Source organism: Nitrososphaera sp. (assembly GCA_039938515.1).
Taxonomy (GTDB): domain Archaea; phylum Thermoproteota; class Nitrososphaeria; order Nitrososphaerales; family Nitrososphaeraceae; genus Nitrososphaera.
In genome coordinates, this window is sequence record JBDUUL010000001.1 from 1 (window position 1) to 55,631 (window position 55,631).

Annotated in this window: 65 protein-coding genes; 23 read left to right on the forward strand and 42 right to left on the reverse strand. The window is 51.7% G+C overall.

Annotated elements, in window-relative coordinates; genetic code table 11:
- Together ABI361_00005 and ABI361_00010 are read right to left on the reverse strand one after the other, a co-directional pair.
- Window positions 1–623: hypothetical protein (locus tag ABI361_00005; protein ID MEO9319033.1), on the reverse strand; the 623-nt coding region annotated here is incomplete at its 3' end.
- Between the two features lie 134 nt (window positions 624–757).
- A complete protein-coding gene (locus ABI361_00010; protein ID MEO9319034.1) occupies window positions 758–1,156 on the reverse strand; it encodes a hypothetical protein in 399 nt (132 codons plus the stop codon).
- A gap of 527 nt (window positions 1,157–1,683) precedes the next feature.
- Here ABI361_00010 and ABI361_00015 point away from each other — a divergent pair.
- From ABI361_00015 to ABI361_00040, 6 genes are all read left to right on the forward strand, one after another.
- A complete protein-coding gene (locus ABI361_00015; protein ID MEO9319035.1) occupies window positions 1,684–1,890 on the forward strand; it encodes a DUF5661 family protein in 207 nt (68 codons plus the stop codon).
- 379 nt (window positions 1,891–2,269) lie between these two features.
- The gene (locus tag ABI361_00020; GenBank protein ID MEO9319036.1) at window positions 2,270–2,812 is read left to right on the forward strand and encodes a poly(R)-hydroxyalkanoic acid synthase subunit PhaE; all 543 of its coding nucleotides are present in this window, start codon (window positions 2,270–2,272) and stop codon (window positions 2,810–2,812) included.
- Entirely contained in the window at window positions 2,784–3,926 is a 1,143-nt protein-coding gene (phaC, locus tag ABI361_00025; GenBank protein MEO9319037.1) for a class III poly(R)-hydroxyalkanoic acid synthase subunit PhaC, read from the forward strand. Before ABI361_00020 ends, phaC begins: the two co-directional genes overlap by 29 nt.
- A gap of 82 nt (window positions 3,927–4,008) precedes the next feature.
- Window positions 4,009–6,141, forward strand: a complete 2,133-nt coding sequence (locus tag ABI361_00030; GenBank protein ID MEO9319038.1) for a hydantoinase/oxoprolinase family protein — start codon at window positions 4,009–4,011, stop codon at window positions 6,139–6,141.
- 16 nt (window positions 6,142–6,157) lie between these two features.
- On the forward strand, window positions 6,158–6,859 hold the full coding sequence (locus ABI361_00035; protein MEO9319039.1) for an L-threonylcarbamoyladenylate synthase: 702 nt from the start codon (window positions 6,158–6,160) through the stop codon (window positions 6,857–6,859).
- A complete protein-coding gene (locus tag ABI361_00040) occupies window positions 6,856–7,386 on the forward strand; it encodes a THUMP domain-containing protein (protein MEO9319040.1) in 531 nt (176 codons plus the stop codon). The genes ABI361_00035 and ABI361_00040 overlap by 4 nt, the downstream gene beginning before the upstream one ends.
- A gap of 2 nt (window positions 7,387–7,388) precedes the next feature.
- On the opposite strand, the gene cgi121 is transcribed toward ABI361_00040, so the two are convergent.
- From cgi121 to ABI361_00060, 4 genes are read right to left on the reverse strand one after another with little or no spacing between them, the layout of a single operon-like run.
- Entirely contained in the window at window positions 7,389–7,982 is a 594-nt protein-coding gene (gene cgi121, locus ABI361_00045; protein MEO9319041.1) for a KEOPS complex subunit Cgi121, read from the reverse strand.
- Window positions 7,983–7,990: 8 nt separating this feature from the next.
- Window positions 7,991–8,242 carry a MoaD/ThiS family protein gene (locus ABI361_00050; GenBank protein ID MEO9319042.1) on the reverse strand — a complete coding sequence of 84 codons (252 nt, stop codon included), beginning with the start codon at window positions 8,240–8,242 and terminating at the stop codon, window positions 7,991–7,993.
- 7 nt (window positions 8,243–8,249) lie between these two features.
- Complete coding sequence (locus ABI361_00055; protein MEO9319043.1) at window positions 8,250–8,510, reverse strand: 30S ribosomal protein S17e; 261 nt, start codon at window positions 8,508–8,510, stop codon at window positions 8,250–8,252.
- A gap of 36 nt (window positions 8,511–8,546) precedes the next feature.
- Window positions 8,547–9,326, reverse strand: a complete 780-nt coding sequence (locus ABI361_00060) for a TatD family hydrolase (protein ID MEO9319044.1) — start codon at window positions 9,324–9,326, stop codon at window positions 8,547–8,549.
- A gap of 73 nt (window positions 9,327–9,399) precedes the next feature.
- Here ABI361_00060 and ABI361_00065 point away from each other — a divergent pair, with 73 nt between their 5' ends.
- Window positions 9,400–9,630, forward strand: coding sequence for a histone family protein (locus ABI361_00065; GenBank protein ID MEO9319045.1), 231 nt, complete (start codon window positions 9,400–9,402; stop codon window positions 9,628–9,630).
- Here the strand turns inward: ABI361_00065 and ABI361_00070 are convergent.
- The 5 genes from ABI361_00070 to ABI361_00090 form a co-directional block, all read right to left on the reverse strand.
- Window positions 9,627–10,631 carry a cysteine synthase family protein gene (locus ABI361_00070; GenBank protein ID MEO9319046.1) on the reverse strand — a complete coding sequence of 335 codons (1,005 nt, stop codon included), beginning with the start codon at window positions 10,629–10,631 and terminating at the stop codon, window positions 9,627–9,629. The genes ABI361_00065 and ABI361_00070 overlap by 4 nt on opposite strands.
- A complete protein-coding gene (locus ABI361_00075) occupies window positions 10,632–10,871 on the reverse strand; it encodes a sulfurtransferase TusA family protein (GenBank protein MEO9319047.1) in 240 nt (79 codons plus the stop codon).
- 68 nt (window positions 10,872–10,939) lie between these two features.
- Window positions 10,940–11,692 carry a hypothetical protein gene (locus tag ABI361_00080; protein MEO9319048.1) on the reverse strand — a complete coding sequence of 251 codons (753 nt, stop codon included), beginning with the start codon at window positions 11,690–11,692 and terminating at the stop codon, window positions 10,940–10,942.
- Window positions 11,693–12,009: 317 nt separating this feature from the next.
- Complete coding sequence (locus ABI361_00085; GenBank protein ID MEO9319049.1) at window positions 12,010–12,267, reverse strand: hypothetical protein; 258 nt, start codon at window positions 12,265–12,267, stop codon at window positions 12,010–12,012.
- A gap of 629 nt (window positions 12,268–12,896) precedes the next feature.
- Window positions 12,897–13,934, reverse strand: a complete 1,038-nt coding sequence (locus ABI361_00090; protein MEO9319050.1) for a hypothetical protein — start codon at window positions 13,932–13,934, stop codon at window positions 12,897–12,899.
- Window positions 13,935–14,119: 185 nt separating this feature from the next.
- Here ABI361_00090 and ABI361_00095 point away from each other — a divergent pair, with 185 nt between their 5' ends.
- Window positions 14,120–14,254 (forward strand): hypothetical protein, encoded by a 135-nt coding sequence (locus ABI361_00095; protein ID MEO9319051.1) that lies wholly within the window; start codon window positions 14,120–14,122, stop codon window positions 14,252–14,254.
- Between the two features lie 48 nt (window positions 14,255–14,302).
- Here ABI361_00095 and ABI361_00100 read toward each other — a convergent pair whose 3' ends face one another.
- The 8 genes from ABI361_00100 to ABI361_00135 all read right to left on the reverse strand — a co-directional run bounded on the left by ABI361_00100 (window position 14,303) and on the right by ABI361_00135 (window position 21,201).
- Complete coding sequence (locus tag ABI361_00100) at window positions 14,303–14,512, reverse strand: hypothetical protein (GenBank protein ID MEO9319052.1); 210 nt, start codon at window positions 14,510–14,512, stop codon at window positions 14,303–14,305.
- A 312-nt stretch (window positions 14,513–14,824) separates the two neighbouring features.
- Window positions 14,825–15,268 (reverse strand): hypothetical protein, encoded by a 444-nt coding sequence (locus ABI361_00105; protein MEO9319053.1) that lies wholly within the window; start codon window positions 15,266–15,268, stop codon window positions 14,825–14,827.
- 20 nt (window positions 15,269–15,288) lie between these two features.
- Entirely contained in the window at window positions 15,289–15,738 is a 450-nt protein-coding gene (locus ABI361_00110) for a hypothetical protein (protein ID MEO9319054.1), read from the reverse strand.
- Between the two features lie 129 nt (window positions 15,739–15,867).
- Complete coding sequence (locus ABI361_00115) at window positions 15,868–16,443, reverse strand: PepSY domain-containing protein (protein ID MEO9319055.1); 576 nt, start codon at window positions 16,441–16,443, stop codon at window positions 15,868–15,870.
- Window positions 16,444–16,580: 137 nt separating this feature from the next.
- Window positions 16,581–17,333 carry a coenzyme F420-0:L-glutamate ligase gene (gene cofE, locus ABI361_00120; protein MEO9319056.1) on the reverse strand — a complete coding sequence of 251 codons (753 nt, stop codon included), beginning with the start codon at window positions 17,331–17,333 and terminating at the stop codon, window positions 16,581–16,583.
- Window positions 17,334–17,391: 58 nt separating this feature from the next.
- Window positions 17,392–18,069: a phosphoserine phosphatase SerB gene (serB, locus tag ABI361_00125; protein MEO9319057.1), complete on the reverse strand. Its 678-nt coding sequence runs from the start codon at window positions 18,067–18,069 to the stop codon at window positions 17,392–17,394.
- Window positions 18,070–18,110: 41 nt separating this feature from the next.
- Entirely contained in the window at window positions 18,111–19,565 is a 1,455-nt protein-coding gene (locus ABI361_00130; GenBank protein ID MEO9319058.1) for a VWA domain-containing protein, read from the reverse strand.
- On the reverse strand, window positions 19,549–21,201 hold the full coding sequence (locus ABI361_00135; protein ID MEO9319059.1) for an AAA family ATPase: 1,653 nt from the start codon (window positions 21,199–21,201) through the stop codon (window positions 19,549–19,551). The genes ABI361_00130 and ABI361_00135 overlap by 17 nt, the downstream gene beginning before the upstream one ends.
- A gap of 336 nt (window positions 21,202–21,537) precedes the next feature.
- On the opposite strand from ABI361_00135, the gene ABI361_00140 reads away from it, so the two are divergent.
- Together ABI361_00140 and ABI361_00145 are read left to right on the forward strand one after the other, a co-directional pair.
- Window positions 21,538–22,149, forward strand: coding sequence for a 30S ribosomal protein S13 (locus tag ABI361_00140; GenBank protein ID MEO9319060.1), 612 nt, complete (start codon window positions 21,538–21,540; stop codon window positions 22,147–22,149).
- A gap of 14 nt (window positions 22,150–22,163) precedes the next feature.
- Window positions 22,164–22,676 (forward strand): 30S ribosomal protein S4, encoded by a 513-nt coding sequence (locus ABI361_00145; protein ID MEO9319061.1) that lies wholly within the window; start codon window positions 22,164–22,166, stop codon window positions 22,674–22,676.
- Here ABI361_00145 and ABI361_00150 read toward each other — a convergent pair.
- A complete protein-coding gene (locus ABI361_00150; protein ID MEO9319062.1) occupies window positions 22,673–23,638 on the reverse strand; it encodes a hypothetical protein in 966 nt (321 codons plus the stop codon). The two genes, ABI361_00145 and ABI361_00150, sit on opposite strands and share 4 nt — an antisense overlap.
- A 161-nt stretch (window positions 23,639–23,799) precedes the next feature.
- On the opposite strand from ABI361_00150, the gene glmS reads away from it, so the two are divergent.
- Window positions 23,800–25,566, forward strand: a complete 1,767-nt coding sequence (gene glmS / locus ABI361_00155; GenBank protein MEO9319063.1) for a glutamine--fructose-6-phosphate transaminase (isomerizing) — start codon at window positions 23,800–23,802, stop codon at window positions 25,564–25,566.
- A 103-nt stretch (window positions 25,567–25,669) separates the two neighbouring features.
- Window positions 25,670–26,743, forward strand: coding sequence for a lysylphosphatidylglycerol synthase transmembrane domain-containing protein (locus ABI361_00160; GenBank protein ID MEO9319064.1), 1,074 nt, complete (start codon window positions 25,670–25,672; stop codon window positions 26,741–26,743).
- 16 nt (window positions 26,744–26,759) lie between these two features.
- On the opposite strand, the gene ABI361_00165 is transcribed toward ABI361_00160, so the two are convergent.
- Window positions 26,760–27,212, reverse strand: coding sequence for a hypothetical protein (locus tag ABI361_00165; GenBank protein MEO9319065.1), 453 nt, complete (start codon window positions 27,210–27,212; stop codon window positions 26,760–26,762).
- Window positions 27,213–27,354: 142 nt separating this feature from the next.
- Between ABI361_00165 and ABI361_00170 the strand changes: the two genes are divergently transcribed.
- The 3 genes from ABI361_00170 (at window position 27,355) to ABI361_00180 (ending at window position 29,843) form a co-directional block, all read left to right on the forward strand.
- Window positions 27,355–28,008, forward strand: coding sequence for a Snf7 family protein (locus ABI361_00170; GenBank protein MEO9319066.1), 654 nt, complete (start codon window positions 27,355–27,357; stop codon window positions 28,006–28,008).
- Window positions 28,009–28,104: 96 nt separating this feature from the next.
- A complete protein-coding gene (locus ABI361_00175) occupies window positions 28,105–28,857 on the forward strand; it encodes an ATP/GTP-binding protein (GenBank protein ID MEO9319067.1) in 753 nt (250 codons plus the stop codon).
- Window positions 28,858–28,886: 29 nt separating this feature from the next.
- Window positions 28,887–29,843 carry a homoserine kinase gene (locus tag ABI361_00180; protein MEO9319068.1) on the forward strand — a complete coding sequence of 319 codons (957 nt, stop codon included), beginning with the start codon at window positions 28,887–28,889 and terminating at the stop codon, window positions 29,841–29,843.
- A 44-nt stretch (window positions 29,844–29,887) separates the two neighbouring features.
- Here the strand turns inward: ABI361_00180 and ABI361_00185 are convergent, their stop codons facing one another.
- On the reverse strand, window positions 29,888–30,751 hold the full coding sequence (locus ABI361_00185) for an enoyl-CoA hydratase-related protein (protein MEO9319069.1): 864 nt from the start codon (window positions 30,749–30,751) through the stop codon (window positions 29,888–29,890).
- Between the two features lie 125 nt (window positions 30,752–30,876).
- On the opposite strand from ABI361_00185, the gene ABI361_00190 reads away from it, so the two are divergent.
- Window positions 30,877–31,734, forward strand: a complete 858-nt coding sequence (locus ABI361_00190; GenBank protein ID MEO9319070.1) for an arginase family protein — start codon at window positions 30,877–30,879, stop codon at window positions 31,732–31,734.
- Here ABI361_00190 and ABI361_00195 read toward each other — a convergent pair.
- Together ABI361_00195 and ABI361_00200 are read right to left on the reverse strand one after the other, a co-directional pair.
- Window positions 31,731–32,417: a DNA-3-methyladenine glycosylase gene (locus ABI361_00195; protein ID MEO9319071.1), complete on the reverse strand. Its 687-nt coding sequence runs from the start codon at window positions 32,415–32,417 to the stop codon at window positions 31,731–31,733. The two genes, ABI361_00190 and ABI361_00195, sit on opposite strands and share 4 nt — an antisense overlap.
- Window positions 32,362–32,964 (reverse strand): uracil-DNA glycosylase, encoded by a 603-nt coding sequence (locus tag ABI361_00200; protein MEO9319072.1) that lies wholly within the window; start codon window positions 32,962–32,964, stop codon window positions 32,362–32,364. The genes ABI361_00195 and ABI361_00200 overlap by 56 nt, the downstream gene beginning before the upstream one ends.
- 177 nt (window positions 32,965–33,141) lie before the next feature.
- Here ABI361_00200 and ABI361_00205 point away from each other — a divergent pair, with 177 nt between their 5' ends.
- Complete coding sequence (locus tag ABI361_00205; protein ID MEO9319073.1) at window positions 33,142–33,333, forward strand: hypothetical protein; 192 nt, start codon at window positions 33,142–33,144, stop codon at window positions 33,331–33,333.
- 163 nt (window positions 33,334–33,496) lie between these two features.
- Here the strand turns inward: ABI361_00205 and ABI361_00210 are convergent, their stop codons facing one another.
- Entirely contained in the window at window positions 33,497–34,165 is a 669-nt protein-coding gene (locus ABI361_00210) for a hypothetical protein (GenBank protein ID MEO9319074.1), read from the reverse strand.
- A gap of 103 nt (window positions 34,166–34,268) precedes the next feature.
- Window positions 34,269–35,144, reverse strand: coding sequence for a transglutaminase-like domain-containing protein (locus ABI361_00215; protein MEO9319075.1), 876 nt, complete (start codon window positions 35,142–35,144; stop codon window positions 34,269–34,271).
- Window positions 35,145–35,379: 235 nt separating this feature from the next.
- Here ABI361_00215 and ABI361_00220 point away from each other — a divergent pair, with 235 nt between their 5' ends.
- Entirely contained in the window at window positions 35,380–36,903 is a 1,524-nt protein-coding gene (locus tag ABI361_00220; GenBank protein MEO9319076.1) for an ammonium transporter, read from the forward strand.
- An 87-nt stretch (window positions 36,904–36,990) separates the two neighbouring features.
- Here ABI361_00220 and ABI361_00225 read toward each other — a convergent pair whose 3' ends face one another.
- The gene (locus ABI361_00225; protein ID MEO9319077.1) at window positions 36,991–38,157 is read right to left on the reverse strand and encodes a cation:proton antiporter; all 1,167 of its coding nucleotides are present in this window, start codon (window positions 38,155–38,157) and stop codon (window positions 36,991–36,993) included.
- A 228-nt stretch (window positions 38,158–38,385) separates the two neighbouring features.
- Window positions 38,386–38,559, reverse strand: coding sequence for a hypothetical protein (locus ABI361_00230; GenBank protein ID MEO9319078.1), 174 nt, complete (start codon window positions 38,557–38,559; stop codon window positions 38,386–38,388).
- Window positions 38,560–38,833: 274 nt separating this feature from the next.
- Between ABI361_00230 and ABI361_00235 the strand changes: the two genes are divergently transcribed.
- Window positions 38,834–39,010: a hypothetical protein gene (locus ABI361_00235; protein ID MEO9319079.1), complete on the forward strand. Its 177-nt coding sequence runs from the start codon at window positions 38,834–38,836 to the stop codon at window positions 39,008–39,010.
- A 208-nt stretch (window positions 39,011–39,218) separates the two neighbouring features.
- Here ABI361_00235 and ABI361_00240 read toward each other — a convergent pair whose 3' ends face one another.
- Window positions 39,219–39,776 carry a hypothetical protein gene (locus ABI361_00240; GenBank protein MEO9319080.1) on the reverse strand — a complete coding sequence of 186 codons (558 nt, stop codon included), beginning with the start codon at window positions 39,774–39,776 and terminating at the stop codon, window positions 39,219–39,221.
- Between ABI361_00240 and ABI361_00245 the strand changes: the two genes are divergently transcribed.
- Window positions 39,775–40,197, forward strand: a complete 423-nt coding sequence (locus ABI361_00245; GenBank protein ID MEO9319081.1) for a hypothetical protein — start codon at window positions 39,775–39,777, stop codon at window positions 40,195–40,197. The genes ABI361_00240 and ABI361_00245 overlap by 2 nt on opposite strands.
- A 51-nt stretch (window positions 40,198–40,248) precedes the next feature.
- On the opposite strand, the gene ABI361_00250 is transcribed toward ABI361_00245, so the two are convergent.
- Window positions 40,249–41,142 carry a DNA glycosylase gene (locus ABI361_00250; protein ID MEO9319082.1) on the reverse strand — a complete coding sequence of 298 codons (894 nt, stop codon included), beginning with the start codon at window positions 41,140–41,142 and terminating at the stop codon, window positions 40,249–40,251.
- 92 nt (window positions 41,143–41,234) lie between these two features.
- Here ABI361_00250 and ABI361_00255 point away from each other — a divergent pair, with 92 nt between their 5' ends.
- Entirely contained in the window at window positions 41,235–41,552 is a 318-nt protein-coding gene (locus tag ABI361_00255; protein ID MEO9319083.1) for an AbrB/MazE/SpoVT family DNA-binding domain-containing protein, read from the forward strand.
- 18 nt (window positions 41,553–41,570) lie between these two features.
- On the opposite strand, the gene ABI361_00260 is transcribed toward ABI361_00255, so the two are convergent.
- Window positions 41,571–42,401, reverse strand: a complete 831-nt coding sequence (locus ABI361_00260) for an alpha/beta hydrolase (GenBank protein MEO9319084.1) — start codon at window positions 42,399–42,401, stop codon at window positions 41,571–41,573.
- 77 nt (window positions 42,402–42,478) lie between these two features.
- A complete protein-coding gene (locus ABI361_00265; protein ID MEO9319085.1) occupies window positions 42,479–44,269 on the reverse strand; it encodes a glycoside hydrolase family 1 protein in 1,791 nt (596 codons plus the stop codon).
- 245 nt (window positions 44,270–44,514) lie between these two features.
- On the opposite strand from ABI361_00265, the gene ABI361_00270 reads away from it, so the two are divergent.
- Window positions 44,515–44,928 carry a hypothetical protein gene (locus ABI361_00270; protein ID MEO9319086.1) on the forward strand — a complete coding sequence of 138 codons (414 nt, stop codon included), beginning with the start codon at window positions 44,515–44,517 and terminating at the stop codon, window positions 44,926–44,928.
- Between the two features lie 12 nt (window positions 44,929–44,940).
- Here the strand turns inward: ABI361_00270 and ABI361_00275 are convergent, their stop codons facing one another.
- The 9 genes from ABI361_00275 to argH all read right to left on the reverse strand — a co-directional run bounded on the left by ABI361_00275 (window position 44,941) and on the right by argH (window position 54,190).
- Window positions 44,941–46,584 carry a cytochrome b N-terminal domain-containing protein gene (locus ABI361_00275; protein MEO9319087.1) on the reverse strand — a complete coding sequence of 548 codons (1,644 nt, stop codon included), beginning with the start codon at window positions 46,582–46,584 and terminating at the stop codon, window positions 44,941–44,943.
- Window positions 46,562–47,173 carry a twin-arginine translocation signal domain-containing protein gene (locus tag ABI361_00280; GenBank protein ID MEO9319088.1) on the reverse strand — a complete coding sequence of 204 codons (612 nt, stop codon included), beginning with the start codon at window positions 47,171–47,173 and terminating at the stop codon, window positions 46,562–46,564. Before ABI361_00280 ends, ABI361_00275 begins: the two co-directional genes overlap by 23 nt.
- 71 nt (window positions 47,174–47,244) lie before the next feature.
- On the reverse strand, window positions 47,245–47,751 hold the full coding sequence (locus ABI361_00285; GenBank protein ID MEO9319089.1) for a pentapeptide repeat-containing protein: 507 nt from the start codon (window positions 47,749–47,751) through the stop codon (window positions 47,245–47,247).
- Window positions 47,752–47,832: 81 nt separating this feature from the next.
- A complete protein-coding gene (gene dph5, locus ABI361_00290) occupies window positions 47,833–48,963 on the reverse strand; it encodes a diphthine synthase (GenBank protein ID MEO9319090.1) in 1,131 nt (376 codons plus the stop codon).
- 44 nt (window positions 48,964–49,007) lie between these two features.
- A complete protein-coding gene (locus ABI361_00295) occupies window positions 49,008–50,132 on the reverse strand; it encodes a M20/M25/M40 family metallo-hydrolase (protein ID MEO9319091.1) in 1,125 nt (374 codons plus the stop codon).
- A gap of 4 nt (window positions 50,133–50,136) precedes the next feature.
- Window positions 50,137–50,976 (reverse strand): lysine biosynthesis protein LysX, encoded by an 840-nt coding sequence (lysX, locus tag ABI361_00300; GenBank protein MEO9319092.1) that lies wholly within the window; start codon window positions 50,974–50,976, stop codon window positions 50,137–50,139.
- A 74-nt stretch (window positions 50,977–51,050) separates the two neighbouring features.
- A complete protein-coding gene (locus ABI361_00305) occupies window positions 51,051–51,218 on the reverse strand; it encodes an alpha-aminoadipate/glutamate carrier protein LysW (protein ID MEO9319093.1) in 168 nt (55 codons plus the stop codon).
- A 10-nt stretch (window positions 51,219–51,228) separates the two neighbouring features.
- A complete protein-coding gene (locus ABI361_00310) occupies window positions 51,229–52,449 on the reverse strand; it encodes a 2-isopropylmalate synthase (protein MEO9319094.1) in 1,221 nt (406 codons plus the stop codon).
- A gap of 256 nt (window positions 52,450–52,705) precedes the next feature.
- On the reverse strand, window positions 52,706–54,190 hold the full coding sequence (gene argH / locus ABI361_00315; protein MEO9319095.1) for an argininosuccinate lyase: 1,485 nt from the start codon (window positions 54,188–54,190) through the stop codon (window positions 52,706–52,708).
- 149 nt (window positions 54,191–54,339) lie between these two features.
- Here argH and ABI361_00320 point away from each other — a divergent pair, with 149 nt between their 5' ends.
- Window positions 54,340–54,573 carry a hypothetical protein gene (locus tag ABI361_00320; protein MEO9319096.1) on the forward strand — a complete coding sequence of 78 codons (234 nt, stop codon included), beginning with the start codon at window positions 54,340–54,342 and terminating at the stop codon, window positions 54,571–54,573.
- An 18-nt stretch (window positions 54,574–54,591) separates the two neighbouring features.
- On the opposite strand, the gene ABI361_00325 is transcribed toward ABI361_00320, so the two are convergent.
- Window positions 54,592–54,801, reverse strand: coding sequence for a hypothetical protein (locus ABI361_00325; protein MEO9319097.1), 210 nt, complete (start codon window positions 54,799–54,801; stop codon window positions 54,592–54,594).
- Between the last annotated feature and the right edge of the window lie 830 nt (window positions 54,802–55,631).

Below are 55,631 nucleotides of genomic sequence, written 5' to 3' on the forward strand. Positions count from 1 at the left end.
TAGCTTTCTGTATAGCTTATTCCTCCTGCGCCGGCGGTGCTGGCCCTGGCCCTGTGGCGGTTTATCAGGTCAGCTACAGTCACCATCCCACCGATTGCAAGCCCGATGGCGCCCGCAAAGGCCATGAATCCTCCCGCTATCGCTGGCCCAAGCCCTCTGCCGCCCAGCAGTTCATTGACTGTAGGCAGGCCGTCGCTTCCGATAAACGGGATGTAGCCGAATGTGCCGCCGACGGTAACAGGCGCCGTGCCGACGTTTGTGATAGTTGCAGTATAGGCCCCGGTTGAGGTGGTCTTGACTGACGTTACGAACACGTTTCGAAATTCATTGTTGCTTACCACCTGTCCGCCGGGATCTGTAATGCTCTCATTGAGCAGTACGCCGCCTAGCTTCTGCTGCCCGTCTGACCTGTCGACTCGCAGCGTCAGTGCAAGCTGCCTGTCTGTCTGCGTCACGTCTTTTTTCTCGGAAAGTGACTGCCCCGCCGCAAGCGAGGTCTTTTCTATTATCCGGTTGTCTCGCCCAAAGGAATTTACAAACGCGCTTCCGTAATAGACTGCCACCGCGATGCCCGCCACGAGAAAAACTGCGCCTCCTATCATTATGATGTATCCAAGCCTCATCCGTGCCCTTCCCCCTATGATGCCTCGCTCTTGAAATCAATGTTGGCCGCCGGACGCGCTTGGACTGACTTGACCACGATGGTATCTGCAGCCTCCGATGAGTCACTACTGTGCCTGACGATGCTCAGTTACACTCATGAAGCACAGGTTGCATATACCTGAACCTGCATAGTGCTCTGGCCGTGATTCACTAACTGGACGGCATATGCATTGAGTTGCAAAGAAGGACCTGTAAATAAGACTGTCCCGTCAGGACCCGAAATCTGGTATCCGCCTCCAATAACCGCCTCATTATTCTTGCAGAAGGCACTCTCTGTCTGCGCGATACCCGGGCTAACTGTGTCGCTTTGCGCCCAATTCTGGGTAATTTTCAACGTACCTGCGGTCGCTGTTGCGTTTTTGTTGCTGGTGAGATCAGAGATTGTGGGCGAAACCGCTACAACTGCAGGCAACGCGAGTACGAGGAGAATAACCGCGACAAGCACAGATCCGCAAATTATTGCTCCACTTCGGAGTGGGTGAATTTTGGTCATGAGCCGATGTAGGATGATTGCATTTTAAGGGTTGTTCAAGTTCAGTCCTTCAGACAATGGGGTACAATTGGTATAGACTGTAATGGACGTTCGATGTTCAAAAGAGAGCCTACACTTGCCAAGATTATATCCGAGTGACAAAATTGGTGTCGTGAATGCCAGTGCAGCGTAAATTGGCAGTGATCTAAAATTTCTAAATAGCGAGATAAAGGAGGCTGTACAAAAATGAAGTGTTGTTTGAGGGGGAAACACACGAGCGGATCTTTACTCCTCTAACAAGAATGAAATGAAGGGGTGCAGACGCTCCTGACCTTATCTCTAGAGCGATGGATCGCAATGCCCACTTTCGTTTGTTAATAACCGCAGGACTTGGCAGCAAAAAAGGACATGCGGTATCGAACGTAATATGGCGGATCGTAGTGTAGTGTCCTTGGTAAGAACGGTCTTTTCGGAGGAAGAAGCAAGAAAACCCGGCGAAGAACTAGGAAGCGGCTGGTCCAAGGTTGAGTTAGAACAGTTCCTCAAGCTTGCAAGTCGAGCCCGAGCATGGCGAAGCGGATCCGAGCAGTAACGTGACTGGTGGCTACTCTATGCTGACGGGCAAAATTGCCTGGGATCATCTTGACGAAGTACCCGATTACTACTCCGGGGCCGAAGAGAATGGAAAATTCATAGAGAATTACAAGCGGGCCCGGTGGGCTTCGATCCCACGACTTCCGGCTCTCTTCATGTGAATTTAGAAGGCAGGCGCTCTGTCCATGCTGAGCTACGAGCCCGCAACCTCTAGCTGCCTGACTGAAGGCAGCTGCATGGAGCAGCAAAAAGCGAACAAATCCTTTATAAAATCCTTAGCGAAATCTCAAAGTCTGCACTCGCTATTGCCGCTCGCCTGCGGTTACACTATCTTAAAGACCTGCTTGGATATGCCCCAATAATTCGATTGCATCTTGCAGATTTTGCATCAAAACCAGAAGTGTTGTAGAAATTGTGGAAGAACAAGCCTCTTATACTTACGGCACAAAAGGTAGAGCGATTACCGCAAGAAAGTGAAGCCTTGTGTCAGAGTCTGAAGTACGTGGAAATGCCGCTCTTAGGGAGAGCGATAGGTTAGCAATGGCAATGGGTTCGGCCAAGATGTTTGACTATTGGTCCGAGATACTCAAACTGCCTTCAATCGGTCCAATGTATGCGTTTTCTAAGGAATTCCAGGCCTACGCGGACGATTTCGTCTCGCTCGGAAAAATAGTCAGCGAGATGAGGGCGAATTTGGAGCATTACTGGGCGCTTGTAAACCAGGCGTATTCAAAGGCGTTCTCTGAGACTATGGAAAAGTCTCCTAGCAGGATGGCGACCAAGGAGGACTTTGAACAGTACAGGCGTGCAATGATTGAAGCTTTCGAGGATTCATTTACGGATCTTTTCGCATCCAGCAAGTTTTCTGAAATCTATGGCAAGGTGTTTAGCAACCAGCTTGACCTTTCCGGTGCTCTTCAGCGAATTGCAGAGAAGAACACAAAGGTTTTGAACCTGCCCACGAGAAGTGAAATGGATGAGGTGCTGAAGGACATACACGATCTCAAAAAGAGTTTCAGAGAGCTGAAAAAATCCCTGGAGATGGCAAAAACAAATGACCAAACAAGAGTCCCTGAAGTCTGATCAGCAGCCTGAAGCACTGGGTCCGGGCCAGGCACAGCGCTCAAGCTCCCCGGCGCAGGCAAAGCCCCAGGTGCCGCTGGCCGATGAAGCCAAGGAGTTTTACCGCAAGCTGGAGAAGACAAGGGATGTCCTTCATACTGCCGGCCAGGTTTCCGTTGGCCAGACGCCTCATGAGGTTATCCGAGAAACAAGGTCTTACCGGCTTGTGCACTACCAGCAGATGGTCAACAAGACCGCCAGAACTCCAATTCTAGTTGTTTACGCGCTAATCAACAGGTCGTACGTTCTGGATCTTCAGGAGGACAAGAGCTGGATAAAGAGCCTGCTCTCTCAAGGGTTTGACGTCTATCTTGTTGACTGGAAGACTCCCACCATGGTCGACAAGTACGACTCGTTTGACGACTATGTCAACATCTACATTGACGACTGCGTTGACACTGTTCTTCAGAAAAACAGGGTTGACAAGCTTACACTGCATGGCTACTGCATGGGCGCGTCCATGTCCATCATGTATACAACCCTCCACGAGGAGAAGGTGAGAAACCTCGCGACAATCGCACCCGTTGTCGACACCGAAAAGGACACCACGGTGATAGGCAACCTTGCCAAGCACATGGACGTTGACAAGATGCTTGCTACCATCGGCAACCTGCCGTCTGAGCAGCTGTATGCGTGCTACTCGGTCCTAAAACCATTCAAGCAGGGCGTCAACAAGTACTACAACCTTGTGCAGAACATAGACAACCAGCAGTTTGTCCAGAACTTTTTGCGAATTGAAAAATGGCTGTACGACACGCCGCCGATAGCAGGCGAGACGTTCCGAGAGTGGATTTCCGACATTTACCAAAAGAACCTTCTTGTGAAAAATGAATTCAAGCTGGGCGACGAGATAATCGACCTATCTCGGATAAAGGTGCCGCTTCTAAACATCATTGCTGACGAGGACCACCTTGTCTCCCCCCAGTGCAGCGCGCCTTTAAGCGACGTGATATCAAGTACTGACAAGAGGTTGATGCGGTTCCACACAGGCCACGTGGGCTTGATTGCAAGTCTCTATTCGCAGAATAACGTGCTCCCCAAAGTAGGGCAGTGGCTCAAAGCAAGATCCCAGTAAACCCTCGCTCCGCTTTCCTTGGAAAGAGCGTTTAAATTGCATTTGCCGTGGATGTTAGGTCTGCCTAACGGTATTTCGTCTAATGCAAAATAATCAGGAAGCCAGAAGGATACGTATAGGGATCGATGTCGGCGGGACCTTTACCAAGGCCGTAGCAATAGACATGCAGCGCGGAGGCATTGTTGGCAAAATCACCGTTCCCACAACCCATTCTTCCGCGGAAGGCGTCTCGACCGGCATCGTAACTGCCCTGAGGTCGCTTCTTGAGAAAAACTCTATCCTAAAGTCGGAGGTTGAACTTATCTCCCACAGCACTACGCAGGCTGTAAACGCGCTCCTTGAGGGCGACACCGCCAAGGTCGGCATAATAGGAATGGGAGTTGGTCTTGAAAAGTCCAATGTGGTCAAGCGGACAAACGTAAAGGACATTGAACTTGCCCCGAACAAGTACCTCCGGACTTGCTACCGGTTTCTGGACACGTCCAAGTACCTTGAAGACCCGGAGGTCCGAAGCGCAATTTCCGAGCTGAAGGCCGAGGGCGCAGAGGTAATTGTGGTAAGCGAAGCGTACGGAGTTGACGATCCAAGTAACGAGGCTTTTGTTATGGAGCGCTCGGACATCCCAGCAACTGCCGGCCATGAGCTCACCGGAATTTACGGTCTCGAGATTAGGACGCTTACCGCCGCAATTAACGCCGGTATTCTCCCGAAGGCAATAGCGACCGCAAAGTTCGTCGAGTCGGCCGTAAAGAACGAAGGCATTTCTGCGCCGGTCCTGATAATGAAGGGAGATGGCGGCGTCACGGACATGGGCACCTTTCAGTCAAAGCCCATTATCACCGTCCTCTCGGGCCCGGCTGCAAGTGTTGCCGGCGCACTATTGCACCTCCGGGTCATTGACGGCGTCTTTGTCGAGGTAGGCGGGACCTCCACCAACGTCTGCGTTATCAAGGACGGAAGGCCGGAAGTCCGGTACGTTACCATCATGCAGCACCCTACCTGCATCAGGTCGCTTGATGTCCGTGTCGCAGGAGTTGCAGGGGGGTCGCTTGTGCGATGGTCTGGAAGGAAGGTGACAGACGTGGGGCCGCGGTCAGCCCACATAGCAGGACTGCCTTATTCCTGCTTTGCCTTGCCGGAAGAACTTGAGGGAGGACAGATAGTCACGTTCGCCCCACTGGCCGGCGACCCTCTGGACTATGTCGCGATAGAGTCGGGGGGAAAAAGGTTTGCAATCACAAATACCTGCGCCGCAAACGCCCTTGGTCTCGTGCCGGAGGGAGACTATGCAAGGGCCAACCAGGAATCTGCAAAGATGGCTCTGTCAATCCTTGCAAAGAGGACCGGCGTCACTATGGAACAGGTCGCTTCTTCGATACTCGACATATCATCGAAAAAAATACTGGAGCTCGTGGAGCCGATGATAAAGGAGTACAAGCTGAAAAAGGACCGGGTGGTCTTTGTGGGTGGAGGCGGAGGGGCTTCTGTGCTTGTCCCATACGTTGCCCGGAGGATGGAGCTTCAGAGCAAGATCGCCGAGCACGCCGAGGTGATTTCTTCAATAGGAGTAGCGGCAGCCATGATCCGCGAGGAATCCGAGCGCACGGTGGCAAACCCCAAGCCCGAGGACATTGCAGAGCTGACCGACGCGGTAAAGAACGCCGCACTTGCCCGCGGCGCACTACCCGAATCAATCACAGTCCAGTCTGAATACTTAAGCGAGCGCTCTATCCTGAGGGCAGTGGCGATGGGCAATGTTTCGCTTGACATCGGGACTGTTAACGCCCAGGAAATCAATGAGCAGGAAGCACACGTCCTTGCATGCGAGCTGTTCGGGGTAAGCGAAGGGGTCCAGAGGATATTTGACATGAAGAACTACCACATTTTTGCATGCGAACTGAGCAAAAAGAAACTGTTTCTAAAATCAAGGCGCCAGCCGGTATTGATTCTCGACAAGTACGGCAGGGTAAGGCTGTCGCTTGACAACGCGTCAGTTGTTAACGGCAAGCCGGGCGAAGTCGCAGACAGGGTCGAGGAAATTCTCTCGGAGAGAAAAAAATCCGGCGAGGACCTTGCGCCGCAGGTGCACCTGCTAGACGGAATCAAGCTGGTGGACTTTTCAAGCCTCAGTGCTCCAGAGCACGTGTCAAAGGCCGTGAGGGACGAATTGCGAAATGCCACGGCTGAAAACGTGGCCGCCATAATCAGGGTTTAACAAGGGGCGCTGTGGCTTGGGCTATGAGGTCTTAAAATGCGACAATGCAGGAATTGCAAGATGTGCCGAGATTATCAAGGGAGGAGGAATCGTGGTTTACCCGACGGACACGGTGTATGGAATAGGCTGCGACCCCTGCAACGACAAGGCCGTGGAGCGGGTTTTTGAAATCAAGAAGAGGTCCGGCTCAAAGGCACTCCCCGTGCTAGTCCGAAATCTCGCCACTGCAGACGGCCTTGTCACCATGGGCCCGCTTTCCCGGTTGCTTGCAGGCAGATTCTGGCCCGGCGGGCTTACGCTCCTTGCCCCTATACGAAAGCCAAGCAGGATTTCACGAAACGTCACTGCAGGATCTGAATATCTTGCAGTCCGTGTGCCTGCAAACGACTGCCTTCTGCAGGTGCTGGAGAGGGTTGGCATGATCGTGGGCACAAGTGCAAATCCATCGGGCAGTGCAACGTGCGCAAGTGCAAAGGAAATAACCGCATCGGGTCTTGGCGGGTTTGACGCGGTGCTTGACGGCGGGGAAATCGCTGCCTCTGGAGTAGAATCGACCATAGTCCAGGAGCAGATGCCATACGGGAATTTCAGCTCATTAGAATTTACGGACCTGACCGGCCGCATCCAAATACTACGCCACGGCGCAGTATCCGACTCAGATCTAGAGTCGTTCCTGCGCTCCGCTTTGAGGCCGGAGCCGAGGGAGGAGGCTACATGAAAGACTTTAACCTGCTGGTCTCTACATTCAGGTTCAGCGAGGAATTTGCCCAGGACGAAATCATGGACCTTCTCGAAGACCTGGGAGACAGCGAGCATGAGAGTGAGATTAGCAACGTCACCGGCCTGATCCTCTGCAGGACAAGCCTCGACCCTTTCAAGGCAATCGAACAGATTACGGAACTAGTAAGGTCCGAGCCGTGGCACATTCGCTACCTCCTGCGCGTGATTCCAATCGAGCGGGCTGTGGAAGCAGACACGAATTTGATCGCAGAAGCGGCTGCGAGTATCGGGCGCGCCAAGATGGTGGCGGAAGACACGTTTAGGATAACGGTGGAAAAAAGGCACTCCCAACTCTCCTCAAGGGAAGTGATTGAATCGGTGGCAAAGGTTTTTTCGAACAAAGTCCGGCTGGAAAACCCCGACTGGGTCGTACTCGTCGAGATTGTAGGCGCCACTGCCGGCGTCTCGGTGCTAAAGCCCGGGCAAATCTTCAGCTCGACCATCGAAAAAAGGCATGCCGAGTAGATTCACCTGACCATTATTGCAGCGCGCTCACACATAAAATCACCAAAGCACTTCACGGTAAAAATATCACCACCCTGTTTTTTCTTCCATCCGTGCAGGGAGATAATTGCGAGCATCTTGCGCGGGCTTGGCGCCAGAGAAGAGTTGTCTACCCCTCCGCCAAGTTCCTCGCTCGCAAGCCGCTGGCCGAACTTTAGGATTTCCTTGCCGTCAGACGATATGGCTATAAAACACGCAGGCTTGCCCGGTTTTATGCCAAGCCTGGTTATCGCCTCTGATATCTGAGCCGTCAGAGCCAGCCTAATCAGCACTTCAGTTTCCAGCCTCTTTGAAATCATGACACCTCTCTTTTTAGCCTCGATTGCGACCGCGCATATTCCCCTTGCATGCTGCACCCCAAAGACATAATCCGAATCCACAACCTGAACCGCGGCAGGCGTTTCGGATCTTATCTTGTCAACAAGCGGCCCGGGAGGGGTGCCAGGCGGGATGCCATTTGTTCCGCAGACAAGCACATGGTAGTTTGAAATTTCATAAATGAAGGGAGTGACGGGGGCTCCACTGACTTTGGCTACAGGGTTAAAGTCAGCCTGCATCGTCCCGCCTAACCGCCGTGAATCACGGGCACGATGGTCACGACGTCGCCGTCGACAGCCCGGGGGTCGCCGCCTAGGGATGCCGAGTCGACACCGTTTATCGCGACAATGAGGTTTCCTCTCTGCAGAAGCCTCGGCTCGACAGCCATCTTGCCTAAAAAGTCCAAAATCTCTGAAACAGAAGCACTAGTACCTTCAAAATTGACGGACTGCGTTCCTACGGCTTTTTTTGCGCCGCCCAAAAGCCTGAGCGTTATCAATACCTGTTTACTCGGATTCCTCTCCGGCCGGCTCGTCGCCCTCGACCACATCCGGCTCGTCACCCTCAGAAGCTGCAAGCGATGCCTTTTCCTGAGCGGCCTGCTTGCGAAGCTGGGCGGTGATATGGCCCGCAAGCTCGTTCCGCAGGACCTTGGACCTTACTATTGCAAGCTCATTAATCGCCTTCTTGTTACCGTCAAATTCCAGACCAAACTTTTTGGGATGCTTTTCCAAAAGCTCGCCGGAAATGCGCTTTATCCTATTCATGGAGAAAGGAGGTTCTCTGACATCGGTATTTTATCTTTATCCTGTGCCAAGGTAAGATGATGCATTTGCCTCAAGCATGGCCTTTGTCTCCTCCACCGTTTTGCCCATAACCCTTGAGGTCTCGGCCAGCACGCTGACAAGAAACGATGTAGGCATCGAAGGCAGGTCGCGGAAGCACCGGGAATACCTTACGGGCCCGTCAGTCTCTATGAGAACCCGGTCGGGGCGGCTGTTCTGGAGCAGCACTTTCTTGTCGTCTGCGTAGAGGAGTGCAGGCCCATAGGAGACAAAAACCCTGTGCATATCCATGCATTTTGCTAGCTGTTTTTTGCTTCCTGCAAACCAGTGGAGCAGGGTGGTCACCTTGTATGAGCCGAGGATTGCCAAAATGTCGTCAAGCGACCGCCGCGAATGGATAGAGACAGGTTTTCCGCCGCGCTCTGCCAGCTCGAGCATTTTGCAAAAGACCGCGTTCTGCCTTTCGTACGATAAGCCGCGCTCGACATAAGTCCTGTCGAGCCCTATCTCGCCCACTCCGTCTAGGTTTGCAATGTTGTCGTGGAACAAGACTTCAAACGCGTCGAGTTGTCCATACTCGCGCTCAGCCGCCTCCGGGTGAATTCCTATAAACTGCTTGACGTGCTCCCTATACCCTCCGAACAACTCTAGGCTTTTGCAGGAAGATGCCACGTCAACCGTGACGGAGCACGCCGCAATTCCCATTTTCTTCATTCCTGCCAGAATGTAGGGGAAATACGGGAGCAATTCGCTGTCGGTCAAGTGCACATGGGAGTCGAGCAGCATATCCGTTGGCATGTCTGCGAATTGATAAGAGTCTTTCCGGCAAGTTAAGATAGAATTTTAACATGGGGATTGCTAATGCCTGACATTGTCTTCTTACTCGGGTCCGGAGTTTGGACTCGCGCCGATGTACAGAATCATGAAGAAGTCGGGGGCCGACAGGGTCAGCGACGATGCGGCAGACGAGCTGCGCAAGGTAGTCGAGGAGGTCGCGGAAAGGATTGCAAAGCAGGCTGTGGACCTTTCGGTGCACGCCGGCAGAAAGACCATCAAGCCCGAGGACATCAGGCTTGCTTCGAAAAATGTTGTAAGGGTCTAGGGAAGAGTATAGGCAAGTTTTGACATGTGCTTGGCGCCCTGAAGCGCGCTGTTGTATTCCTGCTCGCTTAGGATGTTTTCCTTCACGTAAAGGCTTTTGAATTTTCTTCCGTCGTCTGCAAAAATTCCAACGAGAACTCCACTGTCAATTTCTCCCGCGACCTGAAGCATTGATGACATCACCGATCCCGAAGAGGGACCGACCAGGAGCGATTCCTTCTGCACCAGCTGCCTAACTGCGTCAAAAGAATCCTTGTTCGTTGCAGTTATCCACTGGTCCACGACTTTCTCGCGCCTCTTGAACAGTTCCGGCATGGACGACTCTTCAAAGTTGCGAAGACCCTGGAGCAGGTGGTTTGGCTGCGCCTGGATTGCAACTACCTTGATGTTTGGGTTCTTTTCCTTCAGAAAAGTTCCAGTGCCGGTTATTGTGCCGCCTGTGCCGCAACCTGTTAGAAAGTGCGTCACCCTGCCGTCCGTCTGCTTCCATATTTCCGGCCCTGTGCTTTCGTAATGGGCAAGAAAGTTTGCGTCGTTTTCATACTGATTGGGCATGTAGTAAATGTCCGGCCTTGGCTTTGAAATGGCCTTGGCAAGGGCAATACTCTGGTCTGTCCCGGCTCCGACCCTTGGGCAGAGGTCGTCTGAAGTCTCGTGCAACGTAGCGCCCAGGTGCCGCAAAATTTGCTTTGTCTCTTCGCTGACCTTGTCGGGGATAACTATTTCCACCTTGTAGCCAAGGGCGCTTGCAATACCTGTAAGTGCAATTCCGGTGTTGCCGGATGTCGGCTCGATTATGATGCTTCTGTCTTTCTTTAAAATTCCGCGCCTCTCGGCGTCCTTTACCATCCAGTAAGCTGCCCTGTCCTTTACCGAGCCGAACGGGTTGTGCCACTCGAGTTTGGCATAGAACTTGACGCTTTTTGTTGAAAAGGAGGACAGCTCGATTAGGGGCGTCTGGCCGATCCTCTCGATTACTTCTGGCTTTGCTACAGTTGTCATTTACTTGGCCTTTTTAATTACAAACTCCAGATCCTTTTGTACTTTGTTGAGGGCGACAAGCTCATGACCGTTGCGCTTGACCCATCTGGAGATGTCCTCCTCTGATTCCGGGTCATCAGCGACAATCTTGAGCGTTTCTCCTATCTTTAATTTCTCAATTTCCATCTTGGTCCTAAAGACAGGCTCGGGGCAGTACAATCCTCTCACGTCGATTGCCTTTGTCGGCGGGCTTGCGCTCATTATTTTGAACCTCGTACAATTATATCGCCGTTATATTAAATGTTATGAGTTTGTTTAATCAAAGGGCGTTATTTTCGGTTGTTGAACTTCGGTTGGTATGCACGCGTATTCACCGTACTAACGGAAGAGCCGCATCCCAGTGTTTCAGTGTTGCGCCACTTCAAAACGCTAGACAATTGAGCATTCTTGCATTTTTCAATCATGATTTGTCTGTAATCAAGTAGTTTATCTTTGCTGTGTTCTGCCCATGCAACTGCTTGGGGAAGATTTACAACCCAAGCGTCACGCTCAATACCTGCTTTGAGTTGGATGTCTTGCTTGATAAGACTAGGTTGATCGAAATCCTTCCTAATCGTGAATGTATAATTTGCAGAAGGTGCTAGTCCTACGCCTATCATTTCAAGCTGCTGGTGATACTCATAGACTTCCGATACAGCCTTACCAGCAATTGCATTGTTTTTCTTGTAATACTTGCCAATCCCAATACCTCCTCTGAGGTAGATTTTTCGGATGAATACCTCTCCCAAAATAAGACTGCATAAGAAGCCACTCACACTCAAACTGTGAAGGTCAAGCGGCCATGATGATATACCTTCGATAGCACCTGTAATTACAAGCGTGTCTGAGACGTTAAGACACTCAAACGTAGGAAGTTTTTCTCCAGAACTCAAGTCACTGCTTTTAATGTTTGAAACCATTTCTGCCGCTTTGCTGGCAAAGGAGTCAAACAAGTCAGTGAATTCTTCAACTGCGTCATCATCCCTGTTTCCAAGTTCTTTTGTACCTAGAATATCCAAGAAAACAACAATGCCATATTGCAATTGAAATCTGTTATCTCGCTGATCCAATTTCCAAGGGATGATATTAGATATTCGCTTGGCTCATTGCCAGTTCAAGAAGGTCTTTCCAGCCTTTCACTTTGATGCCCGCTGCCTCTGCCGGTGTCTTCCCACCTAGAGCCATGTGCGGCTTCACAAAGTCATAGTGTATTCGCTGACCTTCTGCCAATTGAGTCTGATATGACTTCCAGCCGCGCTGCACCTTGACACATCCAGCAAAACACCATCTGCTTGCTCGCCAGGGTAAAAGGTTGAGATCTTGCTCAATTGAAAAAAGCAAACACCGTGTGCTCGAATATCTATGCAGACTTTCGCTCAAACCACATGATGTTGCCCATAGGGGTTTTCGTTGTTGTGACTCTGTTATCATTCACGACAGCAGTTACTGCAAGACGCGCGATGCTTTCAAATTCCGCGGCATCGTCGCTGATAATCTCCTTTACGATGTCTAGAGCGGCCGCTTTCAAATCCAGAGGGGGAATCGGTTCATACATGAGGTCCTCGATAATGTGGTTAGCAACTCGTCTGGCAACAAGCTCTCGTTCAGTATCATTCAAACCGATTTCAACTACTTATTCTCTCGCCGGCTTAATGTGGGTGCCTGCGAAGCGGCGCACTTCGACCCTAGAAGCTGCTAATGACTATCATTGTAAGAAAAGTCCTACAGGTCATTAGCCTGTACTAGAAGAACGGATGCGGTCTTCCAAAATGTCCAAGGCATGCCTTACAAATGCATTGGTTACAAGCGATGGCAATTCAAGCTTTATTCCGGCTGGAAGGGAATCGTTTAGAACCAAAAGCATTTGCGTGCGTTTCTGAGTGTCCCATTGCTGTCTTATAAGAGAGATATCCCGAAGGATATTGTTCGACATCATTGAGTGATTCCATGTAGTTTGAGGAGTGTTTAAAAGTACGCGTGGTGAGTTTCCTGATTTGGTATCGACGAGTCCATTCTACCAGAGGCGGGGAGAATGAACAAAAACCTACCTAACTCGCATAGCTGCTTGATGAACTAATTTTGCAATTCTTCGGCAACACAAGCCTGTTCGAAATCAGCACTCAAGCCTGGACGCCGCAAGGAGCGCCGCTGCATCCAAGATGAAAAAACCGGAGGCGCGGCGATACCCGGTGCTCGCTCGCACATACGCTTTGTCCACACTAGACCGGCAATGGTTTTGCCAATCTGCTAGACACATTGATTCGAGGCTTCGTTGCCACTAAAAGATCCACGGGGCTCGAATGCAGAGCCGCAATAGTTCTTGATCGAACCCGAGTTTACTATGCTGCTACCTTGATTCGGCTTGTCCCCGTTTGGAGTGAGGGGGCCCCTCAGCTGGCCGCTGTTGTTCACCAGGCCGTTGTTTAGAAAAGTGCCCCAGACGTGGAAGGTGGCTGACTGGAAGTTGTTAATGGTCCTGTTGTTGACAATTGTCCCCTGGTGGCTGTCGCCGGCCTGCCACATTACAAGCAAAGTGCCCTGGTTGTTGAGTATGCCATTGTTTGTTAATGCACCGTTGCAGCTGTCAGAAATGACCACCAGTTTGCCGCTGTTTATGAACACGCTATAGCTCTCCAGGCTCACGCTGCAGCCTCCTATGGTCATTGTATTGTAGTTTCTTATCGCGCCGTAATTGATTATGGAGCCGCCGACGCCTGTCAACGACGAGTGGTTGATAACCTTGCCTCCCTTGTCTATGATGAGGGTGCCATTGATTGTTGAGGTGCCTGTGAGCACGACGACCTGTTTGGGGTGGACCTCAAATTGAGCGCCTTGCTGTATTGCAAGGCCATGAATATTCCTGATTTCAGATGCCGCTGCCTGCATGTCGAATTGCACAGTGGCCTGGGAGGGACCGTAGGTTGCAACAGCCTTGTAGACTCCCTCGATGGCGTAAGGTCCACCTATCTTGAATACAACCCTGTACTGGCCATCTCCCTTTGTATAAATTGGCTCGATGTTTATCAGGTTGCCTTTCGGATTGAAAATCTGCACCACTACAGACTGGTTCTGATCCGCGGGAAATATCTGTCCCGATACGGTCACCGGCTCGCCGAGACTGTAGTTTATCCTGTCAGTCGATACCTGGACTATTGGTTGCGAAGCCCAGGCACTTTTCAACAGTTCCTGGCCCGGAGTGGCTAATCCGGTCATAACAATTGCTAGGATTGCCGTAAATGCACCTGCAGCCTCCATTCTGTGTCTGAAAGTGGAACAAGTCTTCAATTATGAGAACGGTGCTGATGGAAATATAAAAGTCTAGTATAACTTTGATACTTATCACGGTTACTATTGTATGTCTGTGGGTCACACATTCAATTTGCTGGGGTGGAGCACGATCCCTATACCTCTGACTGCATTGGGCCAATACGCAAGGTTCATTTTTCAGGCGGGAATGAAGAGGTACCCGAATGAGTTCGACTGAGCGGTTTGAAAGCTGTCGCGTTTGCGGCAGCGACGCCATAATATTTAATCGAAGAGTTATTCAGGGCAAGGAGGTGCAGGTCAGGTTCTGCAACAATTGTGGCGCCTTTGACAGGCTCTGATACCTTAAACGATGAAAGAAATTCGTTGTGCAAAATCCACAGTTCAATTCAAGTTGCAGTAAGAGTTTCAACGGGACCCGCCAGCCTCTCTAGAAGCTTATCGAGATTTCCAATATACCGCTTTCTAAAAATATTTACAGACATGTCATCGGGCTCGTTGGTTATGGTCAACTGCACGCGTTCCTTTTCTTTGGCCACCAGGTACACCACAAGGTCCCACTCATCACTTGAGAGCTCCCTAGCTTTGCCGCCGACCACAAAAGTTCGTGAAGGCCGTTCTATATAAAAGATCATGAAGCTTTACTCTATAACATGTACACATCAGCCAAAAACCCGATATTTCTTCCAGAATTGGCGAACAGTCGTATAGATAATACAGGGAACAAATGCAAAACCTTCTCCCTAGCTAGGAAGCACCAGCAAATTGACCGTAAACCAAACATGAATCGCATATTACACATGGCTTAGGAATTGTCGTGCCAAAGAGTCGCACCTAGCTCCCTTCTGCTATCCTCTTTGCGACTACAGGAAATGCGAAGAGCTCTGGTTTGCCATGATATCCATGATGGTCTAGGAAATAGCTGCTCCCGCCGCACGTCTCTCTGGGTAGACAGCACGCGCTTTTTCAAGAGCCTCGAGGACGTTTGCCGAGTCGATTTGCGCCTCAAAGCCCGTCAATGCGTAAACCTCCTCGACTACCACTTGCATGATACTCGAATGAAATTCACCAAAGCTCTCGGCGAGGAGTTTGTTGAATGTCTCTATTTTACTCCTCAGGCCAGCTTCTGCTGTGTCGTGCCCCAAGGAAGGCTCCCGGATCCGAAAATTATGTACGAGTACGTCTGCAACCGACCTGCCGAGTGCCTGAGCAAAAATTTCCTCTGCGACGCTTATTACGAAATCGTCAAAGTGCTGCGACAGGAAGGGATTTCTCGGTCGGACGGGGTTCGACCCGTTGATTCTTGACATGGCGACAGTACTTCTCTTGTTTCCGCCTGGCGGATTGGAACTCACCTATTGTCAATCCCTAGAATCTAACTGGCGTCCGTTGCATCCGTCTGCTTGCCCTTTCGAAACTCGTCTGTCAGTTTAGTGGCAGACTGACGAAGTTTGCTCTCAATGTCATTTCTTGTAGCGCCTTTCCGAAGCATGCCGTAGGCAGTCCTGAAGGTGAGAAAAAGCGAGACTGCCACAAGTATGAACATTGAATCAATTGCTACATGGACAAATAACTCGACCTCCAGCGGAACAGTGAGAAATTCGCCAACATGGTAAATCAGGTGGGCAACTGAGGCCCCCAGTGCTGACGCCAGGACCACGAAAAGGTACCTGTAGAGGACTTTTGAGGCTGCAAGGATAAGGAGAGCCTTCGATAGCTCCTTTCGTATCAAGTAGGCATAGACAGCAGCCGGAACCATGAACGCAACTGAGACAGATGCCATGGCAAGGGCCAGCTGGTCGGCGAACAGCTCGTCAAGTACCATTGCAAACCCGTCCCAGTCTGGCCGAAAAAGGACTGTGTATGTAGATTAATCCAGTCTGGATTGTAATGCTGATTTTTCGCTAAACGCTAGTTGAGAAAAGAAAAAAGTAGAGGTAGCTGCCGTTCATCGTCAGTACTGCGTCGTCTCAAGCCCCTGTCCGGTTAAGCCGCTTTGCGACTGTGGTGCTGGGGGCTGCTGTGCCGAATTGCCATAGCCTTTCCACATTCCCATTCCTGGGCCGTGGTGCCTCATCATTCCGCCGTGGCCAATTCCAAATCCCATGCCTCCGATTGCGTGTCGTGGAGACTGGTAGAGCACTTGGCCATTGCCCGGGTCAACAATCACGATGTATGCCTGGTTGTTCGAGGTGTTTACGACATTGAAAGTGTAGACCAGGTATCCCTGCATGACGCCCAAGCGACCTGCAACCACTGTTCCTCCGCTAATCGCGTCCCCTGCGGTTTTTGCCGCATCGGAGAAGCTGACCTTTATCTGGTTCTTGATTATCTGAGGAACGCTGATTGTGCCGTTAATGGTCGGCTTGGCGCCAGACATGGCATACGGAAGGTTGTTTGTCCCCGTGCCGTTTGACTGCTGAGCGAACGCATCTGAAGATGAAAAAAACACCAGTCCTACAAGCGCCGCCGCTACCACGGCGACGACAGGAATGATGACCTTCTTGTTGTTTCGCAGTAGGTCTGCCATCAGGTCTGAATTGCCGGGTTAGTTAATAATGCCTTGCTTACCTTTGAAAGTTAACATAGTTACCCAGTGTCCACCGGACCGCTGTGCTAAATCCCCTTTGTCGCCGAAGAGTCGCGCCGTACACTACCGCGCGTTTCTCAGCGGAAGAGGTCTTCTGCCTTCGGCCTGGAGAGCTTTTTGGCAGACCCGCGCGCCAGAGAGCGCTCATGGGAGTATCCCCTGACTATGGCCGCTGGAACGCCTATGGATTTTCCCATCACCAGCTCTGCAGCGGCGGCTAACTCGTCTGCCACGGCTATCTCTGTCACCCTGAGTGTGTTTCCAAAAGTGTCCTTTGAGCCGATATAGCTCTTGATGGGTTCTATGCCGGACGCCCCAATGGCTACGTTTGTCTGTCCCATTCGAAATGCCCTGCCAAAGGTGTCGCTAATGATTACCGCAACGTTGACGCCAAACCGCGACTCTAGTGCTAATCTCAGTTTATGTGCAGACTCGTCGGAGTCTCGCGGGAGCAATACCGCGTAGCCTTGCCCGACGTTGCTCTGGTCAACACCAGAGTTTGCACACACAAATCCGTGGTGGGTCTGTGTGATTATGATCCCGCGGCTTGCGGCGACGACCTCGCTCGCTTCCTGCAGGATAAGCTCGGTTATCGCGGGATCCTTGGACAGCCGTTTGGCCGTTCTGCGCGCCCTCGCCGAGACCTTGACGTCTGACAGCCTGACGACACGCGATTCGCACTTGGAGACTATTTTCTGGGCGACTACAATGACGTCTCCTTGCAAAAGCGGTATTGAACCGAGTTCAAGTGCGTCCGCTATGACCTGCTCGAGCCTGTCTCCGGGGGCAACCTCTCTGTCGACCTTGAGCGGAATTACCTGGATCGACAATTGCGGCTGACCGGTAGAGAATACAATATAACGTTGACGTTCTGGTGCTGGACTTGCACTAGCGCCTGTTTGCTGCGTTTACCAGTACGGCCTTGCCGAACTTCTTTTGAAGGAGGTGCAGGAGTATTGTAAGGTCCTTGCTTGGAATGACCTCGTCTGCCTTGTCCCGTACGACATCGGCAGGGACAAAGCCCACCCGGAGCTCGGCGATGTCAAAGAGCTTGAGGTCGTTGGCCCCGTCAACTACCACGACCGTATCCTCCTTTCTTATGCCGTAGTCCCTGATAGTGGGCAGAACCGCTGCTGCCTTGTCAGATGTGACGTTCATCTTGACGTCGTCAAGCACGCCTTCCTTGAAGACAAGTTCATTTGAAAAAATCCTGTCCAGTCCAAGCTCGTCCTTGAGCCTGTCTGTAATCAACGTAAAGCCTCCAGAAACCGCGATCATCTTCCATCCTGCCTTCTTCAAAGTGGAGCAAAGCTCTTTGGCCCCGTACATCAGCGGGAGTTTCTCGGCAATTTCCTTCGCATCCTCAAATGGGATGCCGCGAAGAGCATGGACGCGTCTTCTGAGTCCTTCTTCCCAGACAATGTCGCCGCGGATACCTGCGTTGGTGATTTTTGTAATCTCTGCCGCTTTGGCTTCACCCATGAGCTCTGCAAGCTTTGGCAGGTACTCTGCGTCTAGGAGCACGCCTTCCACGTCAAAGACAACGAGCATTCTTCGCTTGACCAACTCACTCTACCGTTCGTATATTAAGCTTGTTCATTTTTTTTCTACCACTGAGAGCCCCGGGTTCTGATGGTTTTCTGCTTCTTGTTGCTGATATAATCGGTTAACAAAACCCTGTCAATATCTGACGGGTTGATATAGTACGACCGACCTTTCACGTACTTTTCCATTTCATTTACGTAGCCGAGCAGCGAGTCCTCCTCGCTTATCATAATAGTGTCAATGTCGATGTTAAGCGAGTGGCACCTCTTGGCCTCTACTATCGTCCGCTCACCTATGTACTGGTCGACCTGTCTGTACCTGTAGCACAGGTAGACGAGCTCGCCTGAAGCCGTGTCAAGATTCATGCTCTGGCTTGTCCTGACCATATCGAGAGTCTGTCTGTCAGGCGTGTAAAAATGCGAGTACGGCCTCTGCGAGAGAATCTTGTCCTGCTCGATCTTGTCGCTGATAAAACAGGCACTTGGGTGGCCGTCAGTCACAAGTACAATGCGTTTGTTCATGGAGCCGTCTTTCTGGAGAATTCTGCTTGCAAGCCTGAACGCGGCCTGATAATTGGTGTAGTGAAGAAAGTCAGAGCCCGGTTCGAAGGTCTTTAGGTACGGAATGTCCATTGGCGCGATTTTTGAGGCAAGAGCGCCAAAGCCGACAATGTAAATTGAATCGGATGGAAAGAACTTGCGATTCAGGAGGTAGAGGCTCCAAAGTGCGCGCTTTGCAGCCTCTATTCTGCTCATGTCTCCGTACATCGACGAGTAGCGCATGGTCGAGCTCAGGTCGATGCAGTATACGACGGAAACCCTGACGTCTTGCATGGTCTCGTACTCCTCAAAATCCTCGACGTCCATTTGAAGGGGCGTTGTGAGGGGGGCCCCGCTGTCTATCGTCCTCTGAATGCAGTTCAAAAGCGAACGCGGCACGTTGAGTAGCCTGATGTCGTCGCCAGGCTCAAACTTTTTGCTCGTATCGAGCAGAATGGAGCCGCTGCCATAGTTCTGGGTCTCGTGCAGGCCGGAATCTCCCTGCTTGAGTGCCTTCATCACGTCGCCGAGAATCCTGTTGCCAATCCCCACAAAGCCCCTTGGGCTGAGCCACTTTGGCGAGTCCTTCAGGTATCCTCTCTGCATAAGAAATGAAACAAACGGGAGGCCCGAACCTTTGTCCTGATCGTCAAGATCACCGGGGAGGGGCTTTGAGCGAGTGGATTTTCCCAGATCGGCAGGGGTTGACGGGGACGCGGCAGACTGGAGTGCCTGTTCGAGTTCCTGCAGTGTCGGCGTCTTTTCCCTGAGTGCCTCCCTTCCTGCTGCGGAGAGCAGTTTGTTCAGAAGGTCCCTACCGCGCTGCTTTTTTTCAAAGTCGCTTTCAGAATGCTGGCCTGCAGAGCGCTGCCTTTTCTGGTCACTGCTCTTAGAGTCGCCGCTCCTGTCCTGTTCGGGGCTGTCAGCAGACACGTAAAGGAACCGCTTGCTTGCTGCTGCCCTATATGGCTGGGACATAGGTGTTTTCCTTTTTCTCAAGCACAGGCGGCTGCAAGTGGCTGAGGCCTTCGAGGACTAATTCGGTGACGGAGGCTGTAAATTCGCCGTCAAGTTCTGTGTCGGAGGACACCGACATGGTCGGGATGCTGTACAGGCGCGCCCGCTCGACGAGTTGCTTCTGTCGCTCTCTGACAGCCGCAGCGGCCTCTGCAACCAGCTGCTTTAGCAATGGAAACTTGCCAAGCTGTGACTGGTAATCATGCGCGTCGCCCTGCTTGCCTGTCCCAAGACTTGACTGTGAAACCTGAAAGGCCTTGTTCTTGGCAAATTCTGACTTGACCTTTGAAACCAACTCGGGCTGGAAATTGTCCGCATAGCTGAGCGAGATCTGCGAGAGCGTATTCTCTATTATGGAGTAAAGCACGGTATCGCGGTTTTCCCTTGTGTCTTCCATCTCGGAAAGTTCGAACTTTGAGGACTGGCGGATAGCGTAGATATCGCTCAGACGCGGTATGGCAATTACGTTGTTGTGAATCGCTCTCGTCCGCTCGGCCTCGCCTGTCAGTACTTCCATGGAGTGAACAGCCATTCTTACGCTCACGCCCTTGTCGTGGTTGACGCTTTGGTGGGCTCTTGCCCCCTGGGTCACCATGGCTATGATTCTCAGCATAAACTCTGGGACAAAGACCGGGGCATCTGGAATTCTCGCTTCCTGCAGAACGATGAGCATCTCGTCTTCTACGGTCTTTGGATAGTGGGTGTCGACGTGGCTTTTCAGCCTGTCAAAGAGGGGCTCTATGACCTTGCCAGAGTGGGTATAATCAATCGGGTTTGCCGTGGCGATAATCTTTACGTCCGGCTTGAAGACGACGGGGTAGGCGCCTGTGGTAAACTTGCCTTCCTGAAGCACGCTGAGAAGCGCCACCTGCTTGCGCGGGTCAAGGACCGGCAATTCGTCAATACAGAGTATGCCGTGGCGCGCCTGAAGAAGCTGGCCTGCAGAGTATGACTCGATGCTGTACAGCTCAACGCCCTTTTTGGCGATTTTTATGGCGTCAATCTGGCCTACTAGATCCTTCACCGAAATATCTGGGGTAGAAAGTATGTACTTGTACCTGTCTTCTCCGGAAATCCAGTCCACCTTTGTCTCGAGTTTGTCGTTCTTGATTATTTCCTCGCACTCGTTTGATACCGTAAATTCAGGATGGGTCCTGACAATATCGCCACCGCCGAGTAGCGCGGTCATGTGTTCCTCAGGAATCGTGGTAGGGATATCGTTTGTAATGGTGCCTCTGACGACCGGTATCGGCGAGAGCAGGCTTTTGGCGATTGACTCTGCAATCTTGGTCTTTGCCTGGCCTATCTGCCCCACGAGAAGCATGTCGTGCCCCGAAAGAATGGCCCTGTTTACGGCAGGCACAACGTCCTCGTCGTACCCGATGATGCCTGGATAGGGGTGCTCGCCGGCGCGCAACTTGCGAATCAGATTTCCGCGCAATTGCGCGTCTGCGCTTGCGTGCTTGTAGTTTATCTTGAGCAAGTCTCCAAGGGTCTTGACCTGCCTATAGTCCTCCGGGACGCCTGGCTGAATTTCAGAGTATTTTGGTTTTGAACTGTATGCGCGATGAACGATATCCTCAATCTTGGAACTCATGAGTAGAGTTACATAGCGAGCGTTCAAGTTAAATTTAAGTTAACGCGCCCAGCATAGCCTAGTGGTTTTCAATCGCAAGCTCTACCTGTCGGAGCAGTTCCTTCATTTCCAGTTCCGCGTCTGACTCTGTTTTTTTCCGAACCTCGCTCGCGCTCTGCAATGCTGTCGTTTTTTTGGCCTCGGGTGGGCTTATAATAATTTAGATAAAGCAATACTCACCAAGCGACAAAACTTTTCGCTGCGCCGGATGCTAGTAAGACTTCCTGTGGCCATTTCCGGCTAGAGCCTGTACACCCAGCATGGTTTTTATTGCCGTCGCAAGTCGAAGAAGCACACTTGTCTGCTTCAGAGTACAAGCACATCCTCAGAATTGCAGGAAAAGACATTGAGGGCAGCAAAAAATTGATTGTTGCTCTAAGTGAGATAAAGGGCATAGGCTACACCTATGGCCAGGTTTTGGTAAACACGTTAAAAATTAATCCCAACATCCGGGTTGGCTTTCTTACAGAAAACGAAATGCGCGAAATCGAGAGCGCGATCTCAAACCCCTCAAAGGCAGGCGTTCCAGAGTGGTATCTCAACCGCAGAAAGAACGTCGACACAGGGACCAGCGGCCACCTGATTACCTCGGATCTTGATTTTGCAATTTCTAACGATATCGAACGTGAGAAGACGGTGATGAGCTGGCGAGGCTACAGGCACATGTTTGGCCTTCGCGTGAGAGGCCAGCGCACTCGGACAACAGGCCGCAAGGGAGGAGCTGTCGGCGTAAAGAAGACGAAGGCAATGCCTGGCGCCGCGCCTGGAGCTCCCGGTGCTCCCGCAGCCCCGGCAGCTGCTGGAGCCGCCCCTGCTAAAGATGCCAAGGCCGCTGCACCGGCTGCTGGAGCTGCATCAGCTCCGAAGGCTGGAGCCGCGCCCGCCGCAAAGGAGCCGGCGAAGAAATAGGAGTCTGGTGTTGATTGGGAGATCCGCGTAAATCCCGCAAACTGTTCCACCGTCCAAGGCGCATCTGGACTACGGATCAGCTCTCATCAGAGCTATACGTGATGGGTTCTTACGGCCTGAGAAACAAGCGAGAACTCTGGAAGGCGCAGACCGAAGTTGCGAGAATCAGAAACCAGGCGCGAGCCTTGCTTGCACTTCCGACCGAGGTCCGATCAGAGAAGGAAAGAAGGCTTCTTAACTTTCTCACGCGCCTCGGTCTAGTTAACGAAGAGTCCTCACTTGACGACATTCTCAACCTCAAAATTGAGGACCTGCTTGAGAGGCGCTTGCAGACAATTGTCATGAAAAAGTCCGGCGCCAGGTCACCCTACCAGGCACGACAGGCAGTAAGCCACGGCCACGTCTCAATAGGGAACCGAAAGGTGAACCTCCCTGGCTATTTGGTAAGAAAGGAAGAGGAGGCGGGAATCCTGCTTCACATAGAACTCCCCAGTGCCGGAGCCCCGAATTCTGCCCCGCAGTCCTAGGCAACAGCGGTGCCGACCACGTCTACGTGGTCAATCTTGCCGTCAGAATCCATGTCAAAACCCTGCACCACGACGGCAAAGTCAGTCTTTTCGTTGAATCTTTTCAAGACCTCCTCGCTGTAGTTTGTAAGGGCAATAACTGCGGCCTTTGTCCCGGCCGACCTGACACCTGCAAGTACGATTATGCTTGTCGTCGGGTCGTACGGATTTTGAATCTTTGCAATGAGCCCATGGGTGTCTGAGGTGTACCGCCTGCCTGACCTCTCCACTAGGCCTGCCCAAAAGTTGTTCTCGTCGAAGCGAATGGGAAGGTAGCCGTTGTACTCTGCGGTCACCATGTTGGTGCCCGGTCCGCCGAGGGTGATGAGATTCTGCCCTGTCAGGGACTTTTCAGCCTTGGCGTCGCTGTCCAATTTGACGACAAAGCCCGAAGGCGCGCTGGAGCTGATTGTCCCGAGGAAAAACGCAAGCTGGATGGCGTAATGGCCGTCGCGCGCAGAAGACTTGTGAGGGCCGTGCGGCTCAGGCGAGCCTACGATGATCAAGCCTCTGAAAACATTCGTCTCGTCAAAATATCCCCTGAAAAACCGCGAAGCAGGCTTGAATTGGGAAGAAACGGGTGATTCCACTCGCGCCTCCTCGGACTCCATCTCGATTCCAAATGCCGGGCTGGCCGTATGGTACATCTTGGCGGTTCCGCCCCTGACAAGAATCCTGCCTGTTTCCTCAAGCGCACCGATAGCAACCAGTTTTCTGATGTAATAATATGCGCTCTGCTCGTAAATCTTCAGAACCTTTGCAACCTGGGCGGGATACATCGCGTCTTGTGACAGCAGCTGGACGATCCTCCAGGCGACGGGGTTTGAGAGGATTTTCATTGAATTTACATCATCAAATATCGTTATCTTTTTCGCGGTCGCCTTGCCATCCGACTCGGAAACCAGTGACTTTCTAAGCACCATCCTGATAACTCTACCACCACTATATAACATTGAACACTGGTACACATGTACATTTTGTAAAAATGTAACATTCACGCTCCGGACTCCTATGTACCACGGTATAGCGGGTAGAAGCGCGCGTCAATAATGGATTTAAGCCTGCGTATGGTGGAGTTTTTCGTATGTGTTCCATAATCGGATATCGTGGTAAGAATTCTGCCGCTCCTATTATCGTTAATAGTTTAAAGCGGATGGAGTATCGGGGATATGACAGTGTCGGAGTTGCGACGATTGACGACGAAAGTGCAATCCGAGTTCGCAAGGGCACCGGCAAGGTACTTGAAGTAAACAAGAACCTGGGAATAAGCGGAATGAGCGGCCACATCGGCATCGGACATACGCGCTGGGCGACCCACGGCGGCGTAACGGACAGTAATGCACACCCCCACTCTGCATGCAACAACGGTATAGCCGTCGTTCATAACGGCATCATAGAGAATTACAAAGAGCTCAAGCAGACCCTCGAAAAGTCAGGCCATCATTTTACCAGCCAGACAGACAGCGAGGTAATAGCCCACCTTCTAGAGGTCCACTCAAGCGCGGGTCATGACATCAAACAGGCCATGATCAAGACTTGTCACGAGCTCAAGGGCAACTTTGCGTTTGTCGCCGTCTTTAGAGACGGGACCATTGCGGCCGCTAGGTTTGAAGAACCTTTGATTGTCGGAGTCGCAAACGACGGCTACTTTTTGTCAAGCGACGTGCTCGGCTTTCTGGAATACACCGACAAGGCGATATTTCTCGACAACCGGGACATCGCAGTTGTTGACAATTCGAAACTCGAGATATTCGACTTTGATGGAGTGCCGGTGGCAAGGCCTATCACGCAGGTTGCGTGGGAACTTGGAGATATTGACAAGGGAAAATACGCCCACTATACGCTCAAGGAAATAAACGAACAGAGGCTCACCGTACTGCACGCCTCGAGGCAGGACGAGGCGAAAATTGAAGACTTTTGCAAGGTGCTAAAGGACGCCGAGAGCATCTACCTGACGGGCAGCGGCACAAGTTTTCATTCCGCAATGATCTTCAAGCACCTCCTTGCAAGGTTTGCGAAGCTCCGCGCCGAGACTGTCATGTCTAGCGAGGCTCAATACGTGCTCTCATCAATGGATTCAGGCTCGGTTGTGGTCGCGTTTTCACAATCCGGCGAGACAGCAGACGTTCTTGATTCCGTGAGAATTGCGCGCAAGCAGGGTGGAAAGGTCCTTTCAATAGTTAACGTCACGACGTCATCGCTTGCAAGAAACAGCGACGTCTTCCTTTCGACAAACTGCGGCCCCGAGATTGGCGTCGCCGCGACAAAGAGCTTTACCGGTCAACTCTCCTTGGTCTACTCGATAGTCAGCCGCCTCTCAGAGGGCAGCCTTGACATGGCCAAGTCCGGTGTGCCAGCTGCAATTGACAGCATGATTGCCAACCAGGCAAAGGTGCTCAAAGTAGCAGACCAGATCAAAGAGTCCACCGACGTCTACCTTCTTGGCAGGTCGCTCCACTATCCAATCGCCCTTGAAGGCGCCCTCAAGATGAAAGAGCTGGCTTATGTCCATGCTGAAGGAATAGCGGCCGGCGAGCTGAAGCACGGTCCGCTGGCGCTGATGGAGAAGAACACGCTTGTAATTATCCTGAACCCGCGGGACTCCACTTTCAGCGACTCGTCTTCTAACGCCCACGAGATAAAGGCAAGAGGTGCCACCGTCATTGGCATCTCAGACAAGCCCGACGACACATACGACTTTTGGATTGAAATTCCACACATGGAAAACGAGGCCTTCTACCCAATAGTCGAGGTTATCGCCCTGCAAATCCTCGCGTACTACATGGCACTTGGAAGAAACGCCGACCCTGACTATCCGCGCAACCTTGCCAAGTCTGTCACTGTAAGATAGCCTGCGGGGAATAAAGTGACGGAGGGCCGGCGATGCCTGCCCCCCGCACGACCGCATTTTCTGCAAATTCTTATTATAGGCGTTGGAGTGAACTCGACAGCGTTTGAACTGGCGAATAGTGGCAATTCTGGCAAGCGTCGTGCCATTTTTGGTACTGTTTCTTACCACCAAGGTCTCGCCAGGTGATGTTTTTGCCCTGGGAGTCGTCCCCTTTGCCATGTCTGCCACGGCGGCGCTATCGCGTAACTTCTTGCAGGCAATCCGATTCAAGTACTACATCCGCCGCTTCATAGGCCGTGACGTGAGCTCCACTGCCAAGACCGTGGAGGCAAGGCTTGGAGGCGAGTTTGTCACATCCACCACGCCCTCGTACGTGGGAGGTGAGTTTGTCAGAATAGCCTGGCTTGCAAAAAACGGTGTGCCGCCGGGCAAGGCCGCATGGGTGGCGACAATGGAGATTATCACCGACGTGTTTGTTGGCTCGATGCTCGCGTTCATGGCAGGCATAGTCGCGATACTGCGGGGAGGGACCGTGATAGGCTCGATTGTAATTCTCGTCACAATCCCGACCTTTGCCGTTTGGCTTGTGCTTGTGCTCGTCTCATCAAAAAGGACGCTGAGGCTGCCAAACTTTGTCCTTCCGCTTCTTCAAAAGTTTATTGCAAAGCAAAAGGCTCAGAGCCTTGTAGAATCGGCGAACACTGCTATTTCTGACCTCTGCCAAATGAGCCGGGAAAACTTTGGCCAGAAGAAGACCCTTGCAACTTTTGCCGCGGGGCTTGCAATAACCTTCGTTGCATTTATCGCCTACGGCGCCTCATTTATGATCCTTGCAAACGCGGCTGGCTCTAAGATAGGACTGTTCGACTCACTGATGTCCACCTCGGCTTCCACCTCGATTGCAAATCTTCCAATCACAATTGGCGGATCGGCTCTTGCTGAACTGGGAATCTGGGCATACCTGGCAAACCTCAGCGGCATACCCGACTATTCTGCTTTTGTACATGACTCGCAGCTCAAAGTCATCATAGCGTGGAGGATAACAACATACCATATCCCGCTAGCAGTCTCTTGGATTGCTCTCATGAGACTGACGACGCGCAAAGCGACTCCGCCAAACCCGGACCAGATTTCCGTAAATCCTGCCGACAACCCCGGCGACCCTCCTGCGAAGTAGGGCCGGCCGTACTGGTTTATTCCTCGTCGTCCTCTGACTCGGAGCCTGCCGACTGAGTGGGCGTATCCGACTCGACATCCATCAGTTGGAGGTCCGCCAGCTCAAACTTGTAAATCGCCTTCATGTCAAGGCTGTACTTTGTCTTCAAAAGTTCAACCAGCTTTTCTGAAAGAGGGCCGGTGAACATGTTTATCTTGAATTCGTATACAAAGCCTTTCATAAAGTCGGAAATCTTCATGGACTTGGGCACGTCGAGGCCCTCAACTATGGATCTTCCATCGGGGATTGGCTCGTAGACCTGGATGTCCACCTTGTACTCCTGCTCATAAATGTCAAGAAAGTAACCCGTGCGGCTAATGACTTCCTTTTCGCCGAACTTTACAGACCTGATCTCGTCCTCGGCCCACTTTGGGAGAGCCTCTTCCTGCGAAGAGGAACCTGAGGAATCCTTTGCCTTGGCCCGACCCATCGCTATTGTATCCTACCTAGAGCGAGTCGGCTCTGGATATAATAGCTTTGAGTCATCGTAAAACACCTGTTTACAAAATATTACCCGCGGGTAGCTGAATTATGACACATCTGTTTAACGTCTTTTTCTCTGGCTAGACACCATGACGAGCTTTAGCAACAATTGGGTGAAGGACAATAAACCAAACATGTCTGAGCGGATAAAGCAGAACGTCGGGCCACAGCAGCCCTTGAAGCCACGAATCGAGTTTGCAAAGAACAAGATTCAGGCGCAGAACCAGAAACTTGACACCATCCTTGAAAAACTGAAGGGCAAGGAAAAGTCACTGTTTAATCAGGTCGTATCGTCTCTCCAGAGACATGATGCGCAGCAGGGCAAGATGGTCTCAAACGAAATTGCACAGATTAGAAAGACCATCAAGATGATATCACAAATAAAGATGGCACTGGAACAGATACAGCTCCGCCTCGAGTCAACCATCGACCTCGGAGATGTAATGGTCGCAATCGGTCCGGCAATGGGTGCATTGACAAGGGTAAGGTCCGGATTGTCAGGAGTAATGCCAGAAGTCGACAGAGAGCTTGGTGAAATCAACGGAGTCTTTAGCGACATCATGATGAGTGCAGGAAGCATGGGCAACACATCTTTTGCCTTCGACGCAAGCGGCGAAGAAGTAGACAGAATCCTTGCAGAAGCAGGCGCAGTGGCAGAGCAGAGAATGACCGAGAACTTCCCCGACGTCCCGGTAGGCTCATCGATAGGCTCAAGGTCTATCGCCGGCGAGCACACGCAGTAGGAAACCTGTTAGGCGGGCTTGCCGCCTTTCCCTTTTTTCATTTTCAAAGCAGAAAAAATATACAGATATCCCCTGCACAGTCTTTTCTGACAAGCATTGAAGGCGATTTTTGTAACGGGAACGGCTGGCTGCGGCAAATCACTTCTCACATCTCGCCTTCTGCGCTGGTATACGGACAACGACGCCTACCCGATTTCGCTCAACCTTGACCCCGGCGTCGGCGCGCTTCCATACGAGCCGGACGTCGACATACGCGACTTTGTCGACATTGACACAATCTCTGAAACATACGGCCTGGGGCCGAACGGCTCGCTTGTAATGGCCAATGACATGATTGCAACCCGGCTTGACGAGGTCCAGCTCGCAGTGGACCAGCAAAATGCGGACTATGTGGTAATTGACACCCCCGGGCAGATCGAGCTGTTTGCCTTCCGGCAAAGCGGCCCGGTAATCGCTTCAAACCTCAGAGCAGAGGACAAGGCAAGCATCTTTGTTTTTGACGGTGCGCTGGTGTCTTCGCCGGTAAACTTTGTATCGATATCACTGCTATCTGCGTCTGTTGCCCTCAGGCTCAAGACTGCCAGCCTTGACGTCCTCTCAAAGACCGACCTTATATCCGAGAGGCTTGCCGACATCCTCGAATGGGCATCCTCTTCCAGTGCACTAGAGGAAGCGCTTTCAAAGGAGAGAGAGACGGAATACTCATATCTGAGTGCAAAGTTGGCGCGCGCCCTCTCAGGGGCCGGCCTTGCCCCTGGCCTGATACCCGTATCGGGCGTGACTCTTGGCGGCCTGGTTGAGCTCGGCGCAGCTCTTGCGCGAGCTCTAAATCAGGGTGAGGATGGTTAGCTTGAAGAAAACGGAGGAAAGGAATTCGATTGCGATTTAGGACCTGCACTGCAAGGGCGCCATGCTCCACGGCCAATCTGGGGCCGGGGTATGACGTGTTTGGGCTTGCCCTTGACGCGCTTGAGGACAGGGTAACAATCACTGCTACCGAGAGCCATCGGGGCCTCAAAATCAGCATAGCCGGCCTGGCAGGCGAAATTTCCACAGACCCCGAACAGAATTCGGCGGGCCTGGTTGTGGCTAGAATGGCAAGTGACGCCGGGTTGGAAAGAACCGGCTTTGATCTGGAAATAAACAAAGGGGTACCAGCAGGCTATGGAATGGGAAGCAGCGGCGCCTCGTCAGCCGCCGCAGCTGTTGCCTTTGATCACCTTCTTCAGCTTGGGGTGGAAAGAAACAAGCTGGTCGAGTACGCTGCGGCGGGCGAAATCGCGAGCGCCGGCGCCGCACACTATGACAATGTCTCTGCGTCGCTTCTCGGCGGCTTTGTGATTTCGCGGCTCTCCGGTCCGAGCACTCCTGAATTCGTCCGGTTTGAACCGCCTCATGGACTCCGGCTTGTCGTCGCGGTGCCGCGGGTTGCCGTGCCAAAGCGCAAGACCGAGGTTGCACGCAGCGTGCTGCCCAAAGAAGTGTCTCTTGAAAAACTGGTCCACAATGTTTCTAGCGCAAGCACTATTGTGGCTGGCTTTTCGAAAGGCGACGTGGAAATGATAGCGCGTGGGGTCGATGACGTGATTGTAGAGCCGGCGCGAAAGGGTCTAATCTCGGGTTACGACGACGTCCGCAGGATGGCACTGGACGCCGGAGCGCTCGCTGTCACGATAAGCGGCGCAGGCCCGTCTCTCATTTCTATACTCAAGGGGCGGGACAAAGAGGCGCAGGTGGCTCAGGCCATGGAGCAGGGCTTCAAAAGGTCAGGCATCGAGAGCAAGACGTTTGCGTGTGGTCCTAGCAAAGGCTCCGAAATTCTCTCCGCAAGGTAGCGTCTCCGATAGCCCGCAGCCGGAACGAAATCGAAGTGCAGTAGTTACTTCTTGCCTTTGCTGAGAAATGCGGTCATCATGTTCTTTCTGTCTTCGTGCGCAAAGCAGAGGGCCCATCCGTAAATCTCCAGCCGCAGGCCGGTCTCGATGTCCGAGTCCATTGCCCTGTTGACAAGCATCTTGCTCACCTTGACCGCAGTCGCACTGTTCTTTGTGATTTCTCTGGCCAGGGCAATACATTCGGAAATCAACTTCTTGTTTAGCAGCTTGGCAACCTCCGCAGCGCGCTCTTTTTCCTTGGCTGCGTCGCCCTTGGGCGCCTCAGCTGGAAGCTGGTCCTCCTGCCCTAGGCTGACAACCTTGTTTACAAGGCCAATCGAGGCGGCCTCGTCGGCGGTTATCATTTTCCCTGTGAAGATCATTTCCTTTGCCTTTGCGGGACCAACCAGCCGTGTGAGCCTCTGGGTGCCGCCCCAGCCAGGCGGGATGCCTATTGTTACCTCTGGCTGTCCCAGTTTCGCATTGCTTGAAGCGACCCTGATGTCGCATACCATCGCCAACTCGCATCCGCCTCCCAGAGCAAATCCGTTTACCGCTGCAATGACCGGCTTGTCGAGTCTTTCGATCTTGTTGAGAACGGCCTGAGCGGCCGTCGCGTATTTTTCCGCGTTCATTGGCTCAATATTTACCATGTACGAGATGTCGGCACCCGCACAAAACGATCGCTCGCCCGCACCCGTAATGATCACGGCCTTTGTACCCTCATCGGCCGCAAGTATGTCAATCGTCCTTGATAGTTCGGCGATAACATCAACGTTCATTGCGTTAAGTGCCTCTTGGCGGTTTATCCTTACAATTGCGATGTCGCCCAGTGGCTCAAGTTGGATATACTTCATCGTTCCAGACATGGGGGCCGGACAGCTTTGTCTTTAAATTAAATCTTCTGAGAAATGTGCGAAGTCGGGTTCTCCTGTTTCAGTAACACGCGAGCTCGGATACGGTTAAAAAGCTACAATGGACGCGCGGATGCATAGTGAAGCTGCACCGATCAAACGCTCGAAATTTGTCCGACGCTGAGGTGGTCATCTTTGGAGTCGCCGACGAGTCCGGCTCGCACGCTAAAAGGAAAGGGGCAGGCGCGGCCCCGGACGTGCTCCGGGCGGCCTGGAATGAATTCGAATACTTTGAGCGATCTGGAAAGCTAATCCCCGTGGCTCCAATGAGGGGAGGGCTCGACGGGAAGGCGGTTTACGATTCGGGCAACATTGGCAAGAATGCCGTCGCAAGATTCACCTCAGAGCTTGCGACGCAGGGTAAACTGCCTGCCATTATTGGCGGAGACCACTCCGTCACCACTAGGGCAATCGAGGGAATCCACAAGGCACTTGACAGACGGATTTCAATACTGTACTTTGATGCTCATCCCGACTTTGTCTCGTCGGCACGAAACTATTACGGCTCAGTCCTTTCCGATTGCTCTGAATGGCTCGATTTTACAAAGAGCGCCCTTGTCGGCACAAGGGCAGCTGAACCTGAGGAGGTTGCAAACATAAGGTCCTCCAAGCTCAAAATGTTCAGCCCGATTGACATTGCCGAAAAGGGCGTCGTCAGCGTCGCTGAAAGATTGGTTTCAAGGATAGGGTCGTCGCCTACTTATGTTTCGGTTGACCTTGATTGCCTGGACCCGGCTTTTGCCCCCGGGGTGTCCGTGCCGTCTCCATGCGGCATGTCAGCGATAGATCTTACAGTTATGCTAAAGACCGTGATGAGCAAGGGCAGGGTTGTCGGGCTCGATATGGTGGAACTGTCTCCTGATTATGATTTCAACGGCATGACAGCCAGCCTAGCTGCCAAATTACTCTCAGAGTCGATTGCATCGCTCCCATCCTAGACTTGAGTCGGACCGGGAGCCGGCTTTCTGGAAATGAACGGCAAGCTTGATGCGTCAATGAACCGCCACGGCTTGTCGCAGGCCCTCGAAATCCCAACCCTGGTGCAAGATTCGACCCGCGGTGTTGGACCGGATGGGCTCTCGCAAATAAAGAGTTCTGACAGGTGGCTAGTCAAATCGATGCCGTTAAGGTTCCTCGAAATGCCCATCGCTTGTGTCAATCTTCCCGGGCCCGAAGCCAGCTCCTGGAGGTCTTGCCTCCTGCGAAACGACTGCATTATGTCAATGCCCAAGTTGGGCCTGATGCTGCGAATGAGAACTGCCCCTGCGCTAGCCGAGTCGTCCCTCGCGGTCACATTGACGCAATGGTGGTTGCCGTACGTAAAATAAACATAAGAAAACCCGACGGGTCCGAACATGACTGAATTTCTTTTGGTGATTCCTCTAAACGCATGGCTGGCCTCGTCGTCCTCAGAACCGTATGCCTCGGTCTCTATGATTGTCCCCGCCAGGGTGAGGCTCCTGCCTTCGATGGAAATGCGCCTGACAAGTTCAAGCCCAACAAGATCCCTTGCAACTTCCTGCGTCGGCCGGCGGTAAAAGTCCCGTCGAAGCGAGGCTAGCGGTTTATGCGAATTCTTCAAGTGAATGGTCCGGTGAGTTGCGGCTGGGAATTCCTGCATGCGTCGCAAGAGTCTGGATGTCGCGCTCCAGGACTGATTTCAGGCTCCTGTTGTAAATAGCTGCCGCCGGATGAATCGTCAGAAAGTATTTGCGGCCCTTTGATGTTATTATTTTTCCCCGGCTTGCGGTTATCGATCCGCCGCCTAGCAATGAGGAAAATGCTGTCCTGCCAAGTATGCAAATGATGCGGGGGTTTATGAGCGAAATCTGCCTTTCGAGATACGGCCTGCATGCTTCAAGCTCGTCGTCCTGCGGAATCCGGTTCTCCGGGGGCCTGCATTTTACGACGTTTGTAATGAAAACTTCTGAACGTTTCAGGCCTGCCTTGTCGAGAGCGGAATCTAAAAGTTTTCCAGCAGCGCCGACAAAAGGCCTGCCCTTTGCATCCTCGTTTTTCCCGGGCGCTTCGCCCACAAACATAATCTTTGCCAAAGGTACTCCCTCGCCGGGAACCGCGTTTGTGCGAGTTCTTGAAAGTTTGCACAATGGGCAGCCCTTGACCTCCCCGGCTACTTTTTCAATCGAATCCGACTGTCCAGCAGACAAGCGTTCAATATCGTGTGGTCGGCGTTCAATAAATAGAGATAGGTCTCACACAGTGCTCCTCTTTTGTTATTCTGAAAAATTGACAAGAAACATTATTGGTAGGAAGAATTAGCGGCGTGATGTCTCATGTCAATTACAATTTAGTCATTATCCTCTTTTTTTGCCTCCCTTGCATTCATGACTGTACGGCAAATTGAGATTCAAGCAGCGCTAATCGGAGCAGGCGTTGCGGGAATAATCGCAAGAGTTGTAATATCTGCTCTGGCGAAAAATCTTTTCTGGCGGCCTAATGTTTGCGACGTTACCTGCCAAAGCGAGGACTTGATTTTTGTGGTCAAGGACGACATTCACGCATTGCGAGGGGAATAGTTTCATGCATACAAGAACGGTATCAGATGCGGGCAGAGTACGTTGTCCAGAAAATCACTCCGCACTATGTGTTACTTTTGTCGGGCCTCGATAGGTGGACACCAAACAGAGAACTGGTTAGGACTGGGTAGCCCCAATCCACTCCCCTCGCCCTAAAGGCTATCTAAGCAGCGCTTGTGCGCGTAGAGTCAGTTGCCTGTGACATCTGGCCGTAAAGATTATCGAGTATTGCGCTAAGCTTTGAATCGCTGGAATACTTGACCGGCTTTGACCCCATCTTGGTGCACAGCCTTGTCATCATTCGGTTGAGGATAAAGTCTGACGCGGTATTGAAGCTGGACCACAATATGGGAGATATCTTGTCAGCATCAAAGTAGCACCACTTCAGGCTCGTATTGTGCTCACGTAGTCGAATTTCTAGCCATGAGAATGACTCGGGGCCGAGCGCCTCAAGTATAAAATCGGAAATCACTTTTGAAACCTCGCCGTTGAATTCCTCCGCGGAAATTCGCTTCCGGTGAACCTCTTTGTCTCTTGATTTCAGGGCTGGGGCTGGGTGGGATAATTTCTGCCCTGAAATTGCCTCCAGATTGAGCCAGAGTTTTTGCAAAAGCATTTGCCCTCCCTCATGGCCAAACATCTCGAGGATTGATGCTGACAGTTTGTCTTTGTCTATTGCTGGACCTTTCGCGTCCAGGCCGTACTTTTGTTGCAGCGTCGCAAGGATCGCCGCCTTTGGCCCATCGCCCAAGGCCGTTAGAGTCATGTCGAGGGCCGATGGCAGCAGCGCCTGTGCGCGGGGAGCATTGCAAACTGGTTCTGGGACCTTCAAAACTACTTTCAAATCAAAGGCAGAGGCGATTTTATTTAATTAGGGTTGCATGTAATCCAAATTAATACTTCAACAGAAGCCTATTTGCCTGTAAAGGAGGGTCTCACTTGAGTTCCTGCCGTATTTGCCGTATAAGCTCCAACACCTCGTCCGCATCAGCAGCTTCAGGATCGATTTCAAGGTACGAGTTCAGGGAATTCAAAGCCTCTGTCGCATTGCCGCTTTTGTAGAGAAGTACTCCTCTGTCTCTTATCGCGTCGGGGTTATACCGATCTAGGGCTAGAATCATTTCGTTTGCTCGCTCGTACCTGCCAATGTCGCTGACCTCCGAATAGCTTGCCTTCAGGTTATTTAGCATCCTAGTGATAACCTGGGCGCTGGTGGCGGCTTCGACAAAGGATTTTGTAAGTGGGATATTCTGATGTGGAAACGACTGCTCCAGCAGTGTTTTGAGCGAGTAATCGTCCATTATCCTGCCCCCGTTAAACGGGTCTACAATTATTTCGCCGTTTTCTCCCTGCATTACATGCTTTACGAGGAAATGCGCGGGAAAACTGACCGGTACCATTGGAAGATTCACCGAGTTAGCAAGCCTCAGGTAAATTACGCAGAGCGTTATCGGAATGCCTTTTTTCTTCTCAAGCACCACGTTGAGGTAGCTGTTCAGGGGATTGTAATAATCCTCGGTGTTGGGCGAGAATCTTTCGACCTGAAACATCTGCTCGTTTAGTTTCTCTATCACAAAAGTTGGCCGCGCAGGCGACGTGGGGCTCTTCTTCAAAGCGGCGAGCACCCGATTCCGCACCTCTTCAATCCTGTCGAGATAACCCTGAACGTCAAGCCCCGGATAAGCGAGGATTCTAGAGAGATGAAGTGCGTATTCGGCAAGAGAGAAGGGGTCATCCCTGGTTCGAATTTTGCTGACCACGGTGTCTTCCCAATCAGCAAGCCAAGAGCCGGAATCAGCCCCCCCTTCCAACAAGATTGGAACTAGGTATAATTTTTCATGTATTTATGTCAATCACGAAAAATTCTATCGGCCAAATAGCACATGCTAATAAATTAAATCATCATAAAAGTGCCCTCCTGCGCTATACCCTCAAAAAGGCCCGGATTCAGTATTTACACACATCACCGTGAAATTCGAATTTAAGTAAGCCATTCGAAAAATAAAGTAAATACTTTTATTCAAACCCCCGAACAAGCATCGATATATGATTTCACGCGGTAGTCCGGCAACTTTTCGCAAAAAGTACCTTGCGCTGTTCGGCGTAGCAGCCGTGCTTGCCACAGTCTTGGTAAGCACATCAGGTGGAAATGCATTTGCATACCGATGGGACGATCCAGCGGTAAAATACCATTGTTTTGTTGACCAGAACAACGACACGAAGATCACTGCTGCTGACGAAGTTAACGGTTCAAACGGCATGGCCCTTGTGCCCTGCAAGATTGACACAGGTGACAACGCATGGATGCTGACCTCTTCAGCGCTCGTGCTCATGATGACGCCCGCCGGTTTGGCTATATTCTACGGTGGTCTGGCACGGCAAAAGAACGCTGTAAACACCTTGCACCTCGTATTCATTACTACCGGCGTGATTGCCATCCAATACGTGCTCTGGGGCTACAGCCTTGCATTCGGACCGGATGCGGGCGGGTACGGCTTCATTGGCACACTCGATTGGGTGGGCCTGAACAACGTACTGCATGACGTACCATCTCTTGCATACGGAGGCATAACAGGAACAACCATTCCTCACGGAACCTACATGATATTCCAGATGATGTTCGCCATAATCACACCTGCACTGATAGTCGCTGCGCTTGCAGAGAGGATGAAGTACAGCGCATTTATCGTCTTTATCGTGATCTGGGCGACTTTTGTCTATGACTTTGCAGCCCACTGGACATGGGAATTGGCGCCAAATAACTACGGCGCGAACCCCGGTTACGTGGGAGGGTGGGGCGGAACTTTTGGCGCCCTTGACTTTGCAGGCGGAACGGTCATCCACATCACATCTGGTTGGTCCGGGCTTGTCATAGCACTGATGCTCGGTAGGAGAATCGGATATGGCAAGATCCCAATGGAGCCCCATAACATATCCCTGGTGGTGCTGGGCGCTGCATTGCTCTGGACCGGGTGGTTCGGCTTCAATGCAGGCTCTGCGGCTGCAGCTGCAAGTAACGCGACCAGTGCTTTCATCGCAACTCAAGTTGCAACTGGTATGGCTGCTGTAACATGGGCTCTGATATCTTGGGCGCATACTGGCAGGCCCTCTACTGTGGGCGCTGCTTCTGGCGCGGTAGCGGGGCTTGTGGCTATTACGCCGGCATCCGGCTTCGTCTCGCCGATGTCATCTATAGTCATAGGCATCCTGGCCTCGGTAGTCTGCTACGCCGCGGTTGCCTTCAAGAACAAGCGCAAGTGGGACGACGTGCTCGACACCTGGGGCGTGCACGGCGTCGGCGGTCTCGCAGGGGCACTTCTGACAGGCATTTTTGCCGAAAAGAGGTTTACTCCGTGGGGACACGACGGACTGGCCTTTGGAAACCCCTTCGCATTTGTGCAGAACGCAGTAGGAGCGTTTGCTGCACTTGCGTGGTGTATGGGTGTGACGGCTGCCATTATCAAGATAATGGACATGGTCTGGCCCGGTGGACTGCGCGTCACGCCAAAGGAGGAAGAGCTCGGCCTCGACCTGGCGCAGCACGGCGAGAGGGCATACGTAACAGAGTAAACCAATCGGTAGCGGCAAGTCTCCGCTCCGAACTCCTTTCTTATTTTCTCTTTCTTGACTCAGAATTTAATGATAAAGCCAAATCTATTACTCGTATACAGCCACGACTTTGGTGCCAGCTCTAACTAGCATTGGACCTACGACCGTCGTGATGGCCACGACCATGCCGACGATCGGGAAAAGCGAACTGCTAATTGCTCCTAGGTCCTGACCCGTCTTGAGAACGATAAACGAGAACTCGCCAAGTTGAGCCATGGAAAGGCCTATTCCGAGTGCAAACTGCCGCTCGAACCTGAAGAACTTGGCGCCAAGATACACCCCGCCAACCTTTCCAAGTATCGTCACGAGGCTGATTACCATAACAGGGATCCAGTAAACAGAAATCAGTGAGAGGTTCATCAGGGCGCCTATAGTAACGAAAAAGATCGCTGCAAAGATCTCTCTTGTAGGAGAAATCAGGTTCGTTACCTGCTCTGAGAAGCGCGATCCTGCAATGCACACCCCTGCAAGAAAAGCGCCGGTCGCGGCGGAGAATCCGAGCTGGTCTGATGCAAATGCCAGGCCAAACGCCAGTCCCAGTGCAAGCATTATCGTTATTTCATAGCGTTCTAGTTTTGCGACGAGTGCAAAAAGCCTTGGAACAATTAATACGCCTGCGGCGATGGTTCCTCCGATAAAAAGCCCGATCTTGCCTACGGTGAAAAGTACCTGGGATAATTCGAAGGAGCCATTTACAACGCCAGAGTGCATGGCGCTTATGAGAACGACGGCCACCAGATCCTCTATTACTGATATTCCGATGACAATTATAGCCTGGGTGGTCTCCATCTTGCCGGCGTCCTCAAGAACTTTGACAATTATTGCGGTTGAGGTTATGGAAATTGCTGCGGCAAGAAACAGTGAATCGTAAAACGACCATCCAAGTCCAAGGCCGACCGCAAAACCAAGGCCGAGCATTACAAGGATTTCAATGATGGCGATGCCCGTACCCATTAATCCGATTGCCCGCAGCTGGCTGAGCGGGAAGGAAAGACCAACGCCAAATAACAGAAGCACAATTGCAATATCGGAAAAGTTGTTCAGCATATCCACGTTTTTTATTAGCGAAAATGGGCCGAAGGGGCCTATCAGAATCCCTGCGACCAGGAAGCCCAGTACAAGTGGTTGTCTGAAAATATACGCAAGCGTGCCTACCGCTGCGGAAATCAAGAGCAGGTATCCTAGGTCCCCAACAAGTTCTATCCCTGTGCTCACGAGACTATTGGTCTGAAACTGGAAATGCGCTATATCACAACAAGTCAAGATTACTTTTCTTAATAGACAATATTTTGCTCTGTATTGGAATGACTGCTATTCGAAATATGGACAGTGAGGGTCAACTATACAGTCTGGATACTCGCTCAATCTGACGGTAGCACTTCTGTGACAACCCTGCAAGTTAGAATAGAAGTTCCAAACCGGCGGGACAAAAAGAAGAAAAGATTACTTGCGTCCCTTTGAGGGCTTGTTGTTTTGTTCCATCTGATTGCTGCGAGTATTCGATGAGGCTTTGCTCGCAGGGCTGTTCGGGTTGAACGTACTTGGACGCGTCTCGTTTGGCGTATAGCTGTTTCCGATGTTTATCGGCGCTTTAGAGGTCTTTTGTTGTTCAGTCATCACTGGTTCTGGGTTGGGTGCCTTACTTGAGTGGGAGTGTTGTCATGTCCTGTATCACCAAATGTTCAATAACAAAAGTCAATTGTCGTGTCGAGATTGCCCTTCACTGAACCAGTGTGATGCCCGAACGATCAAATGAGCTCAATGTTTAGGAAATTACTTGACCTCTCCTCACATACGTTATCTATGATGCATTATGTGAAAAAACGTATGACACATGATCTTTCGTTCATTATGATTATATATCAGCATGCCGACGGTGCTGTTACCAAAATTGGCCCAGCAGCACAAGGACGCCGAGATTATCAGCGACATACTGCTAAAGGCGGCAAGCGAGCCAGACTTCCGCAACATGCTGCTTAGCGACCCTGCTTCGGTACTGGCTAAGTATGAACTTTCGCGCGAGGCCGTTTCTATAATCCGCCGGACCATTTCCGATCTGTCCCAGTAAGAAAATTCCTATTTGATTGCATGAGCATTCTCTACTTAGAATTGTACGCGCGGAATTTGCGCGTCATGTTTCGCTGACTTACTATTAAAATCATTAAAATCCTTTCCTGCGCGCCTTTGCCAATGAACAAACCAAACGCCACGATTGCATTAGCTTTGATTGTAGGCCTAGCATCTGCGGGTCTCGGTTCGGCTTTTGCACAAACAACTTACTCGGCAAATCCGAGCACGAGTACCGCGGCGACTGGCAACCAAACGAGCACCGCCAGCCCCAGTACAGCAGCTGGTCCGACGACGACTAGCAGCTCGAACAGTACCGCTAGCACTGCCAGTAGCACAACACCGACATCATCCAATGTTACGACCTTCAATGCATCCGGAAACATCACCGGTATCATTTTCCCAACAAGCACTCCAGCCTCCAGCACTGCGATTCCATCAGCTCCCGTCACATCGAGCACTACTTCTCCGTCATCTTCCAATACGACATCAAGCAGCACAGTTGGTACTGTAAATTCTACCGCTCTTGGTTCTAACTCGACAACGACACCACCAGCTGCCGGAAGCAGCACAGCGGCCGCAGCAACTTCTGCAACAAGCAACAGCTCAACGTCTACCACTCCGACCACTAGCCCGTCAACGAATACCGGAACAGCAAGCATGACAGCAGCAAATGCGACCGAAACTATGCCATATCTTCTGGCTGGAAACTGGCAGCTCAGTGTTTCAAATGGCAACGTGTCAAAGTTTAGCGCATCGTTTACCATGGTTCACACTGACGGAACCGGCAGGCATTCACATAGCATCACCAATTTCCACTCGACCATGAAGCACCCCGTAAGCCTATCAAACACCACACTAATTTCCGGAACAGTTGACGTCATGAAGGATGGGTCGGTTCAGTGGTCTAACGTAAGCGCCGCAATAATGATCCAGAACAACAACGTCGTAAGCATCGCACTTGACTCAAAGGCAACCTCCGACCACTTTGCAGGCCAGCCGATTTACGGAATCACGACCTCCCTGACAAATGCACAGGGAACGCAAATGATCCAGGGTGCAACTACAAGCGCTTCAAACATCGGGCAGACAATCACCCAGGGCGCTTCAAACCTGGGAAGCAAGGCCTCTAGTGCATTAAGCAACCTGAGCAGCTCAGTACAGCACGCATTCAATAAGACTAAGTAAGCGAAGGAGCCTTCCGATTGGAAGGCGACCTATCCTTTTTTTATTTACGATCTACCATTTCTTCCCTGCGACCTGCCTTATGTGGTAGTAAATTAACTGCTGGGCGTAGCCTGCGTAGTAACCATAGCGGGATCGGGCGCTTTCCGATAAAACCTTGTACTGGTTGGGCGTGAGTTTCTCAGCGAACTTTATAGGAGCCTGCAGTCCGCATACGGAAGCCAAGGCCCTTGCTATCCAGACGTCTATGGGGAATGATTCCAGCTTGTCAAAAGCAAAAAGTAGTACGCAATCTGCTATCTTGTTGCCAACACCGTCGAGCGACATCAACTCCTCCTTTGCTCTGGCATAATCCATCTTCCTGCAGGCATCGATGTCAAACTCCTTGTTTGAGAGCTTCACGGCAAGCCCGTGTACGGCCCCGGCACGGTACCCCAGGCCGCAGGTCCGAAGCTCTTCTAGAGAACTCTGCGCCAACCTTTCCGGGGTCGGAAATAAGTGAAACTTGTGACCGTCAATTATGGCGGTCTCACCGAGTTTAGCACAAAGCTGTGAAAGCATCCTGCGGATCATCTGGATATTCGTATTGCTTGCGCAGAGAAATGAAACGAGGCACTGGCGCGGATCCTGCCTGAGCAGCCTCAGGCCGCGGTGGGCCCGGACCAAGTTTGATATGAATGGATCAATTGAAATCGACGCAACAATGGACTCCATGTCGTCGTCCAGCCGAAGGAACCTTGCGACCGCGTCTTGGTTTTCATCGGGAAATGACCTTGCTTCCTCGACCCTGCCGGCTGCCATGGTGATTCGAAGTAGTCTCGACCCGTCAACGCCGTACCACTTGTCGCCGATTTTCTGCCACAGAAAGACCTGGCCGCTCAGAATGGTCTTGTCAATATCAATGGTATCAAGTGAAGCGTTACGTCCTGCCTGGATAGGCAAAACCATTCTCGAAAAACTTTGCATAGACCTAATTAAAGTTGTCTTTTGAGTCACCACTCAAATAGCGTTAAATAACTGGATACAAGACTTGTATTTAGATGACTTCCGGCGAGAAGCCGACCGATCCTGCCGACGCGTTCAAGGCGGCCGTGGAAAAGGGCAGCAGGGCACAGGAAGACCTGGTCAAGCAGTTCTCCGCAATCCAGCAAGACGCTGCGCAGAGCTATCTCGCAATGCTTAGGGGCCTGACGTTTTACAACGCAATGTTCAAGACTACTGTGCAGAGCGGCGGGAGGATATCAATCCCTGAGGCGGAGCGACAAGCCCTTGACATCGATGACGGCGATCTGGTGCAGGTCATAGTGGTTCCGATTGAGCGACGGCACCGCGAGGGCAAGAAAGAGAATACAAAATAACACAGGTTTGACTGCGACTTACAACGACATCTGGTTTCCAAGCAAGAACCGCAAAACAAGTTTGTTAAAAGTCATCGGCTTTTCAATAAAAGGCACGTGACCGCAGTTCTTTATGACGACCAGCTCCAGGTCAGGGATTTCCCGGTACTCCTTGGCGTATTGCACTGGAATCATTTTGTCGCTATCACCCCAAAGCAGCAGCGTGGGGCATGTTATTTTACCCAGCCTGCCCTGAAGGCGAGGGGCATATCTCATGCCAAGCAGTGTGGACATGAAGGCATACTTTGAGTTTGGAAGCTTCATTCTATTTACAAAGTCGTTGATTACATCATCGCTTACGACTGCGGGATCGTATGACATTGCGGAAAAAGCCTTCTCAGAGTTCTCGTAGGTGGGATAAAGCGCTGACATTATGTAAGAGTCGAGGACCGGGGTCGAGGTTCTCATCATTCCTGCGGGCGATACTAGGACGAGTTTCTCGATCTGCCTAGAGTGGCCAACCGCGTATTCAGTGGCAAGGTGTCCGCCAAACGAAGAGGCCACAATTACGGGCTTTAATATCCCTAGGTTTTTGAGGAATGTAGCAAGAAAATCTAAAAAAAAATCCATGGTATACTCGACGGTCGGTTTGTCGCTGTATCCAAACCCGATGATGTCCGGGGCCACAACCCGAAAGTACCTCGCAAGAGTGGGAATGACAAGATTCCATCGGTCGGCAGACGCCCCTATTCCATGCAGCAATACGACGACGCGGTCGGACTCCGACGACAAGACATCCAGGTACCTAACGGAGTAGCCGTTTACGTCGACTATGCGCTGCGGCAGAGATTGCACTTGCAGTAGCTGCATGACTGTTTCCTTCACTAATATACCTATGCGGGTAGGAAGCAAAACAGCGGTTGGGTGTATCCGCGCCAGAACTGCGCTCAGTAGGTAAAGTTCGCCGAAACTGGGTGGACCCCAGGGGTATGCGGCACCGGAGCGGGCTGCACAAGCCTGGTTCCGTCGGAGTTAAAATAGCCGAACTCGCTCTTGGCAGCAGAAATCGAATTCTCCCATTTTGCCTCGTCGAAGCTGTACCCTGCCTGCAAGACAATTGACTCGTAGGCCCTTGCCCCCGCGGTGAGTTCTCTTGAGCATACTCCGCAGCTCGATTGAACTGCGTCTTTGTGCAAACCCGCGGCGCTCGCTCTATTGACGTGGAATAGCCCAAAGTGGGACTGGCTCCTGTAGCCTTCCTGGAGCTCCCAGTTGTCGACTAGCGACCAATGCATGTAACCTATGACGTTTGCCCCATCTTTGATTGCAGACATCATTTCTTCAATATGAGAGACAATGTATTGGGCACGGTGCTTGTCTGAGCCGTCTGCGATGCCGTTCTCTGTAATCATTATCGGTTTGTTCCATTCGTTCTTGATATGCATGAGGATCCTGTACAGGCCATTGGGATAGATTTCCCATCCGAGGTCGTTCTTCATGCTGGCAGGCTGACCATTGGCTGTCAGCGAATCAGAAAAGGCGCCGCCCAGAAATTTCGCTGATGAATTGGCAATGCCCCGGTCATACGAAATGTACGCGCGCCTGTAATAGTTTACACCCACAAAATCAAGTTTGTTTTTCCAATCGGGGTGCTTTATGAAGTTAGGGCTTGAACTATTGTGCTCTACAAGTGTGTTGAGAAAGTTTTGATCCTCCTCCCCATTGACGACCGCATTTATGAAATAGTCATTGGTATAGTAGGACGCGTCTTGCGCCGCCTTGGCATTCTGCGCGTGAGTTTCCTGCTTGTCGTGGACCGGCTCCAGGTCCATCATTGCGTTGGCAAACCCGACCAGCTTTGCGGGACCTGACCTGTCAGCGGCTACGTCGTCAAGGCTAGAGATCGCATCGTAGGCCCGCACGTGTGCCTCCAGCAAACTGTGCAGTGCGACCTTGGCCCTTGCTCCGTCCCCGACAAATCCTGGAGACCAGAGCCCTACTATGTAGCCAAGAGATACATATACCCCAACCGGCTCGTTCAGCGTTAGCCAGTAATCAACCAGGTCTTTGAGCTTCGGGACGACATAGCTGACATATTTCACATACTCGTCGACAGTTTCATTCGAATCCCACCCGCGCAATGATTTGAAATAGCCTTCTCCCTTGCATGAAGGATTGGACTCTACGGGGTCTGCGAGGCAGTCCTTGTTTACGATCGGCGTGAGCACCCAGAGTGGCAGCGTAAAGTGCTCGAGCGTTACTACCGGGGTAATGCCTCTCGCCTTTAGTGCCATTATCATTTGCCTGTAGTGCTCTATGGCGCTCTGGTCCCAGACCCCTTTTTGAGGTTCAATCCTGCTCCATTCAAGGCTCAGCCTGTACGAGTTAAGTCCCAGCGACTTGGCATTATCGAAATCTTTCAGATAGTATTGGGGATCCCATTCGCGGTCTGCCTCGCCTGCGGGTTGCATGTTGTTCGTACCACCGCCCACCCTCTCCTTTATCTGAGGCGAGCTGTTGAAAAAATTAAAGTCGTTGTTTGTAATGTTGCCTTCAACCTGATAGGAAGACGTGGCGGCGCCCCAGAGAAACACCGGTCTTTGTGATGTTGCGCCAGTACCGCCTCCTGGTTTTTCGGCATAGGTCGCGGTAATGGCACCCCTGCCTGCAATACTCGGAAAGGGGAGAACCAGCGCGGTTACGGCAATCAAGGCGAGGGCCTGCAGGGGAAGGCCCACCCCTGAGCGCCTGGAATGCAAAATTGAGAGAACCGAACGCCAACCCCGTTCGACCAAAGCGTTAGTCATCTTATAGAACTATCTTACATCGAAAGTTCTTAAAGAATCTGGAAGAAATTTCAGTGCGCATTTTTCCCCACAACCATCAACTGCAAGCCAGTACTAGTATGGTTTATAGTAAAACCAAGACTGGATAACTTCCGCAGCTCGTCCGTTTGCAGCCCGGCCGAGGCAAGGTTTAAGTTGTGATAAACACTCCCTCGCTGGGGGTTGTTTCCTTGACGGCTTCACAATCACCAATTACCTTGACCCTGCAGGAGGCACAGGTCTCGGCAGGGCAAGAGCTTCACGGGATTGTAGAAATCGGGTATCAGGGCCGGTACGACAGCCTTGTCATTAATTCGCAAATAGAACGGTCAAACGATGTCTTTTCCTATGTCGGGCTCAACGGTAAAAAGGTAAAACACCCCTACGCAAGGTACTCTATATTCAAGTCAGAGCTCGGAGGACGAAGCAAGATAGAGTTCGTTGCTGTCACATCGCATGTGCCCGAGGGCGCTGATACTCCGACCGTCGCCAAGTTCAGGGTGAGCCTTATTCAGGAACACAAAGAGGTGGCGACTGACATCAAACACGTAAGCATCACACGAAGTGCCTGACTCGCTAAAGGCCTAGATTTCCCGACCTGTGGTTCCATGCGTATCTTTGTCGCTTGCCTGCAGGCTGCGCGTGTCCTGATTGGCAGTTGCCTGTCCCGCTCCCTCGGTCTTTGCCTGTGGTGATGCCTGGCCAGCTCTGGACTGGTGACTAAGCGAAGGGGACTGTTGGGGTGCGGTGACCTTGGGTGCAGTAGAAGCGGGCTGGGCTGGCAAAGGTTTCTCCTGAGCCGGCGTTGAGGGCGCGGGCCTTTGCGGGGAGGGGATCATCTTGGTGTAAGGTGGTGGACTGGGTTTTGGAGGAGGCGCCTTGGCCATTGCCCTTCCATACCTATACAGGTGGAACATGCCGGCAAAAACCAACATCATGATGCCTATTATGAACAGGGAATAATTCTTCATTCCATTAAGCACGGCATAGTATGCGGAAATGTTGAGGTATACCTGAAAAGCCAGTAGAACTGCAAACAAGGCGAAAAGCCAGCGTTGGGAAAGTTCGATTGACTTGGCAGCCGCTTTTTTTGGCTGGAGCTTGGCGTTAGCGTCGGCGTGCTTGGCCAGTTTTATCATCATGTATGTGAACCCGAAGGAAAGAGGCACCAGCAGCATCATTACTGTGTAAAAGAATATCGGATCTATTACCAGTCGCTCGAGCAGCGCCTTGTGCGGGTCCGGGTCAATATAGAATCCCCAGTAGGTGGTAACTATGATCTGAGCCAGACTCGTGATGCCGAGCGCAGTAATAATCGGCCTGTCTTTCCAAGAGAACTTTTTGTACTTGTCCAGAAACGGGACTACGAGCAACGAGAAAATGAACAGTCCCGGCCAGGCGACTCCGGTTACGAACTTGTCGTACATTGTACGCAGAAATGCATAGAGGCCTGTGAGATACCATTCCGGCACCGTGATGCCCGGTGGCACTTCGGGCTTGAAGGGAAGCCCGAGACCGACAGGAAACACCCCGCCGGTAAGCATGATAGCTCCTGCCACTGCCATGACCATCGGCACATCGAACACCAGGAATCTTGGAAAGTGGATTACCATCAGGCCCAGAAGGGCTATGGGCAGCATGAAGACATGGAAACCAAAGAAGCGAAGCACAAAGTCATGGAATCCTGCGCCAAAGAACGCATCTCTCATCTGCGGTCCCATGATCGGGATGGAATTGGTAAGCGAGGCGGCAATTGAGATCGCAAGCTCCGCGCGTTCGCTGAAGATAATGTCATAGCCTGTGAATGCTTCCAGAATCGTGAGCACGCCGAGTATGATTCCTGATACCCACAGGATTTCGTTCCTGATCTTGTACCTGCCGCTAAAGTACTGGTAGTACATGTGGAGAAGAGCCATCATGACCATCGCGTTTGACGCGTGGTAGTGGATGTTGCGGATGTGGAAGCCATAGGGTATAGTGTCGTTGATGTTCTTGACGCTATTCCAGGCCCTGTCAAGTATTGGCTCGTACCAGAACATGAGAAGAGCGCCAGTTATGCCAAGAATAATGAAAATTACAAATGTGAGCATCCCAAGAAAGCCTAGGGGGCTGACGAACCTTCCCGGGAAGGTGAACTTGAGGCCCATGAATATACTTCGGTCAATTCCGGCGTAAACCCACCGGAAGAACCTTACGAGGCTATTTTCATACGTTAAGGTAGCGCCCATAACCAACTATCCCATTTTTGTTTGGATCCCACACGGGTGGAAGTATCCACAGATTGCCGTCCGAGTCGACCTCCAAGTCCAGCTTGGCAAGTACGTTTGAAGGAGGCCCCTGGAGAGAAGCCGGGCCCGCAAATGCCTTGCCTGTGAGCGGATCGTACATGCTGCCGTGGCATGGACATTCCCCACGCTTGCGGCCTGGATCTGGCCAATACTTCCATAAACACCACAAGTGCAAACAGACCATGCTATAAGCTCTGAAGGCAGAAGCGTCGTTCTTTTTGCCCCCGAGCTCCTCCGGCAGGCGGATCAACTGCCAGGTTCGAAATGCTTCCTTGTTTAGTACCGGGTCATCGGACATTGGATAAATGATGACTTCGGAATGATTTACATCAAAAGTCTTGACGTTGACCTGGCTTCCGTCTGACAGAAGGGCCTTTGCCTTCTGCGAGGTATTTCCCGCAGGATTTGGAAGAAACTTGCCCCAGTCAACAAACGGCGTAAATGTCATAACAGTCCCGGCAGCGGCCATTAATTTAAGAAAGTCGCGCCGAGACACTCGTCCTCCCGCAACCGGAGGATTCTGCGCCATTCAGTCACGAAAGGCATCTAATAAGTTAATAAACGTTTGTGAAAATGAGCATTAGCGCCTGAAAAACGGTTCTAGTGAGGCGCGCTATCCTTGCCTTGCAGGGCCCAAGAGGTGCCGTCGAGCTTTGCATACTTTAAAAATGCCCCCGACGAATCTGCCGGCACGTTTGCGTTTTGAAGCAAGGACTCGACCATTATGGTTTTGAAAAACTTGCTTCCTGTAAAGTTTGCGTCCTGGGCATTTGCCCACATAAAGTTCGTGAGCGTAAGGTTTGCGTTCGCAAAGTTTGCTCCCTTGATTTCCGTGTACATTAGCAGGGTTCTCTCCAAGTTCGCGCCCTCAAAATTCGCCGAATTCAACTCCGCCTGCACCAAGTTGGAGCCAGACAAGTTTGCATTTGCAAAAGAAGTTCCATTGGCGACCACACCGTTCAGAAAGGCGCCTTCAAGGTTCTTGCCTGAAAAGTCCTGCCCTGAGATGTCTAGCTTTAAAGTTAGGTTGCTAATTCGCCACTTGTTAAATTCTGCAACAGACTCACGTTTCAAAAGGTCAATTCCGTTTGAGGAGGCTCCGGACACGACAAAATCCTTCGTGGCCTAGCGGTCTATATATTGTTGCCCGTCTTTCCAGGAATCCTGCAGGACCAGTTACCCTGAGCCTCAAGCCGGGTCCTTGCGGTCGGGAGGCGAGCCATCTCCGTTATGCTCCCAGGGGTTTATTCCCCACTGGTAGCGCAGGGCATCTATCAAGCCCTCAGCATACCCAATGCTTAGAACCGCGAGCTCTGGTTTGTGCTGATTTAGGAATCTTTCGGCGTCAAGTATGTAATATTCGGCATTGTCCAGAACCTCAAATACGCCTCGCCTGCTGGCCGTATCTGCTGCGTGCGCTGTTATGTAGCCTCTCATTTGCCTGACCGCACTTTTCGCCTTCGGCGCGTATCTCGACATCATCCTTTCAGATACTGTTCGTAATGCAAGACCGTTGTCGCTTGCGGGACCGAGGCACTCGGAGAATTGTTCAATGTATTCAAGTTCGGTAAAGTGCAGAGAGGCAGGAATGATTATCGAGTGCGGCCCCTCTCCAAATTCCGCCGACATCACGCGCTCAAGCGGTCCAGACAGTATGCGCTGGTCGCGGCTTCCTATCCTTGACGCGACAATGACAAACGTCCGGGGGAGAATGAGCCCCAGCTCCTGGTCCTTCTCGACTTGCTCGAGCATGCCAAAGGCAACGCGCGGCTCTAGAAAGTGACTTTCTGAAGAACCTGGTGGGGCATCAGGTCCGGAGTTGTTATTATATTCGAGCAGAACCAGGCTGTGGCTGCCACTCAAAATGTTTTCTCGAATTTTTTCGTACACGCTAATCGCGGAGTGCGGGTCCGCCATGACAGTTGACGTCCTGCCAAACCTGTAGTACTGCAGGCCGGTCTCCCCAATCAGCGCCGATATGCCTGATGCTGAATGCATGATTCTGGTAGGAATACCCCGCGCGGCCGCTCTGGTCCGAAGCTCGGAATGAGTGGTTGCAATGAGCGGGTCGCCATAAGTAATCAAGGCGACGGAGCCATTCTTTGCTCTCTCGAGTATTTCCCTCCCGTCCTCGACATACCATCTGGCGACCAGCTCTGGCTGCTTGTCCAGCATGTTTCTGAGCTCTTCCAAGTCCCTGTCCGAAAGGTAGCTTGTGAAGCGCTCGACGCAAACAGTATCACATTTTTTCAGTTCATCCAGAGCCGCAAGGCTAAGACCCCTCACTCCGTCAATTCCCGTGCCTGCAAACAATAGCATTAGGTTACGTTAGCAGAATCAATTACAGACCGTTATATCCTAAACTATGCCTTGGCTGATTTCTGGTTGTGATGGATGCGTGACAGGTGGAACATTGCCCTTCCGTAAACCTCGATGCTGGATACATACTCGTCAATGTTGACCCGCTCGTCTGCGGTGTGGGATGCGTGCGGGTCGCCCGGACCGTAAGTGACTACCGGTATCTTGAAGTTGTGACCAAGGACGTTCATGTCCCCTGTGCCGGTTTTCCGTAGGAGCATGGGACGGCTCTTCCTGACATCAAGCACGCCCAGTATGAGCGACCTGACAAGCGGCGATGAGTGGTCGGCCTCAAACGGTTCCGTCTTGTCCTCTATTCGTACGGTCGTCTTGACGCCCTTTTTTGACCCCGTTTGCGCAATTACTGATTCGACTGCGGAGAGGACCTTGTCGCAGGTCGTGATTGTGGGAACCCTGATGTCTATCGTGATTCGGCACTTTTGCGGTGTCACGTTGTGGCTCGACCCTCCGCTTATCTCGGTGAGACAGCAGCTGATGGATTTGGCCTTGTTCTCGGCCGTGCCGATGCGCTCAATTTCGGACTTGATTGCAAGCCAGAACTCGCTCATCTCCTCGATGGAATTCTTTGCCAGCCACGGCGCGCTTGCATGCGCGCTGTCCCCGACGTCGCAGGTCAGCCTTATCGCCAGCCTTCCCTTGTATGCAACCGTGACGTTGTCAATGCCCGAAGGCTCCCCGAATATTGCATAGTCTACACCCAGCTTGCTCTTTACAAGCTGCTTCACACCCGCCGCGTTGCCCTCTTCATCAACCACGCCTGCGAAAATCGCAGTTCCGCTTTGCTTTGGAAATTCAGAAGCCGCAAGCAGCATCGCAATGAGCGGCGCCTTTGCATCGGATGCTCCCCTGCCGTAAATATGGCCGTCCTCGATTCGGACAGGGACCTGGCCTGGCACGGTATCCATGTGGCCGCATAGCAAGATCCTGGGAAAACCACTTCCCCTTGTGGCAATGATATTGCCAACACTGTCGATGTTTACCTGTTCAAATCCCAGGTCATTGGTGCATCTGTCCCGCAGCAGGTTGGCAAGGGCCGCCTCGGAACGCGATGGAGTATAAATTTCCAGGGCCTTTTTCAGTAGCTCGACCGCGTAGCTAGGAGAAACCAAAGGACTATTTTTTTCCTGCCGCTATGGCATACTCGATCATCAGTCCCGGGATGTCGACTCCCGTGACCCGTACTGTGTTTTTGAATTCAGTAGTATTGTTTACCTCGTGAACCAGGAGGCCTTTAGAATCGCTTTCCATGAGGTCCACCCCAACGATTTCACCGCCGAGTGCCTTGGAGGCTCTGATGCATATTGATTCAAGTTCGGACGTGATGGGGCATGCTTCTGCCCGGCCGCCAAGCGCCATGTTGGTCTTCCATTCTCCTTCACCGGAGTATCTGTATATCGCCGCCACCACCCTGTCGCCTACGACGATGGCCCTGATGTCCCGCGGTGGCCGCTTCACAAATTCCTCAAAGTAGTATACATGGTACAACGGGAACATGTGCTCTCTGTCCTCAATGACCGCTCGGGCGGCTTCCTTGTCCTTCAAGAGTGCAATGAGTCTGCCCCAGCTTCCGACTGTCGGCTTTATCACTGCAGGGTAACCGAGTTCTTCAAGCGCCTGGAGCGCAGACTCTTCTGAAAATGCAGAAACTGCTCTCGGGGTCTTTACGCCTGCCTTTTCAAGAGCCATGTGGGCAAACAGCTTGTTGCCCGAAAGGCTCGCAGACTTCAAAGAGTTGATAACGCGCGCGCCGAGGCCTTCAAGCGCAGCAGTCGAGTGGATGCTCTTAAAGTAGCTGACGCAGCGCTGAATTACTACAGTGCCTTCGTATGCACTTCTCCCGTCCAAGGGCACAACCATACTCTTGGCGTCAATGCTCGTTGAATTGATCCCGTTCTTCCTGCAGGTTTCATAGATGGCCTTTTCTTCCCACCTGATATTGTCATACAAAACCACAAGGGATCCGGCCTTGACACTTACATCAAGTTTGTAGGTGGGGTGAGAAGGTAGCCCGTTACCTTCTCCCGTCGTCACTGACCCCAGTCCTCTCCAACAACCTGGGCGGGCTTGATACCAAAGCCCTCGGCTGCCTTGACCAGCTCATAACTAGCGCCACAATCCGGACAGGTTACAATTTCTCCCTCGATGGAGTCTGCGGGGACCTTGATTTCTGCGTCGCATTCTGGACATTTGACCAATTCTAACTTACTACTCCTTTACCTCGGTTACCTTCATTGGCGCGTCATTAAGTATTTTTCTCTCAAGCCTGTCGTCAAGGTACAGCTCCAATATGTCCCCCATCCGAAGCTCCTTCAGGCCCTTGGCAAGGGTCTCGGCCTCGTGCTTGGTTGTTTCAAGGCCAAGAAGCGTCAGGAGGTAGGCGGCTCCGTTCTTTCCCGCAAGCTCGCCAAAGACAATCTTGCGCCTATTCCCGACAGTCTTGGGCTCGAGAATTTCATATGCCGCTGGATTTCTCAGGATAGCGGCCAGATGGGTTCCGGCCTTATGCTTGTATGCGCTGTCGCCAACTATCGGCTTTGATTCTGGCACCGGCATTGAGGTATAGTCTGAAATGGTCTTTGAGAGGTCCCTTAGCATATGCAGCCGTAGGTCGTTGTTCGAGCGGTAAATCAGAGTCAGCGCGACTGCAGTTTCCGCAAGTGACGGGATGCCCGTTCTTTCGCCAAAGCCGTCAATGGTCGTGTGGATCTGATCCGCTCCTGCATCGCAGCCGGCGAGCGCGTTTGCCAAGGCAAGGCCGACATCGTTGTGGCAGTGGACATCGAGCTTTGACTTGGACGTGTCGATATTGTCTCTGACCAATTTTATGAGATTGTACATTCCCCGGGGCCGCATGATTCCTACAGTGTCCGGGATGCTTATCCTTTCAATCCCCCTCTTGTTCATCTCCTTGCACATCTCGATGAGAAATTCCGGAGAGGTCCTACTTGCATCTTCCATGGTAAAGCGTGACTTGAGACCATGCGCCTTGATGTAGTCTGCTACCTCGAGAGCCCTTATCTTGGCCTCTTCGCGCGAAATCTTTAGTTTCGCTGCAAGGTGTATGTCAGAGATTCCCATGTAGGTGGCGACCCAGGTTGGATCACAGTTAAGCGCAAGGTCAACATCAGACTTGATTGCGCGGACGTGGGCTACAATGTCCGCGCGAAGGCCCTGCTTTATTATGGTCTTTGTTGCCTCAAGATGGTCCTGAGAAACCACCGGGCTGATTTCTATTTGGTCGACTCCAAAAGAGTCGAGCATCCAAGCAATCTGGATGCGCTGCTTGATAGTAAACGAAACACCTGGATGCTGCTCTCCCTCTCTAAGCGTGCTGTCCAGGATACTGATCTTTCTTGCTGGCTCGTCTTCTGACCAGCGATTGTACTGATGAGCATAAAAGTTCGGGTCGTCGGTTTTCAGGGACATGATCCGATAAGAAACGCCTCGAGCAGCAGATATAAACGTTTTCGCAAGACAATTACGAAAAGCAGCACTTTGCCAACGTAAACAGACGCTTTTCGCATCGCCATACGCTCTTGCGGCCCAACGCTGATATCCTCACAAATGCTGAAAGTCCCAACCAGCTCATCGAACTTACGTGGAGACCTGCATGTAGCAGTTAATCAGCAACGGTCTGGGTGATCAATTCCGCCATTGAGCCTGCTCCGGAAGCGAATCCTCATCATTTAGTGAGTTCTGCGACAATTTTTTCTAGGTTTGCGTTGGCCTCTTGGAGTAAGGAGATCCTGGACCCCAGTGCCGCTCTCTGTTTTCTCTGAGCTTCAGACACCTCGTCAATCATTGCTGCCTGCTCTTTTGGACTCGGCGACCCCTGAGACTTTTTGCTCCTGACAGACTTTTCCGGTGTCATTTCTGAAATCACCTTGTGAATTCTTGCAACATCGAATTCCTCCTTGGGTCTGGCGCGCAATAGCGCAGTCTTGATATCGGCCTCGGATAACCCCCGGAGCGAGCCATGGCCCTTTGAGATCGCCTCATTGACTACAGCTCCAACTATCTTGTGAGCCGCGCGAAAAGGGATGCCCTGCTCGGAAACGAGCCGCTCGGCGACGTCCAGGGCTATTGCATAGCTGTTCTTGCAGGATTCTTCCATCCTTTCATGCCTGATCTGCAGGGTATCTACCACTCCTTTCAATACACGGAGGGTGTCAAGGACCGTCTTGCTCATCCTGAAAAGTGGCTGCTTGAATTCCTGCAAGTCCCTGTCGTAGCCGGACGGCAGAGACTTTACTATCGCCAGAAGGGAAACGCAGTCTCCGATTACCGAACCAGCCTTAGCTCTTGCCATTTCAAGTGGGTCGGGATTTTTTTTCTGAGGCATAGCGCTTGAGGTGGAAGAATAGCTGTCGTCCAGCTCGATGTAACCGAACTCCGTGCTTGACCACAGTACAAGATCTTCTGCCACGCGAGAAATCGAGTTCATGCAAAGTGTCAAGTCTGATGCGTACTCTAGCAGGACATCCCGGGAACTTGTAGCATCAAGCGAGTTTACCACAAGACCATCAAAGCCGAGCGTCCTGGCGGTAAATTCCCGGTCAATATTCATGCTCGTTCCCAGTATTGCGCAAGAGCCAAGTGGCGACCTGTTTACTCTCCTATACGCCTCACTAAGGCGCTCCACGTCCCTGAGCAGACTATATGCGAAAGCAAGGAAATAGTGCGAAAGGGTGCCGATCTGTGCCTGCTGCAGGTGCGTGTAGAAGAGCATGACCGTACACTTGTTTTGCTTTGCGCGCCGAATCAATACCTCGACAAGGTCAAGAAGGGCGCTGGAAATCAAGTTGATATCGTCGCGGATTTTCATCCTTGTATCAAGTGCCACCTGATCGTTGCGCGACCTTGCGGTGTGCATCTTGCCACCTGCTTCGGTGCCCGCCTCGGTGGCCACAAATCCCTCAAGAGCCTCATGGATGTCCTCAAAGCCTTCGGTTCTAATCAGCAGCGGTTTGCTTTTGGCCAGCTCCAGCGCAGCGAGAACTGCTTTCAATTCTTTTGCCGTGAGGTACTTTTGCTTGTGAAGCATCAAGACGTGCGCCTCTGTCCCAAGGATGTCGTAACCAAGAATCGCCTTATCTTCCTGCATTGATGACAAAAAATCCAGCGCGTCACTGTCAAGTTCGCCCTTGGGCCTTGAGCGGTACATCATTGGTGTTGACTCCTGTTGCTTTATTTTAGTATTGGGTGCGCACCGTAACAGCTTAAAATTTAAGATTCAAGATGTTTTTTCTAGCGTTGGCTGCACTAGCCGAAGGAGAGTTTTAAGCCTTTTATCCGACCGTCAGAATTTAGCTGCTAGTGCGCATTCCCTACCAAGTGCGGCCCGCATCCGTTATTGCCGATAGGGCAAGAAAGCTCATCCACAAGTCAAACTTCCAAACGGGCAGTTGCACTCACTGCGGCAGTCCAGCGACCAAGGAGCTGTTATTCAAAGAAAAGGATGGTATTATCATCGAGAGGTACTGTGACAAGTGCGCAGATGTGATTCTGGCCGGTAAGGAGTTTTTCAAGATAAAGACGTCAGACCTTTGACCTTGCGACCGTACACATCTATTGAACGCGATGTCTTCTCAAAGCAAACATTACGTTTATCATCACCACAACGCCAAACATCACAAAGAGAAGAGGAATTGTGATCTCTATCGAACTAATCTGCGATGATATTTCCTTCCGAAGCAGGATGTAAGAAACGACCGAGTAAACTGCCGTGATGGTAGAAAGCCTGATGATTAGCGCGTTGCGTAGAGAAGTGCGCCACATTCAAAATCTGGCAGTAATTATTGGATTTATTGCTTCTTGAAGTAGCCTTCCGTTCCATTCTCTCCGGCTTTGTGACGGACTCCCTCCCCCTCAAGTACCAGCTCTGATATAAGGTCAGCCTTACAGCTAGCCGCATTGCATTGCATCCTTTACTGCAACTGGGTCGGACGCAAAGCTGCGAATTTTGGTCCAGACTGGAAATACTGCGCTCTATGCTGCACCTACTTCAAGCAGAAAGGAGTTAGATGTCCTTGCTGTGGACGGACGCTAAGAGATGCCAGTTATCCGCGCTGTGAAAAATGCGGCAGGAAGCTCAAAGCAGGCATTTGCTATTCATGCATGACCAACGGTGAAAAGGGCTAGGGGAACCGGCTTGTGAATAAGACAGACCTGGACAAGACCGGATGCCAGTCGCAGCCTAGCCCCGAAATCGGCGTACTCTATAATGCCAATCGAGAAAATAAGCAGAATAGCTGGTTGTTATAGATCGAAAAAATGATTCTGGAATGTTAATTGCATAACTGCATCAGATAACCTTTGATTTGTTAAAGTGGGAGAGGGGACCTTTGATGAGAAGGCAACCATGCTAGACCAGTTTGTGTGACCAAGTTTGGCATAACATGACAAGCCCCTCTCCCAGCTAATGCATTTCTCCGGGAGAGATTTAACTGATTGTTCAATCATTGACCCGCTGTTCGCTGATTGCCACATTTTGCAACGGTGTATCCTTTTGTTCGCCTTTAGAAATATTTGGCTAATTCGCAGATAACTAACTCGCGCGTCAATTCGCGCAAGCAGGGGTATTGGTTCAATTGAGCTCAAACCTTTGG

Bases quoted from the DNA above. Each gene is read 5' to 3' on its own strand.
- ABI361_00260 (MEO9319084.1), bottom strand. From the start codon at position 42,401: ATGCAGCTACTGCAAGTGCAATCTCTGCCGCAGCGCATAGTCGACGTA.
- ABI361_00220 (MEO9319076.1), top strand. From the start codon at position 35,380: ATGATTTCACGCGGTAGTCCGGCAACTTTTCGCAAAAAGTACCTTGCG.
- phaC (MEO9319037.1), top strand. From the start codon at position 2,784: ATGACCAAACAAGAGTCCCTGAAGTCTGATCAGCAGCCTGAAGCACTG.
- ABI361_00280 (MEO9319088.1), bottom strand. From the start codon at position 47,173: ATGGCGCAGAATCCTCCGGTTGCGGGAGGACGAGTGTCTCGGCGCGAC.
- ABI361_00310 (MEO9319094.1), bottom strand. From the start codon at position 52,449: ATGTCCCTGAAAACCGACGACCCGAACTTTTATGCTCATCAGTACAAT.
- ABI361_00325 (MEO9319097.1), bottom strand. From the start codon at position 54,801: ATGTGGCGCACTTCTCTACGCAACGCGCTAATCATCAGGCTTTCTACC.
- ABI361_00240 (MEO9319080.1), bottom strand. From the start codon at position 39,776: ATGGTAAACGATGCGCTAAACTTTGACACGTTGCCATTTGAAACACTG.
- ABI361_00070 (MEO9319046.1), bottom strand. From the start codon at position 10,631: ATGACAACTGTAGCAAAGCCAGAAGTAATCGAGAGGATCGGCCAGACG.
- ABI361_00230 (MEO9319078.1), bottom strand. From the start codon at position 38,559: ATGACTGAACAACAAAAGACCTCTAAAGCGCCGATAAACATCGGAAAC.
- ABI361_00115 (MEO9319055.1), bottom strand. From the start codon at position 16,443: ATGGCAGACCTACTGCGAAACAACAAGAAGGTCATCATTCCTGTCGTC.
- ABI361_00205 (MEO9319073.1), top strand. From the start codon at position 33,142: ATGACTGTACGGCAAATTGAGATTCAAGCAGCGCTAATCGGAGCAGGC.
- ABI361_00165 (MEO9319065.1), bottom strand. From the start codon at position 27,212: ATGGGTCGGGCCAAGGCAAAGGATTCCTCAGGTTCCTCTTCGCAGGAA.
- cgi121 (MEO9319041.1), bottom strand. From the start codon at position 7,982: ATGCAGGCTGACTTTAACCCTGTAGCCAAAGTCAGTGGAGCCCCCGTC.
- ABI361_00075 (MEO9319047.1), bottom strand. From the start codon at position 10,871: ATGAGCGCAAGCCCGCCGACAAAGGCAATCGACGTGAGAGGATTGTAC.
- dph5 (MEO9319090.1), bottom strand. From the start codon at position 48,963: ATGCTATTGTTTGCAGGCACGGGAATTGACGGAGTGAGGGGTCTTAGC.
- argH (MEO9319095.1), bottom strand. From the start codon at position 54,190: ATGATGTACCGCTCAAGGCCCAAGGGCGAACTTGACAGTGACGCGCTG.
- ABI361_00245 (MEO9319081.1), top strand. From the start codon at position 39,775: ATGGTTCACACTGACGGAACCGGCAGGCATTCACATAGCATCACCAAT.
- glmS (MEO9319063.1), top strand. From the start codon at position 23,800: ATGTGTTCCATAATCGGATATCGTGGTAAGAATTCTGCCGCTCCTATT.
- ABI361_00195 (MEO9319071.1), bottom strand. From the start codon at position 32,417: ATGCAGGAATTCCCAGCCGCAACTCACCGGACCATTCACTTGAAGAAT.
- ABI361_00255 (MEO9319083.1), top strand. From the start codon at position 41,235: ATGACTTCCGGCGAGAAGCCGACCGATCCTGCCGACGCGTTCAAGGCG.
- ABI361_00250 (MEO9319082.1), bottom strand. From the start codon at position 41,142: ATGGTTTTGCCTATCCAGGCAGGACGTAACGCTTCACTTGATACCATT.
- ABI361_00030 (MEO9319038.1), top strand. From the start codon at position 4,009: ATGCAAAATAATCAGGAAGCCAGAAGGATACGTATAGGGATCGATGTC.
- ABI361_00095 (MEO9319051.1), top strand. From the start codon at position 14,120: ATGAGTTCGACTGAGCGGTTTGAAAGCTGTCGCGTTTGCGGCAGCGAC.
- ABI361_00040 (MEO9319040.1), top strand. From the start codon at position 6,856: ATGAAAGACTTTAACCTGCTGGTCTCTACATTCAGGTTCAGCGAGGAA.
- ABI361_00060 (MEO9319044.1), bottom strand. From the start codon at position 9,326: ATGCCAACGGATATGCTGCTCGACTCCCATGTGCACTTGACCGACAGC.
- ABI361_00055 (MEO9319043.1), bottom strand. From the start codon at position 8,510: ATGAATAGGATAAAGCGCATTTCCGGCGAGCTTTTGGAAAAGCATCCC.
- ABI361_00275 (MEO9319087.1), bottom strand. From the start codon at position 46,584: ATGGGCGCTACCTTAACGTATGAAAATAGCCTCGTAAGGTTCTTCCGG.
- ABI361_00185 (MEO9319069.1), bottom strand. From the start codon at position 30,751: ATGTCTGGAACGATGAAGTATATCCAACTTGAGCCACTGGGCGACATC.
- ABI361_00110 (MEO9319054.1), bottom strand. From the start codon at position 15,738: ATGGTACTTGACGAGCTGTTCGCCGACCAGCTGGCCCTTGCCATGGCA.
- ABI361_00170 (MEO9319066.1), top strand. From the start codon at position 27,355: ATGACGAGCTTTAGCAACAATTGGGTGAAGGACAATAAACCAAACATG.
- ABI361_00010 (MEO9319034.1), bottom strand. From the start codon at position 1,156: ATGACCAAAATTCACCCACTCCGAAGTGGAGCAATAATTTGCGGATCT.
- ABI361_00130 (MEO9319058.1), bottom strand. From the start codon at position 19,565: ATGTCCCAGCCATATAGGGCAGCAGCAAGCAAGCGGTTCCTTTACGTG.
- ABI361_00020 (MEO9319036.1), top strand. From the start codon at position 2,270: ATGGCAATGGGTTCGGCCAAGATGTTTGACTATTGGTCCGAGATACTC.
- ABI361_00135 (MEO9319059.1), bottom strand. From the start codon at position 21,201: ATGAGTTCCAAGATTGAGGATATCGTTCATCGCGCATACAGTTCAAAA.
- ABI361_00150 (MEO9319062.1), bottom strand. From the start codon at position 23,638: ATGGTGCTTAGAAAGTCACTGGTTTCCGAGTCGGATGGCAAGGCGACC.